Here is a 54,675-nt window from a genome sequence, read left to right as displayed (position 1 = left end):
GATAACACGACAAGTAGTCTGACGCCGGGGGTAAGCGCGGGCCGAAAGGTTGCCACGGGTCGCTTGCTGCCGATGGCCGACAGGCAGGGGGCGGCCAGGAGCGCTCCTTGGCCGCTTGCGTACCTCGGATAGCAGAGCGTCCGCTTCGCCCATTTACCTACCGATTGATCAATCACCACCCCCTTGCCACCGCTGGATGCAAACACTTCGCCTGAAGATGCTGTATCGTGAATGCCTCCGCCTTTGCACTGAGCCCACGATCTCCGTAGAGATGCCTTAGATGACCCCACTCCACCGCAATCCAGCTTTCTACCAGCTCCTAACCGATAGTTACGCCCGGGTGCTTGGTCTCCCCCTGGTGCCGCAGGCCATGCCCGTGGTCGAAGCTAGCGAATGGCTCTATGAGAGTGCACCGTTCGCAGTACTTGCGCACAACACCGATCCCGACCCGCTCTTTATTTATGGCAATAAGGCCGCGCAGCGCCGCTTTGAATATAGCTGGGATGAAATCACCCGACTGCCGTCCCGGCTCTCAGCTGAGGCCCCGAATCGCGAGGAGCGGCAGCAGTTCCTCGAACGCGTGCAGCGGCTCGGCTATGAGGCAGGCTACAAGGGCGTGCGTGTCACCAAGTCAGGCCAGCGCTTCATGATCGAAGAAGCAACACTGTGGCAACTTCTCGATGCGGAAGGCAAATTGCACGGCCAGGCAGTTGTTATCCCGCGCACGCGCGACATTTGATCGCGCATACCAACCGCTTATGTACGTGCCCTACGGAGGTAACTGCGAGGGGGAGCGAAGCTAAAGTGGTGGCGTCGAACAGCTGCGGGAACTTACATGTCAGATCCGCCCATTCGCGCGAACTTCCGCAATGGCCGAAGTCCGGCCCGGGCACCAGTCAATGGCAACGGGTCGTTGCCCCTCCGGAACCCCCGTTTGCCGGGCAACTTGCCGAATGTTTCAGAAGGGTCGACATCTGCCGATGGCGTGCGGCTGTGAGCGTTCACCGGCTGACGTTCCCCATCAAACTGTCGGCCCACGTTCTTGCCGACCATCGGAGTGCGAGCGTTGCCACTTGCGGCGGGCTTCGATAATACCGTCGTTGAGTTTGATGCTTGATGGTGCAGGGGGGACACCTGCTTGTCTTGCCAGCGCCTCTTTCGCGTGCCGTTATCAAGTCCGTCTCGGGTCGTGTAGCCTTCGCTGCAATAAACGCGTGAATCGTGTAAGGTGCGGCGCGGTGATATGCCATTGCGGCGTATGCCATTTGTCAGCTAAGCGTACCGGATCGCGCCAGGCTTAGGTGCCACGGAATGCTGCTTGAGTGGATCGCGATCAAAGGACTGGAAAGCATCATGAGCAACAGAGATACCAATGCGGCCGTCTCAGACGGCAGTGCGCGTCGTCGCAGCGTCGTTGCTGGACTCGTCTACGTGTTCGAGCAGGTCATGCCCGACCCGTTCGTCCTTGCAATTGGCTTGACCGTCGTTGTGACCTTGCTGGCCGTGGTGTTCGCGCCGCACGCGTCGTTGCCGGTGATCCTGACCTCATGGTACGGCGGCACCTTCAACATTCTCGGCTTCGCGCTGCAGATGATTCTGATTCTGGCGACCGGGTACGCGATCGCCGACGCACCGCTCGTCCAGCGCGGCTTGCGGGCAATGGCTGCCAGAGTACATTCGCCGACTCGCGCCGCGCTGTTGGTCTTCCCGATCGTCGCGGTGGCTGCGTGGCTCAACTGGGGGCTCGGCCTCGTTGTTGGCGCACTGCTGTCGCGAGAAATTGCCAAGCGTGTGAAAGTTGATTTTGCATGGCTCGTTGCGGGTAGCTACTCGGCGTGGTCTGTCTGCAATAGTGGCTTGTCCAGTTCCATTGCGTTATCGCAGGCATCGCATGGCAACGCATTAAACCTTGTCGAGAAAGCCACGGGGCAGGTAATTCCGCTGACTCAGACGGTGTTCGCGCCTTTCGTATTCATCCCAACCGTATTGGTTGTTGTCGTGATGACGGCGATCTTCATCAGGATGCATCCGAAGCAAGAGGATGTCGTCGCGTTCAATGAAGCTCAGCCGGAGCCTGCAGCCGCGGCAGAGGCAGATCCGCATGCACGGGGTGCGCAGGCATCGTCTTTCGCTGCGCGCGCTGAACGGTCAATGCTCGGTACGCTGCTCGTGCTGGCGTTGGGCGTCGGTTATCTGGCGATGACGTGGTACAGCAAGGGCTTCGAACTGGACATCAACACCACGATCCTGATCTTTTTGCTGTTGGGACTGGCGCTACAGCGCGCACCGATCGCGTACGCCGATGCGATTCGCCGCGCGGCGCGGCAGACCGGTTCGATGCTGCTTCAATATCCGATGTATGGCGGCATCATGGGCATCATGACAGGGACCGGCCTGGCGTCGACGATTGCCAAGACCTTCGTTGCGATCGCGACGCCGGTCACACTTCCTGTGTTGAGCTACTTCAGTTCGCTTATCATCACGCTGCTGATTCCGAGTGCGGGTGGGCACTGGGCTGTTCAGGGCCCCTTCGTCCTTCCCGCTGCGCTTAGCCTGCATGCTTCGGTTCCGCGCACGGCCATGGGAGTTGCCATGGCCGAAAACGTCTCGAACATGCTGCAACCGTTCTGGGCCGTACCCGTGGTGGCTATCGCTGGTATTCGCATTCAGCGGGTCATGGGTTACACGGCGATCACGTTTGCTGTATCCCTCGTCATCTATGCGGCGGCGCTTTGGCTGATTCCTTGATCCGGCCACGCGGATGTCGGCGGAAAAGCCTTTGAGACTATGCGTTTTTGCCTGCGGGCGTCTCCGCCTTAGCAGACTTCGCACCGATGCCCGTAGCGTTCGCGACGGCCCGGCGGCTTTCGCCGTGCCTCAGCTAAAGCTATCTGGGGAGAGCGACCCGGAAGCCAAGGGTAGAACAGTCTCAGGGGCCGTCCGCTCGCGGCTGCCGTCTACGCCCGGCGGTGACGTACCAAGGCGCGATCTCAGCATCTGCGGTTTTGCAAAGTAATACCCCTGAAACAGTTCGAAGCCGGCGCGCATGGCGGCGTCATGGTCTTCCGGTGTTTCGACTTTCTCGGCGATCGATACCTTCCCCTGCTGCCTGACGGCGCCGATCAGTTCGGCAAGGCACTCGCGCGGGCATCCTATGAAGTCGATCTTGACGATATCGACGCACGGCAGAAAGGCGAGCAGGCGCGGGGACACCTGCGAAACATCATCCAGTGCGACGCGGAAGCACGCGCGCCGCAGATCGTTGCAGTGCCTGAAGAGTGCTTCGTCGAACGTCACCGTTTCTAGGATCTCGAGCACGAAGCGTTCAGGCGGCAACAGCCGGACCGTGTCGGACATCAACGCCGCCCGGTCGACGTTCACATAGCCGGCGTGACTGCCCAGCGCGGCGTTAATCCCCACGTCACCGATCAGTCTCGTTATAACCTGCACCGTGGCAGCGGTTTCATCCGTGATCCGGGCGAGGTTGGCGGTCCCGGAGCGGAACAGCAATTCGAACGCGGTCAACGCTCCGCTGCGGTCAAGAATCGGCTGCCGTCCGAGGTAGACGTATTCAGCTTCGACCATTTTGCTGTTCGACGCGTCTTGACCATCGGTGATGACCGGCGACGGTATTCTTGCTTTCAATTGGACGTCTCCTTTTCCATTAACTCGCTGTCGATGCCGTTCGCCCAGGCGCCGGGCATGGTCCGATTGCGGTCGCGCGCTGCAGAGATCGTGACCGCAGCATGAGATGCAACGCAGGCACGGGCTGGCTTCCCTATCCGCAGGCAGGACGAAATGGCGAGGCTGCGGCTATCGTGGCCTGGACGGTCGCTGACCCAGTGCGGCGAGAATGGCATTAGTGAGGTCAAGCAGTGCCGAATGATATTCGGCGGGCAGGGCCACATCGTCCATCAGCGACATGGCTTCTTCAATGCCCTGCCGGAATGCCCCGGTGATCTCGATACGCTGCAACGTCGTGAGGTGGGGCAGGACGGCCTCCAGAAACTTGCCCAACACCATCGCCCGCGCGCCAAGAGCACCCATTTTCTTTGTGTTGGCCGCCATCAGTTCGACTACCTGGGCCAGCACATCGTCAGTATTGTTCAATTGTCAGACCCGCTCAGAATGTCTGCCAGTCCGCAGCGCCGGTATCTGCCGCGATCACGGTTCTCCTGTTCGCGGTAGTGAATGACGTCATTTCATCCGACGTTGCACGAGGGGGCGGGCGAACTGTCCGTGCCGGCCGACGCGGATGGCCCCTTATCGGCAATCGTGAAGGACGCCACCGCTTCACGTAGTGCCTGCGCCTGCTGGGCCATTGACTGCGCCGCGGTGGAGGCTTCTTCGACCAGCGCGGCGTTCTGCTGGGTCACTTCGTCCATCTGACTGACGGCCGTATTGACCTGTTCGATACCGGTGCTCTGTTCTTCAGACGCCGACGAGATTTCGCTCACGATGTCGGTCACGCGTCTCACCGCGTGGACGATTTCGTTGATCGTGCTTCCCGCTTCCTCCACGAGCTTCGAGCCGGCATCCACCCGGGTCAAGGACTCGCCGATCAGATCCTTGATTTCCTTGGCCGCCGTCGCACTGCGTTGGGCAAGCGTGCGGACCTCGGCCGCCACGACGGCAAACCCCCGGCCCTGTTCGCCGGCGCGCGAAGTTTTGTCGACTTCGTTGTTGCTCGCTATCGGGAGCCGGAGAGCTTCTGATAGCAGCCACCGTCGTCGCAAGGGCTTCGGTCGTTTGAGTACATGTTCAGGAGATAGCAAATTCAGACTCTGTGGGGTAGCTACCCAGGAGCGTAGCAATTTCCCCTTTGCCGAAACCCTAAGGTGTCGGCAGTTGTTCCAGGCTCGCGAACTCACTAAACGTGATTGTCGCGCTCGGCGAGCCGTCACGCGAGACCGAACATCTTGCGATGGAGCGAACTGCTCGCGGCGTTCCCGCTGCCTGGCGTCGTGCCGTGCGTGTCGTCGCATCGAGCTCACGGGGCGGACTTCCCCGTCGCTTATGCTTGGCGGCATGGTGCTCGGGTGCTTCTCGTTCGCGGTCACGCTCGCGCTCGCAGTGGCATCGGCGGTGCAGTACGGCACGCGCGCCACGGTCGAAACCAGGCCGCGCGTGCCGACTGAAGCGTAAGACGCGCTACTGCAACCCGCCGATCAGCCGCGCGAGAAACGCATCGCACGCGTCGAGCTGCGCGAGCGCGACGTATTCGTCCGGCTTGTGCGCGTCGTCGATGTCGCCGGGGCCGCAGACGAGCGTCGGCACCGCCAGACGCGTCGAAAACAGCCCGCCCTCGGTGCCGAACGCAACCTTGCGTTTGTGCGTGTCCGGCGGCAGCAGCGCTTCGAGAAAGCGCACCGCGTCGCTCGCGACATGCGTGTCGAGCCCCGGATACGCGTTCACTTCTTCGATGTCGGGAAGCGGCGTGTGGCCGTCGTGAGCGGCGCGCGCGCGTATGTGGTCGAGAATCGCATCGGCGCGATCGTTCGCGAGTGTGCGGATTTCGAAGTCGAGCGTGCACTCGTTCGGCACGATGTTCAGCGCCTTGCCGCCGTGAATCGTGCCGACGTGAATCGTCGAGTAGGGGACGTCGTAGCCGTCGTCGTACGCGCCGTGTTGCGCGAGCTGCTGCTGCGCTGCGCGCATCGCCGCGATCCAGTCGGTCGCGACGTGGATCGCGTTCCGATACTTGGGCGCGAGCGCCGAATGGCCTTCCTCGCCGCAGCAGACCGCGCGATATGCGGCCTTGCCCTTGTGACCGGTCGCGATCTGCATCATCGTCGGTTCGCCGACCACGCACAGTTCGGGCCGCACCGGCGCGGTCTCCAGCACGTCGATCAATCGCCGCACGCCGACGCAGCCAATTTCCTCGTCGTACGACAAGGCGAGTTGCAGCGGCTTTTTGAGCGTGCGTGTCGACGCATCGAGCATCGCGACTACCGCACACGCGACGAAGCCCTTCATGTCTGCGCTGCCGCGTCCGTACACACGACCGTCGCGAAACGTCGCTTCGAACGGCGGCATGGTCCACGGCTGGCCTTCGACGGGCACGACGTCGGTATGTCCTGACAGCATCACGCCGGGCACGTCCGCCGGCCCCGTGCTCGCGAACAGATTCGCGCAGTTGCCCGCATCGTCCTTGACAATCGTGCACGCGATGCCTGCCGCGCCGAGCACCCGCGCCACGTGCTCTATCAGCGCAAGATTCGGCGTGCGCGAAATCGTCGGAAAGGCGATCAACGCCTTCAGCAGTTCGGCGCTGCGGCTTAGCGTCATTCCGGCTTCACCGCGATCACGTCGATTTCGACGACCCATTCCGGGCGCGCTAGCGCCTGCACGACGATGCCAGTCGACACCGGGAACACGCCTTTGAGCCAGCGGCCCATTACGTTGTAGACGGCCTCGCGATAACGCGGATCGATGATGTACACCGTCACCTTGCAGATGTCTTCGAGCTTGCTGCCGCACTCGTCGAGCAGCATCTTGACGTTCGCCATCGCCTTCTCGGTTTGCGCGGAGACGTCGCCGATGCCGACCGACTCGCGCGTGTCGAGATCCTGGCCGATCTGGCCGCGCAAATAGATCGTATTGCCTGCGATCACGGCTTGGCACAAATCGTTGTCGAGCTTCTGTTCTGGATAGGTTTCGCGCGTGTTGAATTTGCGGATGCGGGTATGCGTGGTCATGTCGATATGAAAGTGCTGTCAGTGGTGAAGAATCTTTGAAAGGAAGCGCTTGGCGGCGGTGCTGGCGGCGTCCTGGAAGAACATGTCGGTCGGACTGTCTTCGATGATCGCGCCGTCCTCCATGAACACGACGCGATGCGCAACGCGGCGCGCGAAGCCCATCTCGTGCGTAACGACCATCATCGTCATGCCTTCGCGCGCGAGCTCGACCATCACGTCGAGCACTTCGTTGACCATTTCCGGATCGAGCGCCGACGTCGGTTCGTCGAACAGCATCGCCATCGGATCCATCGACAACGCGCGCGCGATGGCGACGCGCTGCTGCTGGCCGCCCGACAGTTGCGCCGGATACTTGTGCGCATGCGCCGACAAACCGACGCGATCGAGCAGCTCGCGTGCTTTCGTGCGCGCCTTGTCTTCGGCGCGACCCAGCACGATGCGCTGCGCGAGCGTCAGGTTGCGCGTCAGATCGAGGTGAGGGAACAGCTCGAAATGCTGGAACACCATGCCTACGCGGCTGCGCAGCCTCGGCAGATCCGTCGACTTCGCGGCGACCGACGTGCCATCGACGAGAATGTCGCCTTTCTGAACCGGCTCCAACGCATTGACCGTTTTAATCAGCGTTGATTTGCCCGAGCCCGAGGGCCCGCACACCACGACGATCTCGCCCTTGTTCACGTGCGTCGAACATTGCTTGAGCACGTGGTGCGTGCCGTACCACTTGTCGATGCCGCGAATGTCGATGATCGGCGTCGTCATTTGTCGACTCATTTATCAAAATACCCCGCGCGGATCGACGCGCCGATCAGATTGAGAATCAAACGACCCGCCGTCACGCACGAAATCAGATTCGCGTCGTCTTTCTCCGGCTGGATTTCGACGATGTCCATGCCGACCACGCGTCCCTTCTTCACCAGACCGTGGATCAGTTTGCGCGCCTGCACGAAGGTGACGCCGCCCGGCGCCGGACCCGCGACGGCCGGCATCACTGACGGATCGAGACCGTCGGCGTCGATCGTCAGATAGTAGTTGCCGCCGTCCGGAATGCGCGCGAGCACCGCATCCATGCCGATGTCGTGCAGCTCGTACGCGGTAACCAGTTCCGCGCCGTACGCACGCGCGGCGACGAGCTCCTCGGAACGGCCGCTGCCTTGCGCACGCAAGCCGATCTGGAAGATACGATCGACGTGCGTCATCTCCGACGCGCGGCGGATCGGACTCGACAGGCCTTCGCGCACGCCGTTCACTTCGTCGCGCCAGTCGAGGTGAGCATCGATATGCACGAGCGTGATCGGGCCTTTCGCGTCGAGGCCGCGCAGCACCGGCGTCGTGATGCCGTGATCGCCGCCGAGCACGATCGGCATCGCGCCGCCAGCGACGATGCGGCGCACGGCCGCTTCGGCGCGCGTGTAGTGCTCGCCGGGCCTCGCCAAGTCGGGAATCACGTCGCCGCAATCGACGAAACGGATATCGGTGCGGCCTTGCAGCAGCGGACCGTCGATGTCGAAGTCGTAGTGGTCTGGCTTGCGCGCGACGCGATCGGTCGCCTGACGAATCGCCGACGGCGCGTTAGTTTGATCGTTGCTGTAATCGGACGGCGCATACGGCGCGCCGTACGGCATGCCGAGCACGGCGATATCGGCTTTGAGGTTATCGATATCGAGATCGAGTTCCGAATACAGCAGAGTCGGGTGGCCGGTGCTTGGCGCAACGGTGTAGTGGCTCATTCGTGTGTCTCCAGATGAAAGGCGGGATGCGCGTCAAACGTGGCGCGTGCGGCGTCCGATTACCGTCTCCAGACGGCGGCCGACGCCAGCGAGAAGAACGCTGCAGATCCAGTAGATCAATGCCGTCGTGCCGAGCACTTCGGTATAGGCAAACGTGTTTGCGGTGAGCAGATTGCTCTGGTACGTCATCTCCGGCAGGCTCATCACCGAGAAGATCGCTGAGTCCTTGAACATCATGATCACGAGGCTCGTCGTCGGCGGTGTGATGAACCCGAACATCTGCGGCGCGATCACATGACGCTGCGCCTGCCAGAACGTCATGCCGAGCGAGAAGGCCGCATACGTCTGGCCGCGCGGCACGCTGCGCAGCGCGGCGCGCAGGATTTCGCAAAAGTAGCCGCCGGTGTAGAACGCCGTGCAGCCGATCGCGACCGTCATCGCCGATGCGCCCACGCCAAGCTTCGGCAAACCGAAGAACGACAGGTAGACGAGGATCAGATACGGAATGTTGCGCACCAACTCGACGTACGACAGCGCGACGGGCCGCAGCCACGTGCGCGACTGCGCCGCATACGCCGCGACGATGCCGGCCACGACGCCGAGCGGTATGCCGATCGCGCTGACGAGCGCGGTGACGCGCAAACCTTCGAGCAGCGGAGGAATCGCTTCACGGACGATCGAGAAATCAATGGCCATGGGGCAACATCCTCGAAACGCGGCGCTCGCATAGTCGCGAAGCGGCCGAGATCAGAAACAGGATCACGAAGTAGACGGCGGCGGTGATCGTGAACACCTGCAGCGGCAGATCGGTTTGCAACGTCGCGTTGCGCGCGACCGTGGCGAGTTCGGGCACCGCGATGATCGACATCAGCGACGACGCTTTCAGCAGGATCGTAAATTCGCTGGTGAGCGGCGGAATCGACCGGTAGATCATCTGCGGCAGCAGCACGTGACGCCAGACCTGCGCGGTGCGCATGCCCATCGCGTAGCCGGCGGCCCGCTGTCCCCACGAGATGGTGCCGAGCGCGCCGCGCAGAATCTCGACGATGTACGCACTGGTGTTGCACGCGAGTGCGGCAATGCCGGCGGTGATCGGCGAGACCGAAATATTGAGCAGTGCCGGCACCATGTAATACGCGATCAACATGTGTATCAGCGCCGGCGTGCCGCGGATCAGGCTAACCCACAGCACGACCAGCGAGCGCAGCGGCGCGATCGGCGAGATGCGCGCGAGCAGCAGCACGATGCCGAGCGCAACGCCGATCACGAACGCGCAGGCCGATGCGGCCAGCGTGAGCGCCGTGCCAGCGACGACGCCATCGAGGAACGGCGTGATCACGCCGCCTTTAGCGATCCAGTCGAACATGGCGGCGTCAGATGGCGCCGGTCGGCAGATAGTTGTTGCGCGGCGTGTCCATCGGCGCACCGAACCACTTCGCCTGCAACGCGGCGAGCTTGCCGTTCGCGCGGAATTCGTCGAGCGAATCGTTGATGAACTTGCGAATCTCGAGGTCGCCCGGATTGACGACCCACGCAAGCAGCTTCGGCTGGCCGATCGTGCCGGCGATACGGAACACGTTGGGCTGGCGCTTCATCTGCACCGCGGCGATGTTCGACGGCATCAGCGCGACGTCGATGGTTTTGTTCGCGAGCGCGTTCGACACGTCCGGATAGGCCTGGAACAGCTTGGTGCCCGCGTAGCCCTTGCCGGTCTTTTCCTTCAGTTCCTTTTCGAACTCGTCGGCAACCGGCTGCGAGGACGAGCCCATCTGCGTGCCGATCGTCTTGCCGCCGATGTCGAGGTCGCGTTTGATCGACCCGTCGTCGGCGCGCACCAGAAGCACTGAACGCACGACACCGACCGGCTCGCTGAACGCGAAACGCTTGGCGCGCTCCGGCGTGATGCCCACGCTCGTCGCGACGAAGTCGAATTTGTGCGACATCAGGCCCGGCAGCAGGCCTTGAAACGGCAGGTTCATCTGTTCGAGCTTGACGCCGAGCTTCGTCGCCATCAGCTCCAGCACGTCGTGGCCGTAACCGACGATCTGCCCGTTTTCGACAAATTCGAACGGCTCGTACGCGGCTTCGGTGCCGACCGTCAGCGTGCCGCGCTTCTTGATGTCGGCGAGCGTGCCGCCTTCGGCGAGCGCGATTTGCGGCAGCGCAAGAGCGGCGCCCGACGCGAGCGTCGCTCTCACAAAGGAACGTCTGGACCAGTTTCTCATTGCTTTCTCCGCGTAATAAACGTGTGGGTGCCGGCCGGGCACGGCGTGGTCGCCGCGGCTTCGCGCTCTGGGCCAGGCGACCGAATGTACGACGCCATTAAGATCGTGAAAAATGATTTTTTTATCGGTATGGTTTCGAAAAACGAAACCTTTCCGATTCCTTTAAGGTGCTCCAACTTGACCGATCGACAGACTCAACGAGCCGCAGCCGCGACCCGCCCCGACTTCAGCGAGCGCGATTTGCGCTCGCTGAGGATCTTCTGCGCGGTCGCGCAGGCGAACGGTTTCGCCGCTGCCGAGAAACAGCTGAACATGTCGAAGGCGTCGATCAGCCGCCATATCCGCGACGTCGAGGAAACGCTCGGCGCGCGGCTATGCGAGCGAGGGCCGTCCGGCTTCGTGCTCACGCATGCGGGCAAGGTCGCGCTCGATCTCGCGCGTGAGGCGTTGATTTCGCTAGAGCGCATTCGTCCCGAGATCGACGCCGTGCGCGGCGTGTTGTCCGGTACGCTATCGATCGGCATGGTCGAGCACATCGTCAGCGACGAGGGTTGTCATCTGCCCGAGGCGCTCGCCGCGCTCAAGGAGCAAGCTCCGGACGTGAACGTCGAATTGCGCGTGATGACCTTCAACGAACTCGATCTCGCGATACGCGAGCGGCGCGTGCAGGTGGCGATTCGCGGGATGTATCGGCGCGAAGCGGGCTTTCACTATATGCCGCTGTTTATCGAGCGTCAGCAGTTGTACGTAGCGCGCCGCCGTTTGCGGGATGCGGCGACGCTGCCGCTCGTCTATCGATCGCAACCGTTCGTGCACGAGGCACTCAACACGCTCGGTATGCAGCGCGGGCCGACGGCGTCGGGTCTTGAAGCGGTCGCGATGCTGGTGTTGTCCGGGCATTATGTCGGTTTGTTGCCACAATTCTATGCGGCCTCATTCGCAAAGCGGCAGGCTCTCGTCAAGGTGCCCGAAGGTCCGCTCTTCGAAAACAGGATCAGCGCGATCACCGAGATCTCGCGGCCGCGAACGCGTGCGCTCGATCTATTTCTCGATCTGTTGCAGCAATTTCATGGCAGTGCATGAAGCGGACGTTCACACGCCGACGCCGTCGCGCACTCGTCGCGCAGATGCTCGACGAACGTCTGCGCACCGCGGTGCGGAGCCAGTCGCTGCGCATCGCATAGCCGACCATGCGGCTCGGCGCCGGCGTCTCCAGTTCGAGCGCAACCATCGCGCTGGCCTTAGGTCCCTCGCGGGTCTGCGCGCGCGGTAAGAGCGTGATGCAGTCGCTTTCGACGAGCATCGCCATCATCATCGCAAGCGAGCTGGTTTCGACGACGGGCGGTGGCGGACAGGCAGCCACGCGAGCAGCGCACCGATGACCACGCGGCGCTGGAATATGAGTTCGTGCTCCGGCGCGACTTGACTGTAGCTCGACGCCGCCTGAGATTGCCGTGTCGATTCATGCCGAAGTGAGAGCGGCGAAGAACGGCGTAAGGTTGCCGACGCTATTGCAAGGCGAAGGGGCAAAAGCAGCGCTTGAAATTGCACGCAGCGTCGGCTCCTCTTGCGATATTCACGGCTGAAAACGGCCAGTCCATCCCGGCGCCGCCTTGAAGGTTTAGTACCCTTTCGTATAGAGCGACAGATGGTTACTCACCGACGTTACACCCGGCACGCCCTGCGCCACTTCCGCGGCCTGCTGGATCTGAGGACCGTCCGGCACGCTGCCGGATAATGTCACGACACCGCCGCGCGCCTTGACGAATACGTTCGACACGTTGAAGTTGGGCGCTTTCGATAACGCCTTGCGCACATCGCGAGCCAGCTGCTTGTCCGCTGGCGTCGCCTTGCCTGAGCTTGCAGCCGGACTCGACGCCATCGGCATGGCGTTGCTGGCCTGCGCGTACACGTTCGACGTCAGCGTCACGCATCCCGCGACGACGAGCAGATTCACGACGTTGCATGCTTTCATGATTGCCTCTCTTGTTTGGCCTGACGATCGTGAGTCAAAGATAGCCAACATTCCGCTTCTAACAAAGCTGCATGCACGATTAAGGGAAAACCCTCATTCAGGCGCCCGCGCCCGCTGGCAGGCCGATCATCGGGCAAGTTCCCGAATGAACAGCCCCAGTATCGCGGGCGAGACTTCACCGCAGATGGGCAAGATGGTTTCCGTTCAGCCCACGCGAACACTGCGAGTCCGCCGGGACGTTCGATGCCAGCGGTCATCACGTCACCCGCCCATTACTGCGCCGACACCTTACGGGGTACCGGTGTAGATCATGTCTCCCGGTTCAACGCGGAGAACTTCGAGAGATCGGAAACCGCTTCTGCGGCCGACCAGAGCAGATGCGCCGGGTCGCTCCGCTGTCTTGTCTCGCCACGGAATGCGGACCGAAAGGGAGCTGGGATAATGAAGGCCTCACAGCGCAACGTTCGGGGCTAGTTTCCAAGGTGTCGGCGGCGAATCGGAGGTGAGTTATGCCGGAAGAAGTCCAGTACAGTCACTCAACCGATATTCCCGGCTTGATCCTGAGCACGGCTCGGTTTGCCGAGTTTCGCTTTGAGCCGCACTATCATCTCGACTGCCATATCGCACTCGTTGCCAGCGGGGTGCAACGGCAATCGTTCCGTGGGGAATCCCTGTTGCTCACGCGTGGCGCGATTCAGCTCATGCCTGCGGGCGAGGTTCACGACGGGGTTGCTGATGCCGACGAGTCGTACACGCTTCAAACGTTTCGACTGTCGCCCGCGCTGCTGAATGGCTTCGGGGAGGAAATCACGGGCGAGCACTATTTCCCCTCACAGGCCGCGGCGGTGCTGCGAGATAGCCGCCTCGCAGAGCGCTTACTGAACATACACGCAACCCTTCAGCACGGGATGAACGATCCGATCATGAACGAAAGCTACGTTCTGGAATTGCTGGAGTCACTGTTCTCCCGATTGAAACAACCATCCCCCACAACTATCGCCGGCGCCTTATCGTCTCAGCAACTGCGACTTGTTCGGGAATATGTCGAGGCGCATATTGCCGACAAAATCGTCTTGGAAGATCTATCCCTCCTTGTTGGCCTCGCTCGATTCCGGTTCTTGAAATTATTTAAACGCACTATCGGCATGACGCCTCACGCCTGGTTACTGCGCATGCGGCTGGAAAAGGCGGTGGCGTTGATCAACGCGAATCGGAACATGCCGATCACGGAAATTGCGCACGCCGTTGGCTTCTTTGATCAAAGCCATTTCACGCGGGCGTTTCGTGAGGCGTATGGCGTTACTCCCGCACGTTTCTGATGGCGGCGCGGCAATTTTTTACAAGGCGTTTAGGTTACGGATCGGTAGCCTTGGGTTTTTGGCCTCGTGCCCATCCTGGGCGGCCTCCATCCAAGGCAGAAGTACCGGATGACTACTTTCAGCTTTCTTGACGACTACAGCGAAGGCGCGCATCCCGACATTCTCCGCGCCCTGACGGACTCCAACTACATCCAGCAGGCGCCATACGGGGAAGACTCTTACTCTGCCGAGGCCACGACCCGGATCAAGGCCCGCTTGGGAAACACGTTCGAAGGAGCGATCCACTACGTCGCAAGCGGGACCATGGCCAACATCGTTTCGATATCTAGCTGCCTGCGTCCGCACGAAGCCGTCATTGCAGTGAACTCGGGACATATCGTAGTCAGGGAAGCCGGTGCAATTGAGGCAACTGGCCACAAACTCATCGTCGTTCCCCCTGTAGACGGGAAGCTCACGCCAGCCAATATTGAGGCCGCGCTGGCTAGCAATGCTCATTTTCCGCACATGGCAAAGCCTCGTCTTATCTATCTGTCAGATGCAACCGAAACAGGTACCGTCTACTCCCTTGACGAACTGCGAAAGATATCTTCGCTTGCAAAGCAACGGGGCCTGATTCTATTTCTCGATGGCGCGCGGTTGGGCGCGGCATTGGCGTCAAGCAAGAGCGACGCGACATTGGCCGATATTGCTTCCCTCGTCGACATTTTCTGGATCGGTGGAACCAAGGTAGGCGCGCTGTTGGGTGAAGCCATTGTTGTTTGTAATCCAGCGTTGACGGAGGATTTTGCTTTTCATGTCAAGCAACGCGGCGGCATGTTAGCCAAGGGGCGGCTATTGGGTATCCAGTTTCAGGAGTTATTTGGCGTCAAGAATCTCTTCCTCGAAAATGCAAAGCACGCCAATGCCATGGCGGCAAAGCTCGCCTCCGGGATCATGTCCAGCGGTTACGCTCTCGAGGCTCCTACGGCTACGAATCAAGTATTTCCAATATTGCCCGATTCTGTCATTTCCGCTTTAAAGCAACTCTTTGCTTTCTACGTTTGGAGAAAGTCGGATAACGATCATTCTGTGATTCGCCTGGTAACGTCCTGGGCCACACAAGAGCACCAGGTTGACGCCTTTTTGGCTCGGCTCGCCCAACTTTGAAGGCGCACCGACAGTTGCCCTTTCTGGTTACTGTTTCGCCGATGTTTTGAGATTCGAGCTTGCGCGCATTTCGAACTCTCCAGCCAGGCTATTATCGAAAGTCAATGCCGACTGTCTCGATGGTGTGAACGTTCGAATGCCTGTCCTCAAAACCGGTTAACGGCGCGTGTTTCTGAAAGGAGATTGCGATGGCTGAACTCGTAACATGCTTGTGGTTCGATCAAGGTAGAGCGCGCGAGGCGGCGGAGTTTTACGCCGCCACCTTTCCCGACAGTCGTGTCGATGCCGGTCATGTATCCCCTATACCGGGCATTGGGCAGGGTCCGGAGTTGACGGTCGAGTTCACCGTGCTCGGCCGGCGCTGCGTAGGGCTGAACGGCGGGCCCAATTTCAAGCCAAATGAGGCGGTAAGTTTCATGGTCCTGACGGATAGCCAGGAAGAGACCGACCGATATTGGAACGCCATAATCGGCAATGGCGGAGAGGAAGCGCCTTGCGGCTGGTGCAAGGACCGCTGGGGATTTTCGTGGCAGATCACGCCCAGGCAGCTGCTCGAACTCGTCAACGGGCCCGATCACGACGCCGCAAGGCGTGCGATGGAGGCGATGTTGAAAATGAAGAAGATCGATATATCCACGATAGAGCGCGCAGCGGCAGCAGCTGATTGAAACGCAGACGCGGCGGGTCGGCCAGTCAATCGATGTCGCTGGCCACGCAGCTTTGACGATACTGGCTACTGCATCAGCGACGCATGATCGCAGCGCCCGGAAGTGCGACGCCGCGCAGCATACGCGCCTTTTGCAGGTTCCGCTGCGGCGCAGTCGGCAATGCGTAGCCAGCGCCGAAAAGGACACCAATGCGCAGCCAATTTGACACCTTCGGCTGTGTCGCACGAACGGCTGCTTCCGGTTAACTTACCCGAAGGATCGCAGCGGCCACCGTCCTGACGTAACGATGACGTTCGCTTTCAACGGCGTTATCTACCGAACAAAGATTGTCCCTAATTCGGGCGTAACATAGGTACAGTGCCTGGACCTCGGCACCCGTTTTATGTGCCGGAGATGCCCGCATGCGCCTTGCTGACTTTATCTTGCGAGACATGGAGCCGATCCTGCTGCAATGGGAGGTGTTCGCAGGCACCCTCCTGCCGGCGGCGGCAAGCATGGAATCGCTGGCGTTACGCGACCACGCGCAGCAGATCCTGCTCGCAGTGGCGAGGGACTTGCGGACTTCGCAAACCAAGGAAGCACAACGCGAAAAATCCTTCGGGCGAGGGCCCAATCCGATCGACGCGACCGAAACAGCCGCACAAACACACGCCATTCTGAGAGCACGGTCCGGCTTCAATATCAACCAGCTCACAGCGGAATATCGCGCACTGCGCGCGAGCGTGCTTCGCATGTGGATGGACTATTGCGCACCCCGGGCACCAGACCTGGACGACGTGATTCGCTTCAACGAAGCGATCGACCAGGCACTTGCCGAGTCAGTCGCTTTTTTCAGTACGCAGGTCGACCAGAACCGTAATCTCCTGCTCGGCATGCTGGGGCACGACATGCGCAGCCCTATCCAGGCCATTCAGGTCACTGCTTTGTATCTGGCGGCGCTCAATGCCGGGGAGCGAGTATCGGAAGCCGCCGGCCGCCTGATACGTAGCGGCGCCCGGATACAGGCATTGCTTGACGACCTGACCGATTTCAACCGGACCAAACTGGGCTTGGGCATCAACATAACGCCCACGGGCGTGAATCTGGCGGATGTGCTCGCCGACAAGCTCGACGAGTTGCGTGCCATTCATCCTGACAGGCACATTGAGTTGCACGTGAGTGGTGATTCACAGGGGGTCTGGGACGGCCAGCGCCTGCAGCAATTGCTGGGAAATCTTGTCCTCAATGCCATCAGGTATGGGGCACAGGACACACCGGTGCGTGTGACGTTGACCGGCGACGCAACGCATGTCCGGGTCGACGTCAGCAACCGCGGCCCTGTCATCGACAGCGCAACGCTCAAGTGCATCTTCGATCCCCTGACGCGGGGGGCAGGCCATCAGAGCGAATACGATGGAGCGGGCAACCTTGGACTGGGCTTGTATATTGCGAACGAGATCGCCAAGGCCCATCACGGCACGATCGAAGCGCGGTCCGACGAGGCAGGGACTTCATTTTCAGTGTCACTCCCGCGCGCGGACGAAATTGTGAAGAGTTGACGGTTCGCCGCAGCGGGCGGAGCGTCCGACGTCGGTCGTTGCGGGCACTCGTTGCACGTAGAGCTGACGTCGATCTGTTGGGTTCAAATGAAGTCTTTGTGGGCGAATTGAGCCCGCGCTTGCAGCCTTTGGTTCAGTCGACCCGCAGAGATTCGAACGGCGGCTGCGCTGCCGAGACCGGCAAGAGGTAAGTGACGTTCTGTTCGCAATGACGACCATGCGCCAGGTGTGGGGTCGACAGGCCTGCATCGCCCGTGCCAGCGAGCCGCACGACCCACGCGCATTCCGGCGGTTTGGGTGTAGCCTGAGAGTCCAACACGCAAGGGGAGGCGGTATGGAACGAGAGCTGAAGCTACGAATTCCTATCGAAGATCTTGAGAGGTTGCGTCACGCACCTCTGCTCGCGCAATCGAAAAGCGCGGCGGATGCTCCCAAATTGCTGACAAGCACGTATTTCGACACGCCCGAGCTCGCCTTTCACTGGTGCGGGGCTTCGCTGCGCGTGCGTGCCATCGGCCCCGAACGCCTCCAGACGTTAAAGCTCGAAGGATCCGCACGGGCAGGCCTGTTCGACAGGGACGAGTTCGAGACGCCCGTCGATGGCGACACGCCCGATCTGAAGCTGCTGCTGGACCTGATTTCGGCTGATACCGATTGCGGCAGGCTGATTCGTGACCAGGCGACCGCCACCCGGCTGAAGCCCGTATTCGTCACGCGGATCAATCGATCCGCTATTCCATTGCGTTTGGCGTCTGGAGACGAACTCGAAGTGGCGCTCGACGAGGGGACCGTCGAGGCGGACTCGGGTTCGGTTCCGATCGCGGCTGTGGAACTGGAGTTGAAACACGGGCAAGCAGAGAACCTGTACGGCGTAGCGCTCGAACTCCTCGAAACCGTGCCCCTGCGCATCGACCATATGAGCAAAGCTGATCTCGGCTACGCACTGCTCGTAGCGGAGCACAGCGACGCGGTGAAGGCACAACCGGTGCATCTGAACAGGCGCGATTCGGTCGAAGACGCGTTCTGCAGTATCGCGCGTAACTGTCTGGATCAGATCCACGCGAACGAACGTGGCGTCGTATCTGGCCACGATCCGTCTAGCGTCCATCAGATGCGCGTGGGACTTCGTCGGCTGCGCTCGGCGCTCGACCTGTTTGCAAACGAGATTCCCGCTTACGCCGGTCTTGACGAGGAACTGCGCTGGATTGCATCAGAGCTCGGTGCCGCGCGTGACTGGGAAGTACTCGCGGGATCGACGCTCGAATGTGCGGGGACGTGCGGGAGCGCGGACGAAATCCTGCCGGTACGTCAGGCGTGCGAGCAGATCGCCGTCAACAATCGGCAGCGCGCGGCAGGCGCGGTCGAGTCGGCGCGCTATACCCGGCTCGTACTCCAGCTCGCGATATGGTTGAATCGAAAGGGATGGCGAGACGCAATGTCCGACAAACAGCGCGGGAGCATTGCCAGGCCCGCCAGGCAGTTCGCGGCGGATGTCCTGCGTAGTCGGCACAGGAAATTGCTCAAACGTGGCAAGCGGCTTGCGGATCTCGACGATGACCGTCGCCACCGTGCCCGCATTGCAGCGAAGAAAGTCCGATATGCCACCGAGTTCTTCGCGTCGCTGTGTCCCAGGCGCGCCGTCCGGCATTACGTCGATGCGTTGACCGCGCTCCAGGATGATCTAGGCTGGCGGAACGACGCGGTTGTTGCCGACCAGCTTCTCAAGTCGGTGCCGAAAATATCGCCCGAAGCTGCCTCGGGTGCAGCGTTCGCGCGAGGTTATCTCGCATCGCGTGTGGCTACCGATCATGAGGCATTGAAGAAGCTGTGGAAACGGTTCAGACGTCTTTCGCCGCCGGCATAAAGCCGGTTACGTCTCATAGACGGTCCTGGCAACAAGTCAACGAGTGGGTCCGCACAACTTCGACCTGCGACGGTTTGCGACAACCTTGCCAATGCTGGCAAATGCGACCGCAGAGGCTTGGCAAAGAGGTCATGCGGTCACAGAGTCGCGGCCGTATCTGTGATCTGCGCAACGCAGGTCCCGGTGCGCGAAATACGTCGAGTTGGATGGCGGCCGGCGGTCCCGCCGTGTTCGCTGTGTCTGGCCTTCTCGTCGAATGCTTCAACAATCTTGCATGGACGCTTGCAGGCAAGGTCAATCATCCAGAGCCAGATATTGGTGAAGAGACTGAATGGCGGCAGCACCTTCTCCAACTGCGGCCGCAACCCTCTTAACTGAGCCACTGCGAACGTCTCCAACTGCGAAGATGCCGGGTCGGCTGGTCTCCAGGTAATGAGGAGGGCGGTTGGACGGCCACTTGTTGATTGCATCGGGGCCAGTGAGCACAAAGCCGTTCTTGTCCAGCTCAACGCAATCGCCGAGCCATGCGGTATTGGGCTGTGCACCAAGAAACAGGAAGACGTGCCGGACCGGCCTAAGTTCAATATGACCTTGCCGGTCCCATTCGACAGATTCAAGTTGTGACTCGCCGTTCAACTCGACGATCTGCGTCCGTCGATGAACGGTGATGTTCGCAGCCGCATCAATCCGCCTGATCAAATAGTTCGACATGCTCGCGTTGAGCCCGTCGCCGCGAATCAGGATGTGGACGTGACGTGCAAATCCCGCAAGAAAAACCGCCGCCTGGCCGGCTGAATTTCCGCCGCCGACGATAATCAGTTCTTCGTTGGCGCAGAACGCGGCCTCCATAAACGTTGCGCTGTAATAGACTCCGCATCCCTCGAATTGCTCAAGGCGGGCCAGCGATGGTTTTCGATAGCGAGCGCCGGTAGCGATGACGACGGCGCTGGCATACACGTGCTCGTCGTAATTAAGACGGATGTGGAAGGGCGGCGCGTCGTGGCATTCGATGCCGAGTACTTCGACGGGTACACCGACTTCGGCGCCAAATTTGCGACATTGAGACAAGCCGCGGCCAGCAAGCGCTTGTCCCGAGATACCGGTCGGAAATCCGAAGTAATTTTCAATCTTCGAACTGGTACCCGCCTGGCCGCCTGGAGCCTTGGTGTCGAGAACCGCGACCCTCAATCCTTCTGATGCCGCATAGACTGCCGCCGCGAGACCCGCCGGTCCCGCGCCGACCACGACCACATCAAACCGCTCACCATTCAATCTATCGGGGCTCAGGCCAATCGCGTCAGCCACGGCCCGGTTGGTCGGACGCTTTAGCACGACGCCCTGTAACGTGATGAGCACCGGTATGTCAGCCTCCGTCGCGCCATAACGCTCAAGGAGCGCCTTCGCTTCTTCATGCTCTTCGATATCGAAGTAGGCCGAAGGCTGAGCGTTGCGGCTCAGAAAATGCCGCAAACCGAGCGTGGCCGCGGAAGCCGAGCTGCCAATGACCAGCACACCGCCGTTCTGATCCTGGATGAACGCAACGCGCCGCAGGATAAACGCCCGCATGATCGTCTCGCTCAACTCCGCTTCCGCGATGACGAGCGCGCGTAGCGATTCCTCATCGATAACGATGACTTCGCAGTCACAGGTGGCGCGCGCGGTCGCCACCGCCGCGCGGCCGGCAAGCGTTCCGACCTCGCCGGTGAAGCTGCCGGCGCCGTGCACGCCCAGAACGTGGAGACTGTCCCCGGAGCCTCTCGTCGCCTCGATTGTCCCGGAGACGATGGCGAACATGGGAATGTGCCGATCACCCTCGGAGAACAGCACGTCGCCCGTTTTCAGTTTGCGTCGTTCGCCGTATCTCTCCAATAGCGCAAACTGTCTTTCATCCAGCCTTGGAAAAATTTGATGGTGACGGCTGCCGCCTGACAGCAGTTCTTCATATCTGCCTGAAGACTTATCGCTCATGGGGCGTTCCGAATGGGTGGGCGCGCATTGCGACCCGGGTGAGCCTGTTATCGGATACCGCGTCGCCGCGAGACAATCAGGAAGCCTGGAAAAGACTGCGGACCCGCAATATCCGCACAGATTGTGCGCCTGAGTTCCCTTATCGGTAAAGTGTGCAAGTGAGCATGGACCGCGTGCATTGTGCTTGCTGCGAGCGTCCCGGCGCGGCCACCTGAGGTCGATCGGCACCGTTACCCGAACAACCGGCCTTTAATGCCCGCTGCGCCCCAATCAACTGGCTGCCTTTCGTACAAGAGTCGGTAGAGGCGGGTGACTAGTCAAGGCCGACAATTGTTGCGTCCAGCGCCTTCGCCGCCTGCATCGGGTTGAAATATTCGCGCAGGTGCCCGATCTTGCCGCCGCGCGCGCTCAGAAACACGACGTACTCCTGCTGGTACGTCCGGCCGGTCGGCTTAATCAAGCCTTCGGCACGCACCTGTGCGACCGCCTGCTCGGGATTTGCTCCAGACAGAATCCGGAGATCGAAGAACCGGAAATCCGCCACCGTATCAACGAACCAGCAAGCGTGGCGGATGACCTCGTCCCGGCCGTTCAGTTTTGTCGGATGTCCGATGCCGCCAGCGTAGGGGAGCTCCCACACCACGTCGTCGGCAATCAGCTTCTGCCATGCCGCGTTGTCGTGAACGAGCAGGTCAAGGTGTTGCTGCAACAATTCTGAAGCGGTAGTCATTGCATTCCTCGGGATCACCTTGCGCGACAGCATCCGCCATCGCTTCGATGTGGCCATGCGTGAGTAATAGAGAATCCGGACCTTAGCCATTCCAGGCGCCTTGAGCGATGAGGCGGGCGGGCCGTGTTGGCCCCGCATGGGTTGGGACTGAGGGGGCCAACGTAGACGCCGGGCGGCGTCTCTAGCCGCGTTACTGTGCCGGCGCGACGGAAGTGCTGGAGGTCCGCTGACGATTGTCGACGCTGTACGCGCCGGCTCCGAAGGCAGCCACCTGGAGAAGGCCACCGGCCATCGCGAGGTTTTTGAGGAAGTGGAACATCTGATTCTGGTCGCCCAGCGCATGGTGAAAGATCAGCGCGGTAACGATCGAGTACACGGCCAGCAATGTCGCGATGAACCGCGTGCGGTAGCCGACGACCAGCAGCACGCTTGCCGCCAGTTCGAGCGTCATTGAGCCGATGTAGCCCAGTATCGGGGCGGGTAAGCCAAGCGAGGCGATATAGCCGATGGTGAGACCGGGTGCCATGAGTTTGCCGAAGCCGCTCACGAGAAAGATGGTGGCGAGGAGAATGCGGCCGAGCAGAGGAAGGGTCTGGTAAGAATTTGCAGTCGTCGAGATCGAGTTCACGTTGTGCTCCTAATTAAACAAAGAGAGAAGAGAGAGAAAACGGATGCGTGGGTGGTTGCCGGTCAGCGCAGGCGGCCATGAGCGCGTAGCTGCTCGCCGATCCTCGCAATCTCGGCTTCCCCTTTGCGGAGAGCTTCATTCGACGTGTGGACCGAGTAGTAGCCGAGCGTCAGGTCGTGCGGGTGCGGGACCGCCGATGCAACGATGAAATCCGCGTCTGCTTGCGCAGTGAATTCGACCGAGTCTTCGGATGGAGCAAAGACAGCCAGTTCGTCTCGAAGAAGCTCGCCCGAGACTTCGAGCAAGCCGGTGTTGACGTGAGTCCACCCTACCGTGTGTCCGGCCGGCGGCTGATAACGCCAGGTTTGTCCGGCCCGCAGTCGCACGTGCAGGAGGTTCATGCCGGCGGGCGCGGCGACCGGGCTATCCATGCCATCGAAACTACCGAGCACGACACGCACCGGTGCGTTGCGCGGTACTGCTTCTGCTGGAAGGTATTGGGTGTGCGGCGTGCCGTTTTCCAGTCTGCGCGGCAACGCCACCCAGACTTGATAGCCCTGAAATCGACCGGGGCCGGCGGGGCTGGCGTCGTGCCAGATGCCGTTGCCAGCCCGCATCCATTCGATGCTTCCCGCTGACAGTACGCCTGCGGCGCCCGTCGTGTCTTCGTAACGCAGTTCGCCCTTGAGCAGGACAGTGATTGTCGCGATCCCCGAGTGAGGGTGCATCGGAAACAGCGTGTTGCCAGAAGGCTCGAAGTCGAAGTAGTCGAGAAAGACAAACGGCTTGATCAGTCCGCCGATGTCCGAAGGGCTCACGATCCGCGTGACGGGCCCGTGCCCTCGGCCGCGGGTGCGCAGCGCGATCTGGCGGGCGACCAGCTGCTGGGGGCTGTCCGTAGGATGTTCCATGAAAATCTCCGTCAGTGATGACATGGGCGAAGGTTAGGTCTTGACACCCTATCGTGGAAGCCTATATTTCTCGATGGATAGCATCTAAGGAGCCGATGCATGCTCGACGGCGTATCCATGGATCAGTTGCGCACCTTTATTGCCGCAGCCGACGAAGGCAGCTTCTCCGCTGCCGGACGCAAGCTCCGCAGGGCGCAGTCGGTTGTGAGCCAGACGCTCGCGAATCTCGAAGGCCAGATCGATGTGCAGTTGTTCGACCGGAGCGGTCGCTATCCGCGATTGACCGAGCAAGGCACTGCGCTGCTTGCGCAGGCGCGCCTTGTCGTCAGCGGGATGGACGGTTTCAAGTCGAAAGCGCGAGCTATCGCCGAAGGGCTCGAGCCGGAGCTGTCTGTCGTGGTCGACGTGATGTATCCGATGGCCTCCCTTACGGTGGCGGTTGGCGAGTTCCGCGAGGCGTTTCCCCACACTCCGTTGCGGCTCTATGTCGAGGCATTGGGCGCGGTCGTGCGACTGGTGCTGGACCGCATGTGCCGGCTCGGCATTAGTGGCTCGATGCCGGCCGTGCCCGAAACGCTCGATGCGGAAAAACTGCTTGATGTCCCAATGGTCACCGTCACCGCTCCGTCGCATCCGCTGGCATCGATCAGGCGTGTGATCCGGTTGCGAGAGCTCGAAGAACACGTGCAGCTCGTTTTGACCGATCGCACGACATTGACCGATGGCAAGTCCTTCGGCGTTTTTTCGCCGCTGACCTGGCGACTCGCCGATCTCGGTGCGAAACACGCGTTTCTGCGGGCATCGTTCGGATGGGGACACATGCCGGCGGCGATGGTGCATGCCGATATTGTTTCCGGCGAGTTGGTACCGCTGCGTATCGAGAACTTCCAGCCGCAAGCTCCGCCGATCGCCATGTTTGCGATCTACCGCAAGGACGCGCCGCCGGGCCCTGCGGGCCGGTGGCTGCTTGAGCGGCTAAAACGATCCTCCGGCGTAGCGTCGCAATAGCGGTTGGTCGCAACTCGCCGCCAGACGAGCGATCAAGGACGTCATCAATCAACATCCGTTCCGTGCAGCGCCTTGAGCGCCTCGCCCGTTGCCGACGGTTTCTATGATCCAGCTTGGGGCGCGGTGATCTGCGTCCGCTTTCCGCCAGCATTGCGACATTCGCAACTCCTTGTCCGCCGGCAGAAAGGGGGCGAACGGCGAGCGTCCAAAGAAACGCACGCACATGCCACGGAACACGAACCCCACCGCGAAATCGCGGCGCACGCCCTTACGCGAACAGGGCGCGGCGCGCTGCCATAGGCGGCGCGAACGGTGCGCCGCCGCTAGCTTCGGGGTCGTCCACCTGGAAGGCCTCGGCCGCGCGTTGCAGGGTCATTGCCTGCTCCTTCAGCGACTGCGCCGCGGCCGCCGCCTGCTCAACCAGTGCCGCGTTCTGCTGCGTCATGCTGTCCATCTGCGTGACTGCGAGATTCACCTGGTCGATACCGGCGCTTTGCTCTGCCGCCGCCGCCGCAATCTCATGTACGACGCCGGTCACGCGCATGATCGCGTCACGCGCGTCGACGATCGTCGAGCCGGTCTGTTCGACCAGCATTGCGCCGCTGCCGACGTTGCCCACCGCGTGACTGATCAGCTCGTGGATTTCCTTCGCCGCGGTCGCGCTGCGCTGCGCGAGGCTGCGCACCTCGCCCGCGACAACCGCGAAGCCGCGGCCCTGCTCGCCCGCGCGTGCCGCTTCGACCGCCGCATTCAGCGCGAGGATGTTGGTCTGGAACGCGATTCCCTCGATCGTCGCGATGATCTCGACCATGCGGCCCGACTCGCTCGAGATGTCCTTCATCGCCGCGACGGCTTGCGTGATCATCTCGCCGCCGCGGTTCGCGATATTCGCTGCGCCAGCCGCAAGCTCGCTCGCGGTTCGCGCGTTGTCCGCAGTCTGGCGGACCATCGCCGTCATCTGCTCCATGCTCGACGCCGTTTCCTGCAACGAAGCCGCCTGGCTCTCGGTGCGCGACGACAGGTCCGCATTGCCGTTCGCGATCTCGTTCGCGCCGCACGCGACGTTGTCGGACGCGTGCTTGATCTGGCAGATGGTGTTCGTCAGCGCGTCGCGCATCCGCTGCATCACATGCAGCAGGCTCGACGTGTCGCCATCGCGTGTGCGGATCGCCACCGTCAGGTCGCCCGATGCAATCGCATCCGCCACGTTCGCCGCGTAGGCAGGATCGCCGCCGACCGTGCGCGCGATGCTGCGATTCGTCACCGCGACGAGCCCCACGAGCACCACCGACACCGCCACGAACATCGCGCCGATCAGCCACAGCGACTGCATGAACGCAGCGTCGATGTCGTCGACGTAGGCACCCGTCGCGATGATCCAGTCCCACGGCGCATAGCGCACCACGTAGCCGATTTTGCCGACCGCCTGCGCCGACGCCGCGCCCGGATGCGGGAATACGTAGTCGACGAAGCCGCCGTCCGGCGCTTGTGCGGCCGCCCCGAACGTCACGTAATGGTGACGGCCGTCAGCATCGGCGCTGCTCGCGAGGTCCTTGCCTTCGAGTGCCGGCTTGATCGGATGCATCACCATCTGCGGCTTCGAGTTGATCACGAGGAAGTAGCCGTCTTCGCCGTAGCGGATGCCGCGCAGGCGCTCGAGCGCCTGCTTGCGCGCATCGGCCTCCGGCAGCGCGCCGCTTTGCGCCAGCGCCGCATACTCCGTCACGATGCCGAGTCCGACGTGCGCGACGTTCGAAAGGTCGTGCTTGCGTTCGTCGATGCGCGTCTCGCGCGACTGCCACGCCGCCGACACTGAGATCGCGAGCAATGCGACGAGGCTGATGATCAGCGGCAGCCACAGCTTCTGTGTAAAACTGAGTTTGTGCATCCTGAGTCCTCGTCGCAACGAATGAAAATCGCGCAGATGCCGTGCGGAGCCGCACGTGAGTAAGCGCGCGGGGCGGCGCCGTGGACTGTCCCGCGTCCAGATGCACCCTGCCTGAGTTATCGGCGGATACGAGTGAAGTCTTATCCTGTGAAACCCTCGGTCGATCTACAGCCCAACCCGATGCAATAGCCTGTTGGCGCTGCAGCCATTCAACCCGGCACTCGACGAGAGATGATTCGAGCAATGTCGACGGCGCGGCCCGTGCTGAACTGCCGTGCTATCTGGCGGTGGGACAACGGGTTGTGCGGGCTCGAACAGGCGGCCGGCTGCGAACCGACCATGTCGGGGAGCTGCTGAGCATCTGGCTCGAAGACAATGGAGCCCGAGCCAACTTGACCGTCTGTATCTTGACGCTCTATCGGTAGACATGCACCGAAGTTTGCCGGGTTGCCGGACTTCGCAAACTCGGAGTCGCTCGTGCGACTGTTCATTGATGACTGGCGTATGGGCTACGAATGCCCGTTAGTTGGCCGGATCGTAACGGAGCTCGGGCGCTGTAAACCGAAGACTTGAATGGGTATCCTCGCGCGAGCGCAACTGCCATGACCGGTTTCGACTACGGCTGGCGAAGGCTGCCGCCGGGCCCGTTTCGGCCGTTCGACATCGACTCCCAGCTCGTCAATAATGATGACCGTTAATCCCCAAATGGCTTGTGGCCGCGCCTTCTTTCAGAGAGAACAGCTATGAAACCATTGCTTGCCGGCAGATGTCTTTGCGGTGCTGTCCATTACGCGGTGAGAGACGAATTCGTCTATGCGTTGAACTGTCACTGTTCGAACTGTCGGCGTGCCACTGGCTCGGCGTTCAAGTCATTCGCGGGGATCGAGCGTGACAAGTTGTGCATCACTCAGGGTAAAGACAGCCTGCTGATTTTCGGCGACGAAAGAGCATCGCACGACGTGCACTGCAAGATATGCGGAAGCCTTATGTTCTCAGTGGTTCGTGATGGGGAGTTCGTCCACGTCACTTTGGGAACGCTCGGCGACACGCCCACTATTCGTCCGAGTGCACACATCTTTGTCGGTTCCAAGGCACCGTGGTATTCCATAACCGACCAGTTGCCGCAACACCACGAATTCGACTAACGACTGGGCAGCAGCAGGATTGCTGCGATTCAAACCAGCGACTGGACCGATCACTCGGTCGCCGGCATACCCTGCGTCACACCGGGGCTCGACCCAATTGGAATCGCCCGGCGGCGATTCTCAGCAAGTCGGTCTGCTCTTTAAGTGACGCCGCGGCGGCCGCCGCCTGCTCGACCAACGCTGCGTTCTGCTGGGACATTTCGTCAAACTGCGACACCGCGCGATTCACTTCTTCGATACCGTTGCTTTGGTCGGCGGAAGCCGTCGCAATTTCGTTCATGATCGCCGTCACGCGGCGCACTGCGGTACGAACCTCACCGATCGTCTCGCCCGCCTTGCCGACGAGCCGCGAGCCATCCGCTACGCGCGCGGTCGAGTTGCCGATCAGTTCCTTGATTTCCTTCGCCGCCACCGCCGAGCGCTGCGCAAGCGTGCGCACCTCGCCCGCGACAACCGCGAAGCCGCGGCCCTGTTCGCCAGCACGCGCCGCTTCCACGGCGGCGTTCAACGCGAGAATGTTGGTCTGAAACGCGATCCCTTCGATTACGGTGATGATTTCGCTCATTTTGCGGGCGCTTCCGTCGATCTCGCCCATCGTTGCAATCACCTGATCAACCACATCGGCGCCCGCGGCGGCAATGTCGTTGGTCGATTGGGCGAGCGCCTGACCCTGCCGCGCGTGCTCCGCGTTCTGCATGACCGCGCCAGTCAACTGTTCCATGCTGGCAGCCGTCTCTTCCACTGACGCAGCCTGTGATTCCGTGCGCTGCGACAGGTCGTTGTTGCCCGCCGAAATCTGCTGCGTCGCTGCCGCGATCGAATCCGTGCCGCGCGCGATCTGCTCGATCATCGCGGCGATGCCGTCCTGCATGGTGCCGACGCTGGCAACGAGCTTGCCCATTTCATCGCGGGAATCGAAGTGCAACTTGCCGGTCATGTCGCCCCTGGCAATCCGCTCGAAGTGACGCACTGTCAGATCGAGAGGGCGCGAGATCGCGCGCAACAAGGTGATGCCGCTCGTGACGCAGGCGATCAGACCGAGCGCGATCGCCAGCAGCGTGAAGGCCAGCAAGGTGTTGTAGTGGTCCTGCGCCGACTGGTAACGCGTCGCGCCTTGCTCGTTGCGAGGCTAGCCGTCTTTTGCGTCAACGCGGCGGCGAGCGGCGGAATATCTACCATTGCCAGCCTGTCGGCGCTGGCGTGGTCGCCCTTGCGCATGGCATCGACCATCGGCTGGATTGCGTTGTTCAATAGCGCGCTGCGAGCGTCCGCGACCACTTTCGACAGTGCCGCTTCCTCGTCCGAAGCGGGTAGCGCCTGGTAAGCTGCCCAGGCCGAGTTGGATACTGCGAGGTAATTGAGCGCCTTTTCGAGCAGCGCGGGCGTATCCGGTGACTCCGGATGGAGGAGCACGCGATCGAGGGTTGTACGAACGACCGTTAGGTTCAGGTTGGAGCGGCCGAGCGCAGTAGCGGCTGCGACGTCGTTCATGTACGCCTGCTTTACCGTGCCGTTCGCCACCCGCATACCGGCGATCCCAAATAGGCCCGTGACTGCTAGCAACGCTCCAAGCAACGTCAGCGTCGCCAGCAACCGAAATTTGATCGTCATATTCGGGCGCATGCCGGTCCGTTCTCTGTATAGGTCAAGACTGGATATCGGCGGACGGTCCGGATTCCTTGACGGTCGCGGGAGATTCCAGCGGATGCACGGTCTCGATCAGCGGCACAGGCCACGGCACATTGTAGAAACGCTGTCGGAAATGCACTCCGAGCCAGCGACAGCGGTCGTCGCGAGCCCAATGCCAGGCGGAATCGTGACGACACCCTGGCAGTCATTCCGTCAGCAGCCAGCGGAGTTTTTATCCGCTTCGCATGCCAGCAGGTACGGGCGTCGCACGGCGGGTCCGCGAAGCCAGGATCTGCCTGATTGTCGCCAGCGACTGTTCGGCCGTCGCGCTCGGCGTGTGCCGACGCTGCGCGCTGAAACGTGGCGCGGTCACCCCGAGTGTCCGGCATACCATCGAGAGGTACGGCTTCGACGGGCCGCACCGGCGCGCCGCGGCCACGATGGCTGCGTCGCCAACATGCTCGCGCAACCACGCGAGCGTGCGACGGTCTCGCTCATTTTGCACACGGACCAGATGCTCCATGACACCCTCCAGAACTGTATATCCAAACATACCTGTATATATATACAGTAAAGAGCGGATTTTCAAGCTAACGTTTTGGGCCTGTTGCGGGGCATCGGTACAAATGTGCCGCAGTGCGGGATGCCTTGGCGAAGCGGCGGCGCTCGAGGCTCTGGCGCATCGCTTCGGCGAGCGCGCGCATGACCAGGTTCTCCGGTAACGAAGAATGAAGACCGCGAACCACTCATGGCACGCGGGCTAGGGCGCGTTGCACGAGTCACGACGCGAGGATCTGCTCATTGCTCGCCTCTTGATATGCAACGGTTGAGCCCCTCCAGCAATCGTCTTCCCGTTTGAGCAGGCTTTTCCACCGCGGCGGACCGGCCGAGGTACGGGGCATTGACGTCGCACGTTTCCGCCACGGCCACGGGTCCACCGGAAGTTGGAGCGGAGCGCACCCACAAAAACGCAGCACGAAAAAGTTCTTGCATATAGCTGCATAGTCAGATAATGTTGTATCAGAAACATGGTGCAACGAACCCAACCCGCGAATGCCAGGCCACCACCCGTGGTCCACGGTTCCTGGACGGGCTGACGTGCACTGTCCCGGCAGAATGGCCCGGTATTTTTTTGTTCGAATAGCTGACATGTCAGATACTTTGACTGCCGACACACGGGTAGCTGAGTTCTGAATTAGCCCACAGGACGCATCATGAACCCGTCGACACATGCAGTTTCCCCGCCGCCACTGAACGGTGCCAGATTCATGCTCGGCACGTTCGCCGTGGCTCTGGCCACTTTCATGAACGTGCTGGATTCGTCCATCGCCAACGTCGCGATTCCGACGATTTCCGGCAATCTGGGCGTGTCCGTTGATGAAGGGACGTGGGTCATCACGCTCTTTGCCGCCGCGAACGCCGTGTCGATTCCGTTGACTGGGTGGCTCACCCAGCGTGTCGGGCCGGTCAAGCTATTCGTCTGGGCAATCCTGCTGTTCGTGCTGTCGTCGTGGCTGTGCGGCCTGGCCCCCAGCCTGCCGGTGCTGCTCGCGGCCCGGATACTGCAGGGCGCTGTGGCGGGGCCGCTCGTGCCGCTGTCGCAGGCGCTGCTGCTTGGCTCGTTCCCGAAGCAAAAGAGCTCGAGCGCGCTGGCGCTTTGGGCCATGACCGCGACGGTCGGGCCGATCGTCGGTCCGGCGCTGGGCGGCTGGATCACGGACAGCTACAGCTGGTCCTGGATTTTCTACATCAACATCCCGGTGGGTCTGTTCGCCGCCGGGGTGATCTGGACGATCTATCGCGACCGCGAAACGCCGGGACGGAAGCTGCCGCTCGACAAGGTGGGCCTGATCTCGCTGATCGCATGGGTGGCGTCGCTGCAGATCATGCTCGACAAGGGCAAGGACCTCGACTGGTTCAATTCCCCTGTGATCTGGGCGCTGACCATCGTGGCAGCAATCAGCTTCGTGTTCTTCCTGATCTGGGAGCTCACCGAAAAGAAGCCGATCGTCGATCTCCGGCTTTTTACTCAACGCAATTTCCTCGGGGGGACCATCGCGATTTCGGTCGCGTACGCGGTGTTCTTCGCGAATCTGGTGATCCTGCCTCAATGGATCCAGGGCTTTCTCGGCTACCGCTCGGTGGATGCAGGGCTCGTGACCGCGCCGCTCGGCATCTTCGCGGTAATCCTCGCGCCGGTGCTGGGCAAGATCATGCCGCGCTCGGATGCACGGGTGCTGGCGACGCTCGCCTTCCTCGGCTTCGCCGGCGTGTTCTTCATGCGCTCGCACTACACGACCGGCGTCGACCCGTTCACGCTGGTGCTGCCGACCTTGCTCCAGGGCATTCCTACCGCGCTTTTCTTCACGCCGCTCACGGCGATCATCCTGTCGGGCCTGCCGCCCGAAAAAATTCCGGCAGCAGCGGGGCTGTCGAACTTCGCGCGGATTTTCGCCGGCGCGGTCGGTACGTCGCTGATGAGCACCGGCTGGAACAACCGGACGATCCTGCACCATGCGCGACTGACTGAACAGGCGAGCGTGAACAATCCGAACTTTGTCGACGCCATCGCCAACCTGCAGGCGACGCTCGATGTCAGTGCGGCCAAAGCCATGGCGTTCTTCGAAACGTCGTTAAACACTCAGGCTTCGATGCTCGGCCTGAACGACGTGTTCTGGCTGTCGGGTGTGATCTTTCTCGTGATCATTCCGCTGATCTGGGTCACGAAGCCCGGTAAAGGCTCGAGTGCGGGCGCAGCGGGCGCCGGCGGCCATTGATCGACTGAAAGATATCGAGCATCATCAAACGAACCAAAAGATTCTTGACAATATCTGATAATGCAGTTATTGTTAATATCAACAAATTGGGGAGTGCAATGGGCCACTACACGAAGGAGAATTTCATGCTTACGCAAAGTGTCGGCTTCACGCTCACCAAGGCGCGCAATATGATCACCGCAGAGATGGATGCAGCCCTCAAGGACCTCGACATCAGCAGCCAGCAGATGGGTATTCTGCTCGCGCTCACGCGTGGCGCCGCCGCTACGCCGTTCGAACTGTCGAAGTTGCTTGGCATCGACACGGGACTCATGACGCGCACGCTGGACAAACTGGAAGCGAAGGGTTTGCTGAAACGTTCGCGCAGTGTCGACGATCGCCGCGTGGTCAATCTGACGCTGACGGAGAAGGGCGAGGAAGTGGCAGCCCAGATTCCCGAAATCGCGCCGCAAGTGCTGAACGAACGCCTGAAGAAGTTCACCAAGGCTGAGTTCGAAGAACTGCGCCGCCTGCTTCGCAAGTTCATCGGCGATTGAGTCTGGGCAGGCAGGTCCGTTTTTTTTGTTCAATTATCTGATAGGTCAGAAAATGAATAAGCAGTCTTTCCGGGCCGAGAGCGGCGCCCGTGTGATGAAGCTGGGTGTATCCATGATCTTCGCGGCCGTGCTTTCCGCCTGCGCCAACTATGCGGGCATTTCCAGCGACAAGCAGATGGCCGAGCCACAGCGGTTCGAAACCACGCAGAGCGTGCCGGCCGAGAGCGGCCGCTGGCCGGCAGCCGACTGGGTCGACCAGTTCGGTGACGCGCAACTGAAGGCACTGCTCGAAGAAGCGCTCAAGGGCAGCCCGACGATCGAACAGGCGCGTGCCCGTGTCGCCCAGGCGCAGGCGTTCAGCGAAACCGCCAAGTCCAGCACGCTGCCGCACGTCGACGCGAGCTACTCGCTCACGCGCCAGCAATACAGCGCCAACACACTCGTCCCGCCGCCTTTCGCCGGCTCGTGGCAGACCGAGAACAAGGGGCTGCTCTCCGCCTCATACGACCTCGACCTGTGGGGCAAGAACCGCGAAGCACTGAAGGCGGCCGTGTCGCAGGTGCAGGCAAGCCAGGCTGACGCAGAAGCCGTCAAGCTCACGCTGAATACGGCCATCGCACGCACTTACAACCAGTTTGCCCGGCTGTATGCGTTGCGTGACATCGCGCAGCAGGAGGTCGGGCGCCGCGAGCAGATCGACCGCATCACGGCAGGCCGTATCGCAACCGGTCTCGATACCGAAGTAGAGCGTAAAACCGCGCAGGCGAATCTCGCTACGAGCCGCGCGAATCTCGCGGCACTCGACGGCAGCATTCTGATCACCCGTTACCAGCTGGCCGCGTTGCTCGGCGCGGGCCCCGATCGTGGTCTATCGATCGTCCCCCCGACGCTTGGCGTTGGCGACGAAGTGCGTCTGCCGGACAACCTGCCGGCGGATCTGGTGAGCCGCCGCCCGGACATCGTGGCCGCTCGCTGGCGCGTGGATTCGTTGACGCACGAAGTGAAGGAAGCCAAGGCGGAGTTCTATCCGGACATCAACCTCAGCGCGGCCATCGGCCTCGACGCGTTCGGATTCGGCCGGTTTCTTACCGCCGCGAGCCGCACGGCTTCGGCAGGCGCCGCGATCCATCTGCCGATTTTCGATGGAGGCGCATTGCGCGCGCAACTGAAGGGCCGCTACGCCGAGTTTGACTATGCCGTGGCCGGCTACAACCAGACGCTGATCACCGCGCTGACCGAAGTTGCAACGCAACTCGCACAGATCCGTTCGAGCGATACACAACTCGTCGACGCACAGGCTGCGCAGCAGGCCGCGCAGAGCGCCGATCAGCTAGCGATCACGCAATACAAGGCCGGGCTGACCAACCAGCTCACCGTGCTCAATGCCGACATGAATGCACTGAACGCCGATCAGGCCGTTGCCAATCTGAAGATGAACCGCCGCGACCAGCAGATCGCGCTCGCTTCCGCACTCGGTGGCGGTTATGTCGATACATCAAAAGATGAAACCCGTCGCGCGGACGTTGCCGCGCATTCCAGCCCCGTCATCGCCGCGCGTTGATACGGCGCGTTCGCATACCCGTCAGGAGATCTGAAATGAGCGATAGCATCACGTCCGACCGCAAGACGGCGGACACCGATACAGTCACCGAAAATACCAGCGGCGCACAAACCACTCCCGCAGACAACGCGCCGAACGCGACTGCGCCCGGCAAGCGCCAGCTGCTGCTTGCTCTCCTCGGCATGGCCGTGGTCGCGGCAGGCGCGGCATACGGCGCGTACTACATCACGTACGCGCGCTATCACCAGTCGACTGACGACGCCTACGTCAGCGGCAATCTCGTGCAGCTGACACCGCAGGTCTCCGGGACGGTCGTGGCGGTCAACGCCGACGACACGCAGATCGTCAAGCAGGGCGACCCGGTCGTCACGCTCGACAGCGCCGATGCGAAAGTCGCGCTGCTGAACGCCGAAGCGACGCTCGGCCAGACCGTGCGACAGGTCAGCGGTCTTTACGTGAACAATGATTTCTATGCCGCTACCGTTGCGCAGCGCGAGGCCGATCTCGCACGCGCAAATAATGACCTGAAGCGTCGTCAGGCGGTTGCCGACACGGGGGCGGTATCGGGCGAAGACATTGCGCACGCCCGCGATGCGGTCAATTCGGCCCAGGCTGCGCTTGACGCAGCCCGCCAACAGGCCGAAGCCAACCACGCGCTGACCGACAGGACGACGATCGAACAGCATCCGAATGTGCAGGGTGCCGCCTCGAAGGTCCGCGACGCCTATCTGAACTATGCCCGCAATACGTTGCCGGCTCCGGTGACCGGCTACGTGGCCCGCCGCTCGGTGCAGGTCGGTCAGCGCGTGGCGCCGGGCACGCCGCTGATGGCGATCGTGCCGCTCGACGGCGTGTGGGTCGATGCGAACTTCAAGGAAGGGCAGCTCAGGCATATGCGCATCGGCCAGCCGGTCGAACTGACCGCGGACGTGTATGGCGGGAGCGTCAAATATCACGGCCGGGTGGTCGGCTTCTCAGCGGGGACGGGCAGCGCCTTCGCCGTCTTGCCGGCGCAGAACGCCACGGGCAACTGGATCAAGATCGTCCAGCGCCTGCCGGTGCGTATCCAGCTCGACCAGCGTGAGCTTGCGGCGCACCCGTTGCGGATCGGCCTGTCGATGCAGGTCGATGCCGATACCCGCAACGATTCCGGCACACAGCTCGGCGCGGCTGGCACGACGGCCTATCACACCGACGTCTTTGCGCAGTACGGGGCGCAGGCCGATGCGGAGATCGCGAAGATCATCGGCGAGAACGAAATGGCGTCGCGTGCGGGCGCCGGGAAGTTGCCGGTGAAGAACGCGGCGACTCGTAATCAGGCGCTCAACGCGGGCTGACAACGTACCGGCTCAACATCGCTGGAGGCTGAAATGACGAATCTCACGTTCCGCGATCTGCGCCACGCATGGGCATCCATCACCAGGCGCTGGCCGGCATGCCGTCGAACTTTTCCTTGTTGATGACTTTTCATAACCCATAAGGTTCGGCCGAGACCGGACGGTCAACGCTACGCCGTTACACGTCAACGATCACTCGCCATCCCAGACGCAGCCATTGCGTCAGCGCGCCCCTCTGCGCCGGTCCGCCTGGTTTGTCGAGTCGGCTGAAAACGCAATGTCCTTCTGTGCTTCGAGCATGCTCAGGCGCTCAGTCAACGCATCCCTGATCGAGTCGTAGGCGCCGCCGCCCAGCGTCAGGCGTAACGGCGGATGCGCCGAGTCCGCTGCGACGATCATTGCGGCGACCGTCTTGCTGGCATCGCCCCGGATCGCAAAGCTGTTGGACGCAATCGCCCGCCTGAGCTCGCCGGCCGGGGTGTCGTCGTACTCGGGCATCGGCACCGCGTGATCGAGGCCGGCACCGAATTGCGTGTCCGTCGGCCCCGGCTCCACGATCACGAAGTCGATGCCGAACGGAGCCACCTCCTTCGCCACTGATTCGACGAAACCTTCGATGCCCCATTTCGTAGCGTGATAGAGGCTGAAATTCGGGTACGCGATCTGTCCGCCTTCGGACGAGACCTGGATGATCCGGCCGCCGCCCTGGCGGCGCAGGTGAGGCAGTGCGGCACGGATGACCTGAATCGATCCGGTGAGATTGGTGGCGATCTGCCGGTCGATCTGTTCATCGGTCACTTCCTCGGCCGCGCCGAATAACCCATAGCCAGCGTTGTTCACGACCACGTCGATATGGCCCATTGCTTCGAATGCGGCAGCGATATTCGCGCGAACCGCGCGGACCTCGGTGACATCGAGTGTCAGCACATGCAACCGGTCGTTGTACTGTTTTTTCAGATCATCGAACGTTCCCTCGCGCCGCAGCGTCGCGACGACCCGCTCGCCTCGTTGCAGCAGGCGCTCGGCGAGTAGCCGGCCGAGGCCCGACGACGTGCCCGTAATAAGCCAGGTCTTCACCATGGTGTGACTCTCCGTAAAGTGGGTGGATTGGCATTGCCTGACTCCCAGTCTAGGTATCCGTCATTGGTCAGAGAAGTCTCTATAGTGCGTATAGCCCCGTGAAAATCCGTCACCAATGACCAAGCCGACGCTTGCCGATCTCACCGCGTTCTCCGCTGTCGCAGCGCATCGGAGCTTCCGTCGTGCCGCCGACGCACTCGGCGTTTCGCGCTCCTCGCTAAGTCACGCCATGCTCGCATTGGAGCGCCAACTGGGTGTGCGCCTGCTCAATCGCACGACGCGTAGCGTGGCACCGACAGAAGTCGGCGAAGCATTGCTCGCGAGGCTTGCGCCCGTGCTCCGCGATCTTGACGAGGCACTGGATGCCGTCGCGGATGCGCGCGGCAATCCGAGCGGCACGCTTAGGATCAATGCCAATGAGGGGGCGGCGCGGCTGTTGTTGAAAACGGTGGTGCCGACTTTTCTGCAGCGCTTCCCCGGCATGGCGCTCGATCTGGTCGCGGAGGGACGGCTGGTCGATATCGTCGAACAAGGTTTCGATGCCGGAGTACGGCTGGGTGAGTCGATCCCGCGCGACATGGTGGCGGTGCGCATCAGCGATGATCTTCGCTTCGTAGTCGTTGCCGCGCCTTCGTATCTCGCCGGACGAACACCGCCCATCACGCCCGACGACCTTTGTAGCCACGACTGCATTCGCCAACGGCTGCCGAGCGGCAAACGCTACCGCTGGGAGTTCCGCAAGCACGGGCAGGAAGTGGCGATCGATGTTCCCGGCGTACTCACGCTGGATCACAACGGGCTGATGGTCGAGGCCGCGTCCGATGGATTGGGCCTTGCGTATGTACCGGAATCCGCAGCCCGCGACTGGCTGAACGAAGGTCGGCTAGTTACATTGCTGGAAGATTGGTGCCCGTTCATCCCGGGGCTCTGTCTGTACTATCCCGGCATCGCCACGTGCCTGCCGGTCTGCGGGCGTTCATAGACGTGCTTAGGGAGGTCAATCACTCACGCATGTGAACGTCCGCTTTCCACGGCGGATTCAACCGGTGAAAGCAGTACTTGCTGGCATTGCTCAAAGGACTCCTTGTTACCCCTGCCTGGCGTTATGCGCCAAGCGCAAGTCGCGACTGCAGCACGGCAAAATCGCACCCATGTGGCAAGCAACGACGCAACGACGCTAGAGCCGACCGGCTTCCATGAGCGCGAGCATCTGGACGGCCGCATCGCCCGCACATTCGGCGATCTCTTCTTCGCTGGGGCTTTTTAAGCCGAGCAACGCATCGTCGAAAAGCCTGGCCTTCAGGAGTGCTGCGAAGGTTGCCGCGGCGCCGTACTTGTCTCTTACTTCCCAGCCCGTGACAGGCAGCCATCGGTCAAGGTAGCTCGTGAACATCGCGTCGCGCGTACCCGTCACCTCCTCGCGATAGCGGCGCGCCAGTTCGGGGAAGCGAGGCGCGTCCCGCGTGACGACGCGATAAAGGGCCAACTGTTCGCCCGAAAGAGCGTGCCGTAGATAATCCCCGCCCGCAATTGGCAATGCGACGGCCGGAGGTTCGCGAAACCAGGGCGGCTCTCCCGGTTCGGTGGGTTCCGACGCGCCTGCCGGCAGTGTGCCGGACGGCGAGCAGGCCGCCTGCATCACTGCGCTGAACAGATCGTCTTTGCTCTCGAAGTGACGGTATAGCGTCTTGATGGACACACCGGCGTCCGCGGCGATGCGGTTGACCGAACTTTCGGCATAGCCGTTTTCAAGGAAGGCCCGCAGCGCGGCGTCGACGATCATCGTTCGCTTGCGCGACATCAACGCGGCTTTCGGATTGTCGTCCGACCAGGTCTTGACCATAAGTGTCCCTCTTTTATCCGCTTGACGAATGATACGACAGCGATCACTATACAACAAACGACAGCGATCACTGTCGTTGGTATGCCGAGTCGATTTTACCTCGTAGGGAAGGGCTCGGTTTCCACTTAAACTTTTCTGATGGACAGCCACATGAGCAACCCCCTTGCACAATCGCTGCGCTTACCCGGCGGCGCAATTCTCGCAAACCGCCTCGCCAAGGCAGCCATGAGCGAAGGCATGGCCGATGCCAACAATCATTCGACACCGCGCCTCGAAGCGTTGTACCGGCGCTGGGCGCGCTCGGGCGCTGGACTGCTTCTCTCCGGCAATATCCAGGTCGACCGTTGGCATCTCGAGCGCCCGGGCAACATCGTGATCGACGACGACAGCGGGCAGGAGCAACTCGCGCGACTCGCCGCGGCTGGAACTTCGGAAGGTGCCCACTTCTGGGCCCAGCTCAGTCATACCGGGCGCCAGGTGCAAGACGCGATCAATACCTCGCCACTGGCGCCTTCTTCGGTGGATATCGACGTGCTGCGGGGCGCCGGCTTCTCGTTTGCCACGCCGCGTGAGATGACCGAGGAGCAGATCCAGCAGGCTATCGGGCAATTCGCCTTCGCAGCCGGAAAAGTCCGCGAGGCCGGTTTCACGGGTGTCTCGCTGCATGGGGCGCACGGCTATCTGATTTCGCAATTCCTTAGCCCGCTTGCCAACAAGCGCACGGACCGCTGGGGAGGTTCGCTTGAAAATCGCTTCCGTTTCGTGCTCGAGGTCCTGGCTGCGGTTCGCTCCGCCGTTGGTCCCGACTTTCCGGTTGCACTGAAGCTCAATTCATCTGATTTTCAGAAGGGCGGATTCACCAATGCCGAGTGCATCGAACTCGTGAAGAAGCTCAACGATTCGTCGCTCGATCTGCTTGAGCTATCGGGCGGTTCGCTTGAGCAGCCGAAGATCGCCGGCCTCACAGTAAAGGACGAGGGAGAAGACAGGCCACGTGAAAGTACTGTCAGGCGCGAAGCATTCTTTGTGGACTTTGCGGCCGCGGTTCGTGCAGTGGCGAAGATGCCGGTGATGGTGGTCGGTGGATTTCGCACGACAGCAGCTATGATCGAATCGCTTGAGCGCGGTGAACTGGATGTCATCGGGCTCGGCCGTCCGATCATTGCCGATCCTGAAGTTCCGAAGCGCATTCTCTCCGGTGAAGTTGAACGTGCGCCCAGCCCTGAAGCTGCGCTCCATCCGTTTCACCTCCTGCCATGGAACAACATGCAACTCGAGCGTCTGGCAGACGGGCTCGACCCGGATTTGTCGCTGGAGGGCGCCGATGCCGTGGCGCACTTCACGGAACTCGAGACTCGCAACATGACCGCGTTGCTGCAGCATCGGGCTTAAGCCATTGTCCGATCTGAAGCTACCGGTTTTTTGGATCGCGACGCCATCAAGCGGTGCGTGAAATTGACAGCGCGTTTTTCTGCTGAGTTGCAGCCTCGCCCGAACGCCGTCTCGCAACAGGGCGTTCGGGGATGCTGCTCAGACAAACCCGGTCACGCGCGCTCCTATTTGTATTCGACCAGCACTTCGCGGTATGGCTTGCTACCCTCGTTGCGTGCTTTGTGCGTCGCAGGAACCTTGGCACCCTTGCCGATCTCGGACAGCACTTCCAGATACCCATTCTCGCATTTGAGGGAGTAAATCGCGCCCGTCGGCACTTCGAAGATGCCGAGATCGCCGCCGTTTTCGTCAAATATATGCAAGGGCGCACCTTCGATCGCGTACCACATGTATGAATGCGTGTGGGTATGTACTGGTGTTTCCTCGCCTGGCGCGAGAACGAAGTTCCATACGATGACCTTGTCATTCTCAAACACCTTTTCACTGCCGACGCCAGCCATGATCGTCTCCTTGAATGTGCAAATATGGTGAGAGACCTCCCGCATTGCAGCAAGCGCCATTCACGTTCGGATTTCAAAACGTGTTGCCGGGCGGCTGCCCGTACTTCGATAGCTGCGGTGCGAGAGAGCCTGTATGCAGAGTAGGCGAATGTCCCACTTGTCGTGGTCCCGACCGTATGCAAACTTGTCGAGGACGAGGCCGATTTGTCATTCCGAATGATGATCTTTTTGCGCGAAGCGGCCGAGACAGTAGGAACGCTTTTGAATTCACCGGGACGGCAGGAGGCGATCACCATGTCGGAACCTTTACGAATCATTCACGGGCCGTTCGGACGCGTGGCGTTGCTGTTGCTGGACAAAAGCATGGTCCTCCATGCGCATCGGGTTTCCCACGTCATCTTTAAAGACGGCGGTCCTGACATACAGTTCGGGATCCGCAATCGTGAGCATGTTTTGTCAGACAAGAACGTGCTACTGGTGAATGCGTGGGAGCCGCATTTTTATGAGCATCGCCCACAATCGCAGCCCACAGTGCTGCTCGCGCTTTATCTGGAACCGGATTGGTTGAGAGATGTCGACCGGCGTTTCGCCTACAGTATTCATCCCCGCTTTTTTCCGAACCCGTCCGTGTCGTTGCAAGGAAAGCTCGGCCGCCTTCATTCTGACCTGCTCGATATTCTGACCGACCGCGAAGGCCGTTCGCTTCAGGCGGTCCACGGGCTGATCGCCGACATGACCGGCGAACTGGTCGGTGTATCGTCCCGCGGGAACACACTTTCAGCAGCCGGACTCGTTGGCGGTATCGCGTACGACATCAGGATTCGTCGTGCGATCGACGCAATGAAACAGGTGAGGGGCATCACGCCCGACTTCGACGATCTTGCGCAAAGGGTTGGGCTATCGCGTCCGCATTTCTTCCATCTATTCCGCAAGCAGACAGGTATGACGCCGGCGACTTTCAGCAGCATGCTGAGGATGGATCTGTCGATCGAAAACGTTTCGCAGCAAGCCATGGCACTTCAGGATATCGCGCTCAATCTGGGCTTTGACTCGCCGGGAAACTTCACGCGTTTCTTTGCTCGTCAGCAAGGTGTGACACCCAGCCAATACAGACGCAACGTCCAATATGTTCCCGCGTAAGGGCGGTGACCGCCGAACGGGTCTGGTCGACGCCAACTGCGGGGCTGGCAAACTCGAAACAGTATCAAGGTCATGCCGCTCGGAGTGACGTTCGGCAGCGTGGTTGACTCCGGCGACGAGGTTTGACTCGCGCTCGCTGCAGTATCCACGAGAGTTCACCTCGCGTCGGGCCGTCCGTCAATTCCTTCCACAGGACTCGCGAAGGTCGGGCGAGTTTCGGTTACTTATCATCGTCGGCCGAGCCGCCGCTCCGGTCTGGTGTGAGATGTATCTCTATACCGACCATGCCCGATCACGCGTGCTCGCGGCAAATCATTTCAGAGAGCGATAATCAGGCGATACCTCCCAACTTGAATGCGTCGATGGCCATATGTGAGCCGAGGGTCAGCAGAACAATTCCCATAGTCCAGCGTTGAGCCAGCAAGAGTCGCGGGCGCCTGGCGAGGAACGTCGCCATGCTGCCGGAGCAGATCGCCACAACGGCGTTGACCGACGCGAACGCGACAATCAACGACGAACCGAGTACGAGCGATTGCCAGAGAACGCTGCCTTGCTGATAGTTGATGAATTGCGGCAGGAGTGACAGAAAGATCATCGCGAGCTTGGGATTCAACAGGCTGGTCGTTGCGCCCATCGCGAAGAGCTGGCGGGGCTTCTCGCGAGGCAGATCGCGAACCTCCAGCGGAGAACGGCCTCCAGGCTTCACAGCCTGCCACGCCAGATAGAACAGATATGCAGCGCCCCCTGCGCCCAAAACGCTGCCCGCGTAGGGCACGCTCAGGAAAAACGCCGTGATGCCGAACGCTGCCCCAAACATATACAAGAGGTATCCGAGCATAACGCCCGCAAGCGAAATAAGCCCGGCCGCTCGTCCTTGCACGATCGAGCGCGACATCACGTAGATCATGTTCGGGCCCGGTGTGACCGCAAGCAATCCGCCGACCACCAGAAATCCATAAACCGATACCGTAGCGCGCATTTTCGCGGGCTCCATCAAATGGTCATCGGTAGTAGTATCGGTTCGATGCATGCTTGAGTAAAACGCATTAAACTGAATCTATTATTCAGATTTTCTGACTAAAATGAAAAAGCTTGATCTGGACGTGCTCGAAATGGTGGTGGCGGTCGCCGATACAGGATCGTTTGTTCGAGGCGCGGAGTCCGTGCATCGGTCGCCGTCGGCGGTGAGCATGCAGATCAAAGCGCTTGAAGAAGCGCTGGGAAAGCCGCTCTTCGAGCGAAGCACCCGCAACGTAGCGATTACGACCGAGGGAAAGACGCTTCTGGACTACGGCCGTCGAATGCTTGCGATGCGCGAGGAAGCATGGGCGTCGGTGGTTCGCCCGGAGATGAAGGGCCGCGTAACCATCGGCGTTCCCGACGATTACGCTTCGTCATTGCTGCCACAGGTTCTGGCAAAGTTCGCGGTTGCTCATCCGCGTGTAGAAATTCGGGTAATTGGTCTGCCAAGCAGTGCGCTCGCTCCACTGCTTAGAGACAACACGCTCGACCTGGCCTGTATCACGAAAACGAGGGGCATCGCGGGCGAATTCATCCGGTTCGAGCCGATGGTTTGGGCCGGGTCGCCCGCAAGAAAAGTGTGGAAAGAGCGCCCGCTTTCAATCGCCGTTTTCGCACAGGGAAGTACTGCACGCGCCAATGCCATCAGCGCGCTCCAGCGGGAAAATATTAAATATCGCATGTCCTACGAGAGCCCGAGTTTGTTGGGCCTGATCAGCATGGTCGAAGCAGGGCTCGCGATAGCGCCCCTTGCGAGATGCAGCATACCGGGGCACCTCGTTCAACTCTCGCAGAATGACGGGTTGCCGCCGCTGAATGACCTGGAAGTCGTGCTTGCCCGCAGTGGGCGGTCCGGGCGACCGCCCTGTGATTTTCTCGCTGAGCAGATTCTGGCCGAATTGAGGGGCTGAGCCGGTCGCTCGATGGCCGAATATCGCCACATAACAGACGGCGGTTTCGAGCATCCGACTGTCCTCTGGCGGGGCGCATTTTGCCGCGCGCATATTGGCGCCGTAATACTCCGGCCGTTGACGCTCGCTGTACACCCTTCAGGCCAACAGCCGACACTCCTTATTTGGACCGCCAGGGCGCTCTACCGCCGAGTCGACCTGACACCGCGCCAGCATCGTCCACGGACAAAGCGGTGGCCATTGCCCAAATATTCGAACAATGCGCGCGACAGGTTCTCTCTGCCAGCGACGACGCTACACGCAGAGATCCAACGTTCCGACTAGCGACGCGCACGATCTCTGGTCGAGCCCGGGCGTCTCTGTTGCCCGCGATGTTGAGCACGCATCTGCGGTAGATCCAGGCAACACGTTCGACTGATCGATCGAAGCGGCACCCCAAACTCCGGCGCGTCGTCCACAGACTGGCGCGCCCATCGTATGCGGGTCGCATGTGCCGCATCGCCTGAACCACGATCGAACGAACACGATGGCGTGAGATTCGATTTCACCCTGATGACATGAAACTTACCCAAACTTTCGATGGCTGTCCGTAAGCGTATGAAAGCCAGCTTGTATGTCCACCTACCAAACATCCGAAGGAGATATCCGTGCTGAAATCCAGACCGCTTGTGCTCACCATGATTGCATCGCTTTTTGCGACGTCGAACGCTCTCGCCACCGTCGATCTGATCGCGAAAGGTCAGATTAGCGGCATGATCTCCGACCTGTCCCGCGAGACGGCGGCGCCTCTCGAAAACGGCGCGCCGGGCAATCTGTTCGGCGGTATCGGCTCGGGAATGAGCTTCGCGGGCTGCAATACGTTCGTCGCCTTGCCTGATCGTGGCCCCAACGCAATCTCGTACAACGCCGCGATCGACGAAACAGTGTCGTATATCAACCGCTTCCAAACGTTCCAACTGACGCTATCCACCGCGTCAAGGGGTTCGGACTTGCCTTACGAACTCACGCCAAAGTTGATCGACACGACGCTCCTGCACGCCTCCGACCAACTCGTGTACGGCAATGGCGCAGCGGCCGGCGTGGCGGACGGCGCGCCGAAATTGAACGGGAAAAATCACACGCACTACTTCACCGGGCGCTCGGATAACTTCGACCCCACGCACCTGTCGACGAATCCGCTCAATGCGCGCCTCGATCCTGAAAGCATCCGGGTGACCAACGACGGCCAGAGCGTGTTCATTTCCGATGAGTACGGCCCATACGTCTATCGCTTCGACCGCCGCACGGGACGTCGGAGCGATGTGATCAAGCTGCCCGATTCGTTCGCCGTATCGACGCTCAGTTCCGTGGGCAACACTGAAATCAGTGCCAACACGTCCGGCCGCGTCGCCAACAAGGGCATGGAAGGGCTTGCCATTTCACCCGACGGCAACACGCTGTTCGGCGCGATGCAGAGTCCGCTGCTGCAGGACGGCGGTACCAACGGCGGCTTCACTCGCATCATCCGTATCGATCTGCGCACGGGCAAGACCAGGCAGTTTGCGTATCCGCTCACCAATATCGGCACTTCGTCGAAGCCGAACTATCCGACCATCAGCGATGTCGTCGCGGTCAACGACCATGTGCTTCTGATGGATGAACGCGACGGCAAAGGCCTCGGCGACGATTCGACCGCTGTGTTCAAGAAAGTGTTTCGGGTCGATCTGGATGGTGCACAGGACGTCAGCCACGCAAGCAGCGAGTCGGGCCTCGCGCCTTATGCGCTGCAGAAATCACTCTTTCTCGACGTGGTTGCTGTGCTGACCGACCATGGCTTCAGTGCGAAAGACATTCCCGCGAAGCTCGAAAGTTTGACCTTCGGCCCTGATATCACGATGAGCGGCGTGCGCAAGCACACCTTCCTCATCGCGAACGACAATGACTTTATCGGCAATGTTACCGATTCCAATCATCCCGCTGGCATTGCAAATCCGAATCAGTTCTTTGTATTCGCGATCGACAAGTAAGATCTGCCGGATTATGTGCCGCAGCAGTTCTTCGGTGTTTTCAGGGCATTTCGGCCGCGCCGAGGAGTGCAGCTTCGTGAAAGATGACCGGGATGAACATGATCATTCTGGACGTCATCCTTTCGGGTTCTGATCGGTTGGTCAGTCGTCGTCGACTGGCCGGCGTTTGAAAGGTGACATCTGCGTGCATTGCACCCGCCGGTGCAACACACGCAGGCCCGATCCGCAAGCATTCCAATGGTCAATCCGAGTCTATGCGACTGTGTCTTCCGGGGCGATGAGGGTGGTTCGCCGTCGGACTGAATCCGTTAAGGGTTATCCGATGCTCCCGTGCTGCAACAGTCGCACGTCCGTTCCGCACAGGTAACGGGCCTTCCCTCGAAGTTCAGATTCGTCGCATCAATCAATTTTATTGAAAGCTTCGCGTGAGGCCGAAGAAGCAACTGGCATGAGTGGCGCTACATCGACACTACGGGCGGCCATATAGCATTCCACGCGCAACAATCCGGTCAATCGCTGGCCGAAAGAGAAATAATAATCGTTATCATTGCGTCCGTGATCTGGTGGATGTAGCATGCCAACTCTTACGCTTGTGTGGTTTCATAGCGGTCCGCCCACCCGAAAGTGCCGCAATTGCGTTTTGTCATTCGCGTCGGTAGTCACTGCTACTAATGCGCCCTCGAATCTAAGCATGCACCGCATGCGACCTGCTCGATCAGTTGTGCCGGAGCTGGCGACTGCCTCTGGACCAGCCGCGGTTGAATAGTCGCCTCCGGGTTTGTAACGCGTCGGCACAGAAATTCACTAGATGCTTGGTACTTCCTTAATCAGCGACCCCTGGTTCTACGTTGCGAGCATTCCGGCACTCCTGCTGACCAGCATCTCAAAGGGTAGTCTCGGGCTTGGCCTCGGCGTCGTGGCCGTTCCGCTTATCGCACTACACTTGCCAGTGCCCCTCGTGGTGACACTTCTTTTGCCCATCCTTTGCCTGACTGATCTGGTCACGCTCTGGCAATATCGCGGCGAATGGAGTTGGCCATTGCTGCGTATCGTCATCCCCGCCGCACTCGTTGGCACTGGGCTCGGCACACTGGCGATACACCATCTTTCGGAGGCATGGCTAAGACTCGGCGTCGGTGTGATCTCAATCGACTTTGCCCGGCGTCGCTGGTTGGAGTCTCGTCGCACTGCACGGGAAGAGCACCATCGTTTGCACCCGGCCTCAAGCATCTTCTGGGGGGCCACCTCTGGCTTCACAAGTTTCATGGCGAACGCGGGCGAACCGGCGCTGGCCATCTATCTGTTGCCGTACAAGCTAACCAAGCGCTGCTTTGCCGGCACCACGGCTGCATTTTTCGCGGTCGTCAATTTGGCGAAACTAGTCAGCTTTTCCATGCTGGGGCTGTTCACCCGCACGACTTTACTCGCCAGCCTCGTTCTCACGCCTGTTGCGGTATTTGGGATCTGTGCAGGTGTTTGGCTGAACCGCCGGCTAAACGTCACGCATTTCTATAAATTCGCGTACATCATCCTTGTCGTAATCGGTGTGCGACTCATCTACACCAGCCTCAAGGTCATTCTCTAGCACAGTTCGTTGGTGCTTTCGTGGCCTGGCCTCTAGTTCTGACCACCGTTTAGAACCTGGAGGACTACCCGACAACGAATCCGCCCGGCAGCGGACGTTCGCCATTTTCGTCCTGCTTGCGCGGATGGCCGCAACATGGCTGGACACCCACTGCGTGTGCGATCACAAAGCGGCCTTTGTACTTTGGAAGCCGCTGTTGCGGCCCCGTTGGGTTGACGGGCTGAAGCGGGGCGCCAGGTGACCTCCGCCTCTGCCGGAGACGGTCATCCGTTGGCCGCGTTCTTGTTGGCGCGTGTTGGTTCGTCTCGCGAACGTGGTGGAAAATGTGCCGTTGCGATAAACCGCCTTCTCTGAGCGTTCATCTCTCTCGGGTCGCACCCGCGCCTCTCCAGCCGCAATACATTCACTCCGGGTCACCCACGTCGTAATGATCCGGGACGCTCATCCAGTCCGGCTCACCGTCGCTCAACTCGACGCGGTGTGTTCGCGCATGAATCTCGATCGCCTAAATCTGCGGACGTGGTGGTGACGTTCACAGAAACCACCTGCAGGGCTCGATCGGGTTGACTTGTGCCGCACTCGGACCGACGACCTTGGGACGACCTCACCCCTCGAACATCGGTCTTTGCTCGGCCAGTTTCGGACTTGAAACAGCGACGAGCGCCGCCGTGACGCGTTCGGGCGTAGATGGAGGATACTTGCGTAGCAGTAAGCCAACGCATCCAACCCAGGATTCCGCACATGAAGACACTTTCTCTACTGACTCTTTGCGCTGCGTTGTTCTCCTTCGGCGGCGTGGCGTACGCGCAAGTCGACCAATCGGACCCTCAGCTTCTGATCAGGACCGCGACGCAACAGATACTCGACGAGGTGCGCACCCAAGCGATCGCGCCAGACGATATTCCCCGCATCATGGATATCGTGAACAGGGACATTCTTCCCTACACCGATTTTCGCCGCACGACGTCGCTGGCGATGGGCCGTTACTGGCGCACGGCTACGCCCGCGCAGCAGCAGCAACTGGTCGAACAGTTCAAGCTGCTCCTGATCCACACGTATTCGGGTGCTATCGGTCAGCTCCGTCCAGACCAACGGATCGACTACCCGCCGATCCACATCGCTCCAACCGATACGGACGTGGTGGTGCGCACGATCGCAATCAGGAACGGCGAGCCAGCAGAGATCGACTACCGGCTGTACAGCACGCCGCAGGGCTGGCGGTTGTATGACCTGAATGTGCTCGGCGTCTGGCTAATCCAGACATATCGCCAGCAGTTCAGTGACAAGATCCGGGAAACTAGCGTCGACGGTCTGATTCAGTTTCTCGCCGAGCGCAACCAGCAACTCGCTTCGGGCAAGCAGTAAGTGGCCGCTGGGTCTAATGGCGGCGCACGCTTACAGCAAGATCTCGGTCGCGCAATGGACGATTCGCGGACGTGGCCGAAAGTGGCTGAGCGACGCCCGCGACATTATGGTGCCGGCGGCAATTCCAGAGGGCTGTGAAAGGTCTGGAGCTGGCCAGGAAGCGGCATCGATCGGCCGATTGACGAGAAGATCAACCGGCCGATGTACCGCTTTGAAGCGGGCGTTCAAGTGAGGTTCGCGTGGCGTAACACATGCATCTACGTGCTAGCGCTGCCAGATTTGCGCAATGTGCAATGCAACTTATGGGATATGCCACTGCGAAAGAAAATTCTCCCTTCCAGCCTATGGCCCCGCGGTCCTCAGAGGTGAACTGATTGGCGTCGCTTCCGTTATCGTCGAGGTTTGCTCTACAGTCAGGTGAAGTATTTCGTGAACCGGCGCGAGTCGTTCGCGAATCGTGTTTGCTGTCACGCCTGCCTGGCTTACGACGCTGACGATAGCGGCATGCGCCTGCGGTCCAATCTGCCAGACATGAAGATCAGTGATATGCGTGTCACCGCTCGCGTCGAGGATTTCACGTATTTCTTCAGCAACGTGTTCGTCGGTTTTGTCCAGAAGAATCCCCGCCGTATCACGCATGAGATTCCACGCCCAACGGGCAATCACGACTGACCCCACGATTCCCATGACCGGGTCGAGCCAGACCCATCCGAGATAACGACCGGCCAGCAGCGCAAAGATCGCCAATACCGACGTCAGTGCATCCGCGAGAACGTGAACATAAGCCGATCTCAGATTGTTGTCGTGTCCGTGTGAGTGGTGATCGTGTCCGTGGTGATGCTCGTGGTGCGCATGGCCACCGTGAGTGCCAGAAAGTAGAAAAGCGCTTGCAATGTTCACCGCGAGACCGACCGATGCAATGATGGTTGCTTCGCCGAACGCGACGGTCGTAGGGCGGAGCAGTCTGAGCGCGGATTCGACAGCGATCGCCAGTGACACGAGGGCCAGGATCAAAGCAGACGCGAAGCCGGCAAGCTCACCTACCTTGCCGGTGCCGAAGCTGAATGCTCGGTTGTCCGAGTGCTGCTTTGCGTAGGCGTAAGCGCCTGCAGCGATCCCAAGTGCCCCTGCGTGCGTCGCCATGTGGAAACCGTCGGCGAGCAGCGCCATCGAGCCAGTCATGTAGCCGGCCGCTATCTCGCCCACCATCATGACGAACGTGAGCGCGACGACCGATTTTGTGCGCCGGGCGTTTTCGTCATGGGCGCTGCCCAGGAAAGAGTGATTGTGTTCGCCGGGCAAAGTGTGGAGATGGGTGTTCATGGGCTCTATTTTGAATAACGCCGGATGGCTTCGATCAGGGCATCCACTCCTTTGCTTCGCTGATCGGCCGTCAGGTCAGGATGCGCGACATGTTCGCGAGCGTGCGCTTCAATGATTTCGTCCATCAGCCCGTTGAGCGCGCCGCGTGTAGCGGCAACTAGATGAAGAATCTTTTCGCAGTCTGCTTCCGATTCCAACGACCGCTCAACCGCCTGCACTTGACCGGCGATACGGCGGACGCGCTTCAGCAAATCGTCCTTCTGCACTGATAGATGAGACATAGGATACCCCCTATAGGTATACAGTGATGATATCACGAACTGCGTCGACCCGATCGGGATACGTTTCCAGTCCGATGGCTGCATGAAATCAGGAGCGGGAGTTCATGCGCCTGGAAGGCAGAAGGCCGCTTCGGGTCCGCGAGGGACCGATCGTAATCTTGCAGAGTGCAGCCACTTACCGCGCCGTTCGATCGCCTACTATGCGCAGAATTTCTCGTCCGCTTGCTTGCCGACAGGAACGATGTGTTGAACCCTTGTGCACTGGCGATGGTGGCCTGCTCGATCTACGAGCTTCGTTCCACGACATGCCGCGACTTCGTGGCAGGCTCCGATCAATGCAATCAGGCGCGGCGTGCTCATGGCTTCTCACGATTGAAGCCGCAGCGTCGCATTGAATGGTGTCCGACACCCTTACTGGTATTCATAAGGCTGCTTCCACGGTGACTGACCGGTTGAATCCGCCAGCTGCACGCGCCGCTAATTTTTGTTGTTCGCACGCGTGAACCGCAGCGCAAATCGCACGAGCTTCGGCATCGTCTCGGGGCGCAGCAGACGATGGTCGTAACCAGAGAAGCGTCGCTCGCTTTCCGTGAGACATAGCGTCATCAGTTCGCGCACGCTGACCTCGACCGAGGACACGGCTTGCGCGCCGTTCACCGTGAAGTTGTTATCGTGTTTGTGCTCGTTGCCCTCGGCATCGAGCGTACGCGCAAGGGTCATCCTCTCCCAGCCCAGAAACGCCCACACGCCGGCCACTTTCAGCTCGAGGCGGATGCGCTGCCACCAGGATAGCTGTGCGCGATGCCATGCGACCCAGTTTGCGAACAGCAGGATATGGCGGCATTCTTCCTGCATAACCGGCTCGAAGGTGTCGATCAGATCAGGGGGGAACAGTCCCGAGCGTCGGGCGACCTCGAACAGGCCGAAGGCGAAGAAACTGTCGATGCACTCGCTGTAACCCGTCACGAGGTAGGCCCATTCGGTGTCCATGGGATAGACGTAGGGCGCTTCGCTCGCGAGCGGAATGCCGTATGCGGCCACCATCCGCGTGAGCACCTCCTTATGGCGGCTTTCTTCCCATGAGTTCAGCGCAAGCGCTTCGCGTACGTCAGGCTCGTCGACGGTAGCGGCATAGGCTGCCATGCGCAGCCGTGCCCTGCCTTCCGTCTGTACGGCGATGTCCCATATCGGCAGCGAAACAATTCGCTCGAGCGCGTCGGGCTCCAGATGGGGCCATTCGAGCACCGATGGACGGTACGGATTGAAGGTCTCGCGAAACATTCGGCACATCTCGCGGCGATGCTCATCGGAGCCCGGCTTCAGCGGTCCAGCGACGTTGCTCGTCCACTGCCGCGCATTGCGGTCTGCCACGTCGATGGAGGCCTGGTCAGGTCTGCCTTGCGGCAGCGCTGGTGCGGTAAAGCCTTGAATCAGTCGTTCGACAGCGAACGTGTCAGAGATCGAATCACTCATTCCGGAGACTCCCAGGTGAATGCGCCACCACGAATTCTGACACTACTCGAGGGGCATTGTGTCGGACGGGCGCTTCGATATCTGACCCCCTGACGAGGGGCATAAGCCCGGTGAGCGCAACGTTGCTTTTTGCCGCATGAATTTACCGATGTGCTGCTGCGTTGAGCGGCTCGATTTTCGGATATCCACCGCCATTCGTTCGCGCGATTGGTCGGTCATTCGGACGTCGTCCCGACAGCGGACCTTAACTGCGCACACGTGGCCGAACGGACGCGCCGCGAAATGGGCACCGCGATAACACATGCGTGCTGCCTGCAGCTGGAGAGATCTCGCGGGGACTCGTCGCGGCTTTTGCTCTGCGGAGAAAGGCTGTCACGGAAATTGCATTTTGCAGCCTGAACCCAACGGTCGCGTTGGCTTCTTAATCATTGGCTTGTTAATAGCATGCACTCGGAGCCAACATACGGACTCATCAAGCGCCCCGTCACTCGGCGCCCGCGTGCAGGAACGTGGATGCGCCATCGAAATCTGTCGGACCTTCGTTGCTTTCCAGTCCTCCGTTTCCTAATCTGATCGGAGAGGCTCGAGTCGATGAAAGTCGGCGAGCTGTAATGCACTCTATTGGAGGTCAGAAGTGTCCTTTGACCGAACTGAGACAGCCGTGGTTTTCATCGACCCGCAAGTCGATGTCCTAAGCAAGAATGGCAAGAACTGGGGCGCGGTGGGGGCAAGCGTGACAGAGAACAAGACGGTAGAAAACATGCTGCGAATCTTCAAGGCGGCAAAGTCCGCAAAGTTTGCGGTCTTTATATCACCACATTACTTTTTCCCGACCGATCGGGCATGGAAATTCAATGGACCATTGGAGGCAGATGAATTCGCTACCGGCACGTTTTCGCGGAGTGGTCAGTTGAGTCTGGAAGGATTCGAAGGCTCCGGTGCTGACTGGCCCGACGAATTCAAGCCTTACATCAACGACGGTGAGACGATTGTTGTAAGTCCGCACAAGGTCTTCGGACCGCAGACCAACGATCTCGTCCTTCAACTGCGCAAGCGCGGAGTGAGAAGGGTGGTGCTGGGCGGCATGCTTGCCAACATGTGCGTGGAATCACATCTGCGTGATCTGCTCGAACAGGGATTCGAGGTATATGTTGTTAGCGATGCCACCGCCGGACCGCGACATCCCGTTTGGGGCGACGGATACAAGGCGGCGATGATCAACTATGCGTTTCTCGCGCACGGCGTGGTGACTACCGACGAGGTTGTGGCGTTAATGGAATGACGCACAAGTAAGATCGGCTGACAGTTGAATAGACTGTTGACCTAAAAAGCGCATTCGCCCAGTTGCAAGGCCCCGGCATGCTTAGCGGACGGACTGCCGACAGCCTGCTTTTCCCGTTGCAATGTCTCATGGCGCACGAGTTTACGCCGATGGTTCATTTTTCATTGAAAGATCGCCTTAGCAAGGAGAATGACAATGAACACGATCACGACCAAAGACGGCATTCAGATCTTCTACAAGGATTGGGGAACAGGGCAGCCCATAGTTTTCTCACACGGATGGCCACTGAGCGCCGACGATTGGGATGCCCAAATGATGTTCTTTCTGAACCTCGGCTTCCGTGTCATCGCGCATGACCGTAGGGGCCACGGGCGATCAACGCAGACCGCCGACGGTCATGATATGGATCACTATGCCGACGATCTCGCAGCCGTTACCGAGCATCTTGACCTCAAAAATGCAGTCCACGTAGGCCACTCGACCGGGGGCGGCGAGGTCGTTCGCTATCTCGCGCGTCACGGCGAAAGTCGCGTAGCCAAGGCGGTGCTGATCAGCGCTGTGCCGCCGCTCATGGTGAAGACGGCTAGTAACCCGGAAGGTCTTCCGAAGGATGTTTTTGACGGATTTCAGGCGCAGGTCGCCAACAACCGCTCACAGTTTTACCGGGATGTCGCTGCCGGGCCTTTCTACGGTTATAACCGTCCGGGGGCCAAACCGTCCGAAGGCGTGATCATGAACTGGTGGCGTCAGGGAATGGAGGGCGGGGCCAAAGCGCACTACGATGGGATCGTGGCCTTTTCCCAGACGGATTTCACCGCGGACCTGAAGAAGATATCAGTCCCGACGTTAGTGATGCACGGCGACGATGATCAAATTGTACCTTATGCCGACTCTGGGCCGTTGAGCGCGAAATTGCTGCAGAACGGCACCTTGAAAACCTATAAGGGCTTCCCGCATGGCATGCCCACCACGCAAGCCGATACGATCAATGCGGATCTCCTGGCTTTCATCAATTCCTGAATCGTCAGGAATCCTGGTGTGCTGGGTCGAGCAAACGACTGTTCTACCTTGTGGATTCGACCGGTCAGCACATGCGCAATGCTCCACTCAGTTCGCCCGACTCAGGTCAGATGCGTCGTACGATTCGGCAAGCCGCCGAAGAAAGTGGAGCGCGCCAGATTCGAGTGAGCGCGGTGGGATGAGGAGATTCCCTGCCTGCTGTCACTAGAACAGGTTGCGCTGGCTTGGATCAAATTGTGGGTCGGACGACCGCTGCGTTTGTCGCAGAACCCCCTGATCGTCGAAGTAAAAGTTGTATATCAGATGTTCGATGTTGTTCTCCAGGTACCGGTATGACCACACCTCTCTGTTAGTTCGCTTGAAGTAGGAGGTTTCGAAAGGGCGGCCAAAGTTCACGAGCACGTCTTCCCGGGTCCACTTTCCCACCTCCGCTCGATGGAACTCGCTGTCGCGAAGTACTTGTCGAACACTGAGCACTTTGCCGGACGCGTCGATGTCGGCTGCGGTTGTCGTCATACCCATGGGTTGAGTCGGCCACATCAGGCGCTTGCCGCCGTTCGGCAGATCGTACGTTTCCTTGGGCGGACCCAGGCGGGCAACGAGTTCGGACTGGTCCGCCCCAGCCTCGACCTGCCGATGCGGCTCGGTACAACCCATGAGCACTAACACCGTGGTACACACGGTCAAGAATGCAAGTCGGTTCAGCATGGAAGTACTCCGCTACGGGTGATCGGGCCTGGCAGTCTCCGTTCTCGTCGAGCATTGTGCCGCGGCTTGATGAACGAATGCAGGCGTGAGTTGCTGTCAGACGTATTCGCCACGCTTGCAACAATGAAGCTGGGATAGCCCTATTGACCAGTGAGCCGTTCAACGACGGCCGTGGGGATTTTCTTGCAAACCTCCTTGCTCAACATATCATTGCATAGTGCAGAAGAGGCCTATAGGCAAAAAAAAGCGAACCTGCGGGACTGCATCAAAACAACGGCGAAGCCGCGGACCGTTCGAAAGCGTCAGCCGGGTGCCGGACGAGTCGAAATCGCCGACCGGTGGTACCGTGCTGGCACGCGTGCTGGCACAATGCGAGGGAGCAATCATGAACGATGTCGCCACAGTCAACGCTGCTCGCAAGGCAGAGAGCGCGTCGAGCGAAAATCACGGCGACGTGTGCCGGCACGA

At 60.5% G+C, this 54,675-nt stretch carries 50 protein-coding genes and 3 pseudogenes (1 of these 53 cut by a window edge); 27 read left to right on the top strand and 26 right to left on the bottom strand.

Annotated elements, in window-relative coordinates:
- The first annotated feature begins 280 nt into the window (after positions 1-280).
- Both P0D89_RS17570 and P0D89_RS17565 read left to right on the top strand, forming a co-directional pair.
- Complete coding sequence (locus P0D89_RS17570; RefSeq protein WP_408359126.1) at positions 281-739, top strand: MEKHLA domain-containing protein; 459 nt, start codon at positions 281-283, stop codon at positions 737-739.
- A 614-nt stretch (positions 740-1,353) separates the two neighbouring features.
- Positions 1,354-2,748 carry a TIGR00366 family protein gene (locus P0D89_RS17565; RefSeq protein ID WP_408359128.1) on the top strand — a complete coding sequence of 465 codons (1,395 nt, stop codon included), beginning with the start codon at positions 1,354-1,356 and terminating at the stop codon, positions 2,746-2,748.
- 129 nt (positions 2,749-2,877) lie between these two features.
- Here the strand turns inward: P0D89_RS17565 and P0D89_RS17560 are convergent, their stop codons facing one another.
- From P0D89_RS17560 to P0D89_RS17550, 3 genes are all read right to left on the bottom strand, one after another.
- The gene (locus P0D89_RS17560) at positions 2,878-3,585 is read right to left on the bottom strand and encodes an EAL and HDOD domain-containing protein (RefSeq protein ID WP_408359130.1); all 708 of its coding nucleotides are present in this window, start codon (positions 3,583-3,585) and stop codon (positions 2,878-2,880) included.
- Between the two features lie 228 nt (positions 3,586-3,813).
- Positions 3,814-4,110: a hypothetical protein gene (locus P0D89_RS17555; RefSeq protein WP_408359132.1), complete on the bottom strand. Its 297-nt coding sequence runs from the start codon at positions 4,108-4,110 to the stop codon at positions 3,814-3,816.
- 92 nt (positions 4,111-4,202) lie between these two features.
- A complete protein-coding gene (locus P0D89_RS17550) occupies positions 4,203-4,628 on the bottom strand; it encodes a methyl-accepting chemotaxis protein (protein ID WP_408359134.1) in 426 nt (141 codons plus the stop codon).
- A 388-nt stretch (positions 4,629-5,016) separates the two neighbouring features.
- Here P0D89_RS17550 and P0D89_RS17545 point away from each other — a divergent pair, with 388 nt between their 5' ends.
- Positions 5,017-5,145, top strand: coding sequence for a hypothetical protein (locus P0D89_RS17545; RefSeq protein ID WP_408359136.1), 129 nt, complete (start codon positions 5,017-5,019; stop codon positions 5,143-5,145).
- Positions 5,146-5,151: 6 nt separating this feature from the next.
- On the opposite strand, the gene argE is transcribed toward P0D89_RS17545, so the two are convergent.
- Genes argE through P0D89_RS17510 form a run of 7 tightly spaced genes read right to left on the bottom strand, consistent with a single transcriptional unit; the run spans position 5,152 to position 10,650 of the window.
- Positions 5,152-6,288, bottom strand: a complete 1,137-nt coding sequence (gene argE / locus P0D89_RS17540; RefSeq protein ID WP_408359137.1) for an acetylornithine deacetylase — start codon at positions 6,286-6,288, stop codon at positions 5,152-5,154.
- Positions 6,285-6,698 carry a RidA family protein gene (locus P0D89_RS17535; protein WP_408359139.1) on the bottom strand — a complete coding sequence of 138 codons (414 nt, stop codon included), beginning with the start codon at positions 6,696-6,698 and terminating at the stop codon, positions 6,285-6,287. Before P0D89_RS17535 ends, argE begins: the two co-directional genes overlap by 4 nt.
- A gap of 18 nt (positions 6,699-6,716) precedes the next feature.
- Positions 6,717-7,457: an amino acid ABC transporter ATP-binding protein gene (locus tag P0D89_RS17530; protein WP_408359141.1), complete on the bottom strand. Its 741-nt coding sequence runs from the start codon at positions 7,455-7,457 to the stop codon at positions 6,717-6,719.
- A gap of 8 nt (positions 7,458-7,465) precedes the next feature.
- Entirely contained in the window at positions 7,466-8,425 is a 960-nt protein-coding gene (locus tag P0D89_RS17525; RefSeq protein WP_408359143.1) for an agmatinase, read from the bottom strand.
- A gap of 33 nt (positions 8,426-8,458) precedes the next feature.
- Positions 8,459-9,121 carry an amino acid ABC transporter permease gene (locus tag P0D89_RS17520; protein WP_408359145.1) on the bottom strand — a complete coding sequence of 221 codons (663 nt, stop codon included), beginning with the start codon at positions 9,119-9,121 and terminating at the stop codon, positions 8,459-8,461.
- Positions 9,111-9,791 (bottom strand): amino acid ABC transporter permease, encoded by a 681-nt coding sequence (locus P0D89_RS17515; RefSeq protein WP_408359147.1) that lies wholly within the window; start codon positions 9,789-9,791, stop codon positions 9,111-9,113. The genes P0D89_RS17520 and P0D89_RS17515 overlap by 11 nt, the downstream gene beginning before the upstream one ends.
- 7 nt (positions 9,792-9,798) lie before the next feature.
- Complete coding sequence (locus tag P0D89_RS17510; RefSeq protein WP_408359149.1) at positions 9,799-10,650, bottom strand: transporter substrate-binding domain-containing protein; 852 nt, start codon at positions 10,648-10,650, stop codon at positions 9,799-9,801.
- Positions 10,651-10,827: 177 nt separating this feature from the next.
- Here P0D89_RS17510 and P0D89_RS17505 point away from each other — a divergent pair, with 177 nt between their 5' ends.
- Both P0D89_RS17505 and P0D89_RS54660 read left to right on the top strand, forming a co-directional pair.
- Positions 10,828-11,733, top strand: a complete 906-nt coding sequence (locus P0D89_RS17505; RefSeq protein WP_408359151.1) for a LysR family transcriptional regulator — start codon at positions 10,828-10,830, stop codon at positions 11,731-11,733.
- Between the two features lie 347 nt (positions 11,734-12,080).
- Positions 12,081-12,236: pseudogene (locus P0D89_RS54660) on the top strand (XdhC family protein); the annotation flags it as partial.
- Positions 12,237-12,271: 35 nt separating this feature from the next.
- Here P0D89_RS54660 and P0D89_RS17500 read toward each other — a convergent pair.
- Positions 12,272-12,625 (bottom strand): BON domain-containing protein, encoded by a 354-nt coding sequence (locus P0D89_RS17500; protein WP_408359155.1) that lies wholly within the window; start codon positions 12,623-12,625, stop codon positions 12,272-12,274.
- Positions 12,626-13,134: 509 nt separating this feature from the next.
- Between P0D89_RS17500 and P0D89_RS17495 the strand changes: the two genes are divergently transcribed.
- The 5 genes from P0D89_RS17495 to P0D89_RS17475 all read left to right on the top strand — a co-directional run bounded on the left by P0D89_RS17495 (position 13,135) and on the right by P0D89_RS17475 (position 19,160).
- Positions 13,135-13,944, top strand: a complete 810-nt coding sequence (locus P0D89_RS17495; protein ID WP_408359157.1) for an AraC family ligand binding domain-containing protein — start codon at positions 13,135-13,137, stop codon at positions 13,942-13,944.
- Between the two features lie 108 nt (positions 13,945-14,052).
- Entirely contained in the window at positions 14,053-15,090 is a 1,038-nt protein-coding gene (locus P0D89_RS17490; protein WP_408359159.1) for a threonine aldolase family protein, read from the top strand.
- Positions 15,091-15,278: 188 nt separating this feature from the next.
- Positions 15,279-15,758 (top strand): VOC family protein, encoded by a 480-nt coding sequence (locus P0D89_RS17485; protein WP_408359160.1) that lies wholly within the window; start codon positions 15,279-15,281, stop codon positions 15,756-15,758.
- A gap of 401 nt (positions 15,759-16,159) precedes the next feature.
- On the top strand, positions 16,160-17,296 hold the full coding sequence (locus P0D89_RS17480; RefSeq protein ID WP_408359162.1) for a sensor histidine kinase: 1,137 nt from the start codon (positions 16,160-16,162) through the stop codon (positions 17,294-17,296).
- A gap of 334 nt (positions 17,297-17,630) precedes the next feature.
- Entirely contained in the window at positions 17,631-19,160 is a 1,530-nt protein-coding gene (locus tag P0D89_RS17475) for a CYTH and CHAD domain-containing protein (RefSeq protein WP_408359164.1), read from the top strand.
- A 294-nt stretch (positions 19,161-19,454) separates the two neighbouring features.
- Here P0D89_RS17475 and P0D89_RS17470 read toward each other — a convergent pair whose 3' ends face one another.
- The 4 genes from P0D89_RS17470 to P0D89_RS17455 form a co-directional block, all read right to left on the bottom strand.
- Positions 19,455-21,128: an FAD-dependent oxidoreductase gene (locus P0D89_RS17470; protein WP_408376943.1), complete on the bottom strand. Its 1,674-nt coding sequence runs from the start codon at positions 21,126-21,128 to the stop codon at positions 19,455-19,457.
- Between the two features lie 313 nt (positions 21,129-21,441).
- Positions 21,442-21,948, bottom strand: a complete 507-nt coding sequence (locus P0D89_RS17465) for a nuclear transport factor 2 family protein (RefSeq protein ID WP_408359168.1) — start codon at positions 21,946-21,948, stop codon at positions 21,442-21,444.
- 100 nt (positions 21,949-22,048) lie between these two features.
- A complete protein-coding gene (locus P0D89_RS17460) occupies positions 22,049-22,486 on the bottom strand; it encodes a DoxX family protein (RefSeq protein ID WP_408359170.1) in 438 nt (145 codons plus the stop codon).
- 62 nt (positions 22,487-22,548) lie between these two features.
- On the bottom strand, positions 22,549-23,397 hold the full coding sequence (locus tag P0D89_RS17455; protein WP_408359172.1) for a pirin family protein: 849 nt from the start codon (positions 23,395-23,397) through the stop codon (positions 22,549-22,551).
- Positions 23,398-23,496: 99 nt separating this feature from the next.
- Between P0D89_RS17455 and P0D89_RS17450 the strand changes: the two genes are divergently transcribed.
- A complete protein-coding gene (locus P0D89_RS17450; protein WP_408359173.1) occupies positions 23,497-24,405 on the top strand; it encodes a LysR family transcriptional regulator in 909 nt (302 codons plus the stop codon).
- Between the two features lie 268 nt (positions 24,406-24,673).
- On the opposite strand, the gene P0D89_RS17445 is transcribed toward P0D89_RS17450, so the two are convergent.
- Entirely contained in the window at positions 24,674-26,293 is a 1,620-nt protein-coding gene (locus tag P0D89_RS17445; protein ID WP_408359175.1) for a methyl-accepting chemotaxis protein, read from the bottom strand.
- Between the two features lie 743 nt (positions 26,294-27,036).
- On the opposite strand from P0D89_RS17445, the gene P0D89_RS17440 reads away from it, so the two are divergent.
- Positions 27,037-27,438 carry a GFA family protein gene (locus P0D89_RS17440; protein WP_408359177.1) on the top strand — a complete coding sequence of 134 codons (402 nt, stop codon included), beginning with the start codon at positions 27,037-27,039 and terminating at the stop codon, positions 27,436-27,438.
- Positions 27,439-27,514: 76 nt separating this feature from the next.
- Here P0D89_RS17440 and P0D89_RS17435 read toward each other — a convergent pair.
- A pseudogene (locus P0D89_RS17435) lies at positions 27,515-29,061 on the bottom strand (methyl-accepting chemotaxis protein).
- Positions 29,062-29,299: 238 nt separating this feature from the next.
- Positions 29,300-29,590, bottom strand: coding sequence for a CppA family protein (locus tag P0D89_RS17430; protein WP_408359179.1), 291 nt, complete (start codon positions 29,588-29,590; stop codon positions 29,300-29,302).
- Between the two features lie 691 nt (positions 29,591-30,281).
- On the opposite strand from P0D89_RS17430, the gene P0D89_RS17425 reads away from it, so the two are divergent.
- The 4 genes from P0D89_RS17425 to P0D89_RS17410 all read left to right on the top strand — a co-directional run bounded on the left by P0D89_RS17425 (position 30,282) and on the right by P0D89_RS17410 (position 35,278).
- Positions 30,282-31,844, top strand: coding sequence for a DHA2 family efflux MFS transporter permease subunit (locus P0D89_RS17425; protein ID WP_408359180.1), 1,563 nt, complete (start codon positions 30,282-30,284; stop codon positions 31,842-31,844).
- Between the two features lie 98 nt (positions 31,845-31,942).
- Positions 31,943-32,380, top strand: coding sequence for a MarR family winged helix-turn-helix transcriptional regulator (locus P0D89_RS17420; protein ID WP_408359182.1), 438 nt, complete (start codon positions 31,943-31,945; stop codon positions 32,378-32,380).
- Between the two features lie 52 nt (positions 32,381-32,432).
- Positions 32,433-33,941, top strand: coding sequence for an efflux transporter outer membrane subunit (locus P0D89_RS17415; RefSeq protein ID WP_408359184.1), 1,509 nt, complete (start codon positions 32,433-32,435; stop codon positions 33,939-33,941).
- A gap of 35 nt (positions 33,942-33,976) precedes the next feature.
- Positions 33,977-35,278 (top strand): HlyD family secretion protein, encoded by a 1,302-nt coding sequence (locus P0D89_RS17410; protein WP_408359186.1) that lies wholly within the window; start codon positions 33,977-33,979, stop codon positions 35,276-35,278.
- Positions 35,279-35,500: 222 nt separating this feature from the next.
- On the opposite strand, the gene P0D89_RS17405 is transcribed toward P0D89_RS17410, so the two are convergent.
- Entirely contained in the window at positions 35,501-36,358 is an 858-nt protein-coding gene (locus tag P0D89_RS17405; RefSeq protein ID WP_408359188.1) for an SDR family oxidoreductase, read from the bottom strand.
- 115 nt (positions 36,359-36,473) lie between these two features.
- Between P0D89_RS17405 and P0D89_RS17400 the strand changes: the two are divergent.
- Both P0D89_RS17400 and P0D89_RS17395 read left to right on the top strand, forming a co-directional pair.
- Positions 36,474-36,608: pseudogene (locus P0D89_RS17400) on the top strand (helix-turn-helix domain-containing protein); the annotation flags it as partial.
- A 6-nt stretch (positions 36,609-36,614) separates the two neighbouring features.
- Positions 36,615-37,340: a LysR family transcriptional regulator gene (locus P0D89_RS17395; protein WP_408359286.1), complete on the top strand. Its 726-nt coding sequence runs from the start codon at positions 36,615-36,617 to the stop codon at positions 37,338-37,340.
- Between the two features lie 195 nt (positions 37,341-37,535).
- On the opposite strand, the gene P0D89_RS17390 is transcribed toward P0D89_RS17395, so the two are convergent.
- Positions 37,536-38,141 (bottom strand): TetR/AcrR family transcriptional regulator, encoded by a 606-nt coding sequence (locus P0D89_RS17390; protein WP_408376942.1) that lies wholly within the window; start codon positions 38,139-38,141, stop codon positions 37,536-37,538.
- 198 nt (positions 38,142-38,339) lie between these two features.
- Here P0D89_RS17390 and P0D89_RS17385 point away from each other — a divergent pair, with 198 nt between their 5' ends.
- Positions 38,340-39,593 (top strand): NADH:flavin oxidoreductase/NADH oxidase family protein, encoded by a 1,254-nt coding sequence (locus P0D89_RS17385; protein ID WP_408376940.1) that lies wholly within the window; start codon positions 38,340-38,342, stop codon positions 39,591-39,593.
- A 164-nt stretch (positions 39,594-39,757) separates the two neighbouring features.
- On the opposite strand, the gene P0D89_RS17380 is transcribed toward P0D89_RS17385, so the two are convergent.
- Complete coding sequence (locus P0D89_RS17380) at positions 39,758-40,093, bottom strand: cupin domain-containing protein (protein WP_408359194.1); 336 nt, start codon at positions 40,091-40,093, stop codon at positions 39,758-39,760.
- Positions 40,094-40,309: 216 nt separating this feature from the next.
- On the opposite strand from P0D89_RS17380, the gene P0D89_RS17375 reads away from it, so the two are divergent.
- On the top strand, positions 40,310-41,233 hold the full coding sequence (locus P0D89_RS17375; protein ID WP_408376939.1) for an AraC family transcriptional regulator: 924 nt from the start codon (positions 40,310-40,312) through the stop codon (positions 41,231-41,233).
- 331 nt (positions 41,234-41,564) lie between these two features.
- Here the strand turns inward: P0D89_RS17375 and P0D89_RS17370 are convergent, their stop codons facing one another.
- Positions 41,565-42,212 (bottom strand): LysE family translocator, encoded by a 648-nt coding sequence (locus P0D89_RS17370; RefSeq protein WP_408359197.1) that lies wholly within the window; start codon positions 42,210-42,212, stop codon positions 41,565-41,567.
- Positions 42,213-42,315: 103 nt separating this feature from the next.
- Between P0D89_RS17370 and P0D89_RS17365 the strand changes: the two genes are divergently transcribed.
- From P0D89_RS17365 to P0D89_RS17350, 4 genes are all read left to right on the top strand, one after another.
- Complete coding sequence (locus tag P0D89_RS17365; protein ID WP_408359199.1) at positions 42,316-43,164, top strand: LysR substrate-binding domain-containing protein; 849 nt, start codon at positions 42,316-42,318, stop codon at positions 43,162-43,164.
- A gap of 647 nt (positions 43,165-43,811) precedes the next feature.
- Complete coding sequence (locus P0D89_RS17360) at positions 43,812-45,170, top strand: esterase-like activity of phytase family protein (protein ID WP_408359201.1); 1,359 nt, start codon at positions 43,812-43,814, stop codon at positions 45,168-45,170.
- 808 nt (positions 45,171-45,978) lie between these two features.
- Entirely contained in the window at positions 45,979-46,755 is a 777-nt protein-coding gene (locus P0D89_RS17355; RefSeq protein WP_408359202.1) for a sulfite exporter TauE/SafE family protein, read from the top strand.
- A 741-nt stretch (positions 46,756-47,496) separates the two neighbouring features.
- Entirely contained in the window at positions 47,497-48,120 is a 624-nt protein-coding gene (locus tag P0D89_RS17350) for an MlaC/ttg2D family ABC transporter substrate-binding protein (protein WP_408359204.1), read from the top strand.
- Positions 48,121-48,462: 342 nt separating this feature from the next.
- On the opposite strand, the gene dmeF is transcribed toward P0D89_RS17350, so the two are convergent.
- The 3 genes from dmeF to P0D89_RS17335 form a co-directional block, all read right to left on the bottom strand.
- Positions 48,463-49,443, bottom strand: coding sequence for a CDF family Co(II)/Ni(II) efflux transporter DmeF (dmeF, locus tag P0D89_RS17345; protein WP_408359206.1), 981 nt, complete (start codon positions 49,441-49,443; stop codon positions 48,463-48,465).
- 5 nt (positions 49,444-49,448) lie between these two features.
- Positions 49,449-49,724 (bottom strand): metal/formaldehyde-sensitive transcriptional repressor, encoded by a 276-nt coding sequence (locus P0D89_RS17340; RefSeq protein ID WP_408359288.1) that lies wholly within the window; start codon positions 49,722-49,724, stop codon positions 49,449-49,451.
- Between the two features lie 477 nt (positions 49,725-50,201).
- Positions 50,202-51,197: a ferritin-like domain-containing protein gene (locus P0D89_RS17335; RefSeq protein ID WP_408359208.1), complete on the bottom strand. Its 996-nt coding sequence runs from the start codon at positions 51,195-51,197 to the stop codon at positions 50,202-50,204.
- A 634-nt stretch (positions 51,198-51,831) separates the two neighbouring features.
- On the opposite strand from P0D89_RS17335, the gene P0D89_RS17330 reads away from it, so the two are divergent.
- Together P0D89_RS17330 and P0D89_RS17325 are read left to right on the top strand one after the other, a co-directional pair.
- Positions 51,832-52,479: a cysteine hydrolase family protein gene (locus tag P0D89_RS17330; protein WP_408359210.1), complete on the top strand. Its 648-nt coding sequence runs from the start codon at positions 51,832-51,834 to the stop codon at positions 52,477-52,479.
- A 195-nt stretch (positions 52,480-52,674) separates the two neighbouring features.
- Positions 52,675-53,499, top strand: coding sequence for an alpha/beta fold hydrolase (locus tag P0D89_RS17325; RefSeq protein WP_408359212.1), 825 nt, complete (start codon positions 52,675-52,677; stop codon positions 53,497-53,499).
- A 204-nt stretch (positions 53,500-53,703) separates the two neighbouring features.
- Here the strand turns inward: P0D89_RS17325 and P0D89_RS17320 are convergent, their stop codons facing one another.
- Complete coding sequence (locus P0D89_RS17320) at positions 53,704-54,207, bottom strand: hypothetical protein (RefSeq protein WP_408359214.1); 504 nt, start codon at positions 54,205-54,207, stop codon at positions 53,704-53,706.
- Positions 54,208-54,592: 385 nt separating this feature from the next.
- Between P0D89_RS17320 and P0D89_RS17315 the strand changes: the two genes are divergently transcribed.
- Positions 54,593-54,675 carry the beginning of a glycogen/starch/alpha-glucan phosphorylase gene (locus tag P0D89_RS17315; protein WP_408359216.1) on the top strand. Its footprint extends 166 nt past the window's final position, so 83 of the gene's 249 nt are visible here — the first part of the coding sequence; its start codon is at positions 54,593-54,595; the stop codon falls past the right edge of the window.

The organism is Paraburkholderia sp. RL18-085-BIA-A, from assembly GCF_046027075.1.
Classification (GTDB): domain Bacteria; phylum Pseudomonadota; class Gammaproteobacteria; order Burkholderiales; family Burkholderiaceae; genus Paraburkholderia.
Note: the sequence above shows the minus strand (reverse complement) of the source record. Positions and strands in the feature narration are given on the sequence as shown.

Bases quoted from the DNA above. Each gene is read 5' to 3' on its own strand.
- P0D89_RS17570 (WP_408359126.1), top strand. From the start codon at position 281: ATGACCCCACTCCACCGCAATCCAGCTTTCTACCAGCTCCTAACCGAT.
- P0D89_RS17565 (WP_408359128.1), top strand. From the start codon at position 1,354: ATGAGCAACAGAGATACCAATGCGGCCGTCTCAGACGGCAGTGCGCGT.
- P0D89_RS17560 (WP_408359130.1), bottom strand. From the start codon at position 3,585: ATGGTCGAAGCTGAATACGTCTACCTCGGACGGCAGCCGATTCTTGAC.
- P0D89_RS17545 (WP_408359136.1), top strand. From the start codon at position 5,017: ATGCTTGGCGGCATGGTGCTCGGGTGCTTCTCGTTCGCGGTCACGCTC.
- argE (WP_408359137.1), bottom strand. From the start codon at position 6,288: ATGACGCTAAGCCGCAGCGCCGAACTGCTGAAGGCGTTGATCGCCTTT.
- P0D89_RS17535 (WP_408359139.1), bottom strand. From the start codon at position 6,698: ATGACCACGCATACCCGCATCCGCAAATTCAACACGCGCGAAACCTAT.
- P0D89_RS17530 (WP_408359141.1), bottom strand. From the start codon at position 7,457: ATGACGACGCCGATCATCGACATTCGCGGCATCGACAAGTGGTACGGC.
- P0D89_RS17525 (WP_408359143.1), bottom strand. From the start codon at position 8,425: ATGAGCCACTACACCGTTGCGCCAAGCACCGGCCACCCGACTCTGCTG.
- P0D89_RS17520 (WP_408359145.1), bottom strand. From the start codon at position 9,121: ATGGCCATTGATTTCTCGATCGTCCGTGAAGCGATTCCTCCGCTGCTC.
- P0D89_RS17515 (WP_408359147.1), bottom strand. From the start codon at position 9,791: ATGTTCGACTGGATCGCTAAAGGCGGCGTGATCACGCCGTTCCTCGAT.
- P0D89_RS17510 (WP_408359149.1), bottom strand. From the start codon at position 10,650: ATGAGAAACTGGTCCAGACGTTCCTTTGTGAGAGCGACGCTCGCGTCG.
- P0D89_RS17500 (WP_408359155.1), bottom strand. From the start codon at position 12,625: ATGAAAGCATGCAACGTCGTGAATCTGCTCGTCGTCGCGGGATGCGTG.
- P0D89_RS17495 (WP_408359157.1), top strand. From the start codon at position 13,135: ATGCCGGAAGAAGTCCAGTACAGTCACTCAACCGATATTCCCGGCTTG.
- P0D89_RS17490 (WP_408359159.1), top strand. From the start codon at position 14,053: ATGACTACTTTCAGCTTTCTTGACGACTACAGCGAAGGCGCGCATCCC.
- P0D89_RS17485 (WP_408359160.1), top strand. From the start codon at position 15,279: ATGGCTGAACTCGTAACATGCTTGTGGTTCGATCAAGGTAGAGCGCGC.
- P0D89_RS17480 (WP_408359162.1), top strand. From the start codon at position 16,160: ATGCGCCTTGCTGACTTTATCTTGCGAGACATGGAGCCGATCCTGCTG.
- P0D89_RS17475 (WP_408359164.1), top strand. From the start codon at position 17,631: ATGGAACGAGAGCTGAAGCTACGAATTCCTATCGAAGATCTTGAGAGG.
- P0D89_RS17470 (WP_408376943.1), bottom strand. From the start codon at position 21,128: ATGAGCGATAAGTCTTCAGGCAGATATGAAGAACTGCTGTCAGGCGGC.
- P0D89_RS17465 (WP_408359168.1), bottom strand. From the start codon at position 21,948: ATGGCTAAGGTCCGGATTCTCTATTACTCACGCATGGCCACATCGAAG.
- P0D89_RS17455 (WP_408359172.1), bottom strand. From the start codon at position 23,397: ATGGAACATCCTACGGACAGCCCCCAGCAGCTGGTCGCCCGCCAGATC.
- P0D89_RS17450 (WP_408359173.1), top strand. From the start codon at position 23,497: ATGCTCGACGGCGTATCCATGGATCAGTTGCGCACCTTTATTGCCGCA.
- P0D89_RS17445 (WP_408359175.1), bottom strand. From the start codon at position 26,293: ATGCACAAACTCAGTTTTACACAGAAGCTGTGGCTGCCGCTGATCATC.
- P0D89_RS17440 (WP_408359177.1), top strand. From the start codon at position 27,037: ATGAAACCATTGCTTGCCGGCAGATGTCTTTGCGGTGCTGTCCATTAC.
- P0D89_RS17430 (WP_408359179.1), bottom strand. From the start codon at position 29,590: ATGGAGCATCTGGTCCGTGTGCAAAATGAGCGAGACCGTCGCACGCTC.
- P0D89_RS17425 (WP_408359180.1), top strand. From the start codon at position 30,282: ATGAACCCGTCGACACATGCAGTTTCCCCGCCGCCACTGAACGGTGCC.
- P0D89_RS17420 (WP_408359182.1), top strand. From the start codon at position 31,943: ATGGGCCACTACACGAAGGAGAATTTCATGCTTACGCAAAGTGTCGGC.
- P0D89_RS17415 (WP_408359184.1), top strand. From the start codon at position 32,433: ATGAATAAGCAGTCTTTCCGGGCCGAGAGCGGCGCCCGTGTGATGAAG.
- P0D89_RS17410 (WP_408359186.1), top strand. From the start codon at position 33,977: ATGAGCGATAGCATCACGTCCGACCGCAAGACGGCGGACACCGATACA.
- P0D89_RS17405 (WP_408359188.1), bottom strand. From the start codon at position 36,358: ATGGTGAAGACCTGGCTTATTACGGGCACGTCGTCGGGCCTCGGCCGG.
- P0D89_RS17390 (WP_408376942.1), bottom strand. From the start codon at position 38,141: ATGATCGTCGACGCCGCGCTGCGGGCCTTCCTTGAAAACGGCTATGCC.
- P0D89_RS17385 (WP_408376940.1), top strand. From the start codon at position 38,340: ATGGACAGCCACATGAGCAACCCCCTTGCACAATCGCTGCGCTTACCC.
- P0D89_RS17380 (WP_408359194.1), bottom strand. From the start codon at position 40,093: ATGGCTGGCGTCGGCAGTGAAAAGGTGTTTGAGAATGACAAGGTCATC.
- P0D89_RS17375 (WP_408376939.1), top strand. From the start codon at position 40,310: ATGATGATCTTTTTGCGCGAAGCGGCCGAGACAGTAGGAACGCTTTTG.
- P0D89_RS17370 (WP_408359197.1), bottom strand. From the start codon at position 42,212: ATGCGCGCTACGGTATCGGTTTATGGATTTCTGGTGGTCGGCGGATTG.
- P0D89_RS17365 (WP_408359199.1), top strand. From the start codon at position 42,316: ATGAAAAAGCTTGATCTGGACGTGCTCGAAATGGTGGTGGCGGTCGCC.
- P0D89_RS17355 (WP_408359202.1), top strand. From the start codon at position 45,979: ATGCTTGGTACTTCCTTAATCAGCGACCCCTGGTTCTACGTTGCGAGC.
- P0D89_RS17350 (WP_408359204.1), top strand. From the start codon at position 47,497: ATGAAGACACTTTCTCTACTGACTCTTTGCGCTGCGTTGTTCTCCTTC.
- dmeF (WP_408359206.1), bottom strand. From the start codon at position 49,443: ATGAACACCCATCTCCACACTTTGCCCGGCGAACACAATCACTCTTTC.
- P0D89_RS17340 (WP_408359288.1), bottom strand. From the start codon at position 49,724: ATGTCTCATCTATCAGTGCAGAAGGACGATTTGCTGAAGCGCGTCCGC.
- P0D89_RS17335 (WP_408359208.1), bottom strand. From the start codon at position 51,197: ATGAGTGATTCGATCTCTGACACGTTCGCTGTCGAACGACTGATTCAA.
- P0D89_RS17325 (WP_408359212.1), top strand. From the start codon at position 52,675: ATGAACACGATCACGACCAAAGACGGCATTCAGATCTTCTACAAGGAT.
- P0D89_RS17320 (WP_408359214.1), bottom strand. From the start codon at position 54,207: ATGCTGAACCGACTTGCATTCTTGACCGTGTGTACCACGGTGTTAGTG.